Here is a 56,484-nt window from a genome sequence, read left to right as displayed (position 1 = left end):
CCTGGATCGCGGCGAGCGTGGAGACGGCGAGTTCCGGTGCCGACGTGCCGAAGCCGACGATGGTCATGCCCACGATCAGCGGCGAAATGCCAGCCGCACGCGCCAGCCTCGCCGTGCCCAGGACGAAGCGGTCGGCGGACCACATCAGCAGGGCGAGGCCGGCGGCGACAGCGGCAAGAGAAGTCAGCATGGATATCGGATCGGAAAAAGGGGCGGCATCTTATCAAGCCGCGGTTTCCGGCCCTAACCTTCTGCCCGCATGCGGGCGTAGGCGGACAAGGCCCGTTGCCGGCTTGTGGCCAGATCGACGATGGGCGGCGGATAGTCGGCCGCACGGCCTTCGCGCGTCTGCCAGGGCGCGTGGATGGTCTCGCTGGGCAGCCTGCGCAGCTCCGGCACCCAGCGCCGGATGTAGTCGCCGGCAGGATCGAATTTCTGCGACTGCAGCACCGGGTTGAAGATGCGGAAATACGGTGCGGCGTCGGCTCCGCAGCCGGCCACCCATTGCCAGCCGAGCGTGTTGTTGGCCAGATCGGCATCGACCAGCGTGTCCCAGAACCAGCGCGCGCCCTCCTGCCAGGGGATCAGCAGATTCTTGGTCAGGAAAGAGGCGACGATCATGCGCACGCGGTTGTGCATCCAGCCGGTGGTCCACAACTCGCGCATGCCGGCATCGACGATCGGCACGCCGGTGCGCCCCTGCTGCCAGGCGCGCAAATCAGCGGCGTAATCATCCGGCGCGCGCCATGCAAACGCATTGAATGCCGGATCGAGCGGGGTAGAGGGTGTGTGCGGAAAGTGGAACAGCAAATGATGCGCAAATTCGCGCCAGGCCAGCTCGCGCAAAAAGTATTCCACGTCCGCGTGCGGAGCCTCCGGCACACGGCATAGCGCTGCGTGTACCTGATGCGGGCCGATTTCGCCGAAATGCAAATGCGGCGACAGCCTTGAGACGCCCGGATCCGCCGGATAGTCGCGGCGCCTGCGGTAGCCGGTGAGCCCGTGGTCGATGAATGCGCGCAGCCGTGCCAGGGCGCCGGCTTCGCCCGGCTGCCAGAGCGGATAAAAGCCGCGATCCCAAGGCGGATGTGGCTGCAGACGCAAGGCGGCGAGCGGTTCCGAGGCAACCGGGCGGGAGGGCGCCGGAATGCGCGCCGGGGCTGCCGTCACCGGCGTCTGGGGCAGTGATGCGGCCAGGCGCCGCCAAAACGGCGTGAACACGCGGTAGGGACCGCCAGATTCGGTGGCCAGCGTCCACGGCTCGCACAACAGCGCGGCGTTATGACTCTCGACGGTGAGCCCGCGCGCGCGCAGGGCGGATTTCACCGCGCGGTCGCGCGCGATCGCCGCCGGCTCGTACAGGCGGTTCCAGTAGACGGCGGTCGCCCCGGTCTCGGCGACCAGGGCCTCGAGAGTGGCCAGCACCGGACCGCGGCGCAGCACCAGCGCGTTGCCGCGTTCGGCGAGCGCCTGTCCCAGCGCGGCGAGGCTGTGATGCAGCCAGGAGCGGGAGGCCCCGCCGCTGGGCCAATCGCTTTCCGTGTCGTCATGGATGTACACCGGTACGAGGCTGCGTGCCGCATTCAGCGCGGCAGTCAGCGCCGGATTGCCGGTCAGCCGCAGGTCGCGACGCAGCCACAGCAGTGCACAGGGGTGTCGGTCATCGGAGTGGGTCATGGTCGTCGCGTGCTTCCCATCAGGCTCTATAATCGCCGGCCTATGTCCACGGCCATCGCCATTGCCGGCGTGCGCAAAACCTACGGCCGCACCATCGCCTTGCACGGGATCGATCTTGCGATCCACCAGGGCGAGTTTTTCGGCCTGCTCGGTCCCAACGGTGCCGGCAAGTCCACACTGATCAATATCATCGCCGGTCTCGTGCGCATGGACGCAGGCAGCGTCAGCGTCATGGGCTACGACACCGTGCGCCAGTTCCGCGAGGCTCGCCGGCGGCTCGGCGTCGTGCCGCAGGAGCTGGTGTTCGATCCCTTCTTTACGGTCCGCGACATGCTGCGGATTCAGGCCGGTTACTACGGCTGCGGGCGGGAGGTCTGGCCGTGGATCGACGAGATGCTCGAGCGGCTCGATCTGGCCGGCAAGGCGACGAGCTCGATGCGCGCCTTGTCCGGCGGCATGAAACGGCGTGTGTTGATCGCGCAGGCGCTGGTGCACCGGCCGCCGGTCGTGATCCTCGACGAGCCGACCGCCGGCGTCGATGTCGAGCTGCGGCGCACGCTGTGGGCGTTCATGACCGAGCTGCACCGCCAGGGCACCACGGTGGTGCTGACCACGCACTATCTCGAAGAGGCGCAGGAACTGTGCGGCCGCATCGCCATCCTCGACCACGGTGCCCTGCAGGTGGTCGAAACGACGGCGCAGCTGCTCGCACGGCATCCGTTCCGGTTCCTGCGGCTGAAGCTCGCCGATGGCGCACGTTTGCCGGAGGCCTTGCAGGAGCTGGTCGCAGCGGAGGTCAACGGCGCCATCGAGCTCAAGCTGGAGACGCGCCGCCACTCGATCGCCAGTGTCTTTGCCGCGCTGCGGGACGCCGGCATCGCGATCGAAGACGTGCAGACCCGCGAGCCCGATCTCGAAGACATCTTCATCGACTTGACGCGCGATGATCGCGCGTCGCAGCGGAGCGTGGCATGAGTCCGGATCAGATCGGCTTTATGACCCTGCTGAAGAAAGAGGTCATGCGGTTCTGGGCGGTGCTGGGCCAGACCGTGACCGCGCCGGTGATCACCACGCTGCTGTACCTGCTCGTGTTCGCGCAGGCGATGAAAGACCGGGCTTCGGCCTACGAGGGGATCAGCTACACCGAGTTTTTGGTGCCGGGGCTGGTGATGATGGCCGTGATCCAGAACGCCTTTGCCAACACCTCGTCGAGCCTGATCCAGTCCAAGGTGATGGGTAACATCGTGTTCCTGCAGATGGCACCGCTCGGTCCGCTCGAGTGGTTCGGCGCCTACGTGCTGGCAGCGCTGGTGCGCGTCGCGCTGGTCGCCATCGCGATGCTGGTGGTGACGCTGCCGTTCGTGCCGCTGCCGGTGGAAGCGCCGCTGGTGCTGCTGGCCGTGTTTCTGCTCGCTGGCGCCGGGCTCGCAGTGGTCGGAATGATCGCCGGCATCATTGCCGAGAAATTCGACCATCTGGCCGCGTTCACGAATTTCTTCGTCATGCCGCTGTCATTTCTCTCCGGCGTGTTTTACTCCGTGCACGCGCTGCCGCCGCTGTGGTATCACGCCAGCCATCTCAATCCGTTTTTCTACATGATCGACGCTTTCCGCTATGGCTTTTTTGGCCACGCCGACGTTCCGATCTGGCAGAGCCTGATCTGGTGCGCGGGGTTTTTCCTGCTGTCATCCGCGGTTTGTCTGTGGATGCTGATCACCGGCTACAAGCTGCAGAAATGACATGACCAAGGAAGAGATCAAGGCCTTGATCGAGGCGGGGCTGCCGGACGCCAGGGTGACGGTGTATGGCGACGACGGCCAGCATTTCGAGGCCGAAGTCGTCTGCTCCGCTTTCGCCGGCAAACCGCTGCTCGTGCAGCACCGCATGGTCTATGCGACGCTGGGCGAGCGCCTGGGCCGCGAAATCCACGCGCTGCGCCTGCGTACGCGCGCGCAGTGAGGCAACCCCCGGACGCGTGGGTCAAGACTGGCGCGCCTCCGTGCGCAGGACGGGGTATTCATGGACAAGCTCATCATCGAAGGCGGTTTCCGGCTCGACGGCGAGGTGCGCGCCTCCGGCGCGAAGAATGCCGCATTGCCGATCCTGTGTGCGGCGATTCTGTCGGACGAGCCGCTGGTGCTGCACAACGTTCCGCATCTGCAGGATGTCAAGACCACCCTCAAGCTGCTCGGTCAGATGGGCGTGGCGGTGCAGCAGCACGGGTCGCGGGTCGAAGTAAACGCCGCGCCGATCCGCACCCACATCGCGCCCTACGAGCTGGTCAAGACCATGCGCGCGTCGATTCTCGTGCTCGGTCCGCTGCTCGCGCGCCGCGGCGAGGCGCAGGTTTCGCTGCCCGGGGGCTGTGCGATCGGAGCGCGCCCGGTCAACCTGCATCTGATGGGTCTGCAGGCGATGGGGGCCCAGATCGAGGTCGAGAACGGATTCATCAACGCCCGCGCCTCCAAGCTGCGCGGCGCGCAGATCGTCTTCGATACCGTCACCGTCACCGGCACCGAGAACCTGATGATGGCGGCGGCGCTCGCACAAGGCACGACGGTTCTGGAAAACGCTGCGCGTGAGCCGGAAGTGGTCGATCTGGCGCGCTGTCTGAACGCGATGGGGGCGAAGATTCGCGGCGCCGGGACGACGACCATCGTCATCGACGGGGTGGACAGGTTGCACGCCGCCGAATACACGATCCTGCCGGATCGTATCGAATCGGGGACCTTCCTCGTCGCCGGGGCGATGACGCGCGGGCGTGTGCGGGTGACCCATACCGATCCCAACCTGCTCGATGCCGTGTTGGTGAAGCTGCAGCAGGCCGGCGCGCGCATCCGTACCGGCGAGGATTTCATCGAGCTGGACATGCAGGGGCGGCGTCCGCGCGCGGTCAACGTGCATACGATGCCGCACCCGGGGTTCCCGACCGACATGCAGGCGCAGTTCATGGCGCTCAACTGCATCGCCGAGGGGACCGGCATCATCACCGAGACGATCTTCGAGAATCGCTTCCAGCACGCGCTCGAACTGCAGCGGCTCGGTGCCGACATCAAGCTCGAGGGGCACACGGCGATCGTGACCGGCCGCGAGCGGCTGACCGGCGCGCCGGTGATGGCCACCGATCTGCGTGCCTCTGCGGCGCTGGTGGCCGCAGGGCTCGCGGCCGAGGGCCAGACCTGCATCGACCGCATCTACCATCTCGACCGCGGTTACGAGCGTCTGGAGGCCAAATTCGAACAGCTCGGCGCACGCATCCGCCGCATCGCCTGATTCCGTGCCTGGACCGCCACCATGACCGCTGGCACACCCGATCGTCTCGCCACTGGTTCGCCTGCTGCGCGACGCCGTCGAGGCGGCAAGCGATGACGAAGGCTGGGCGGGACTGGGCGCGGTGGGCAGCTTGATCAGCAAGCAGGCGCCGGATTTCGATGCGCGCAACTATGGTTTCCGCAAACTCAGCGATCTGGTCGTCGCCACCGGTCTGTTCGAGATCGACGAGCGCAGGTCGGCCGATGGTCGCCAGAAGACCATGTTTCTGCGTGACAAGCGCAAGAAACGTTGAGGCGCGGGCGGTGGTGCGCGGCTACAATGGCCGCCCGCTGTGTCGGTCTGGATCATGAGCGTGTCGAGTCTACGAGCCTGCCCATCCCGAGCGTTGAGCCGCCCAGGGCGTGGTCGTTCCATGCCTGCGGGCGATCGGATCGGGTATCCGCAACCTGCATCTGGAGTCCGGGCATGGCAGCGTTGACCCTGGCGCTGTCCAAGGGGCGCATTCTCGAAGAAAGTCTGCCGCTGCTCGCGCGCATCGGTCTTGATCCGGCCGGTGACATCGACCGCCTGCTGCGCGTCCCCTCCCGTAACCGCGATGTGTCGCTGCTGATCGTGCGTCCGGCCGACGTGCCGACTTACGTCGAATACGGCGCGGCGGATCTGGGTATCGTCGGCAAGGACGTGCTCATGGAGCATGGCGGCGCGGCGTTGTACGAACCGCTCGATCTGGGTATCGCGCGCTGCCGGTTGTCGGTCGCAGCGAAGAAAGACGGCCCGCGTCCGGATGGTGTGCGCCGCCTGCGTGTCGCGACCAAGTATCCCGAGATCACGCGCCGCCATTTCGCGCAAAAGGGCGAGCAGGTCGAGCTGATCAAGCTCTATGGCTCGATGGAGCTGGCGCCGCTCGTTGGCCTGGCCGATCTGATCGTCGATCTGGTTGCCACTGGCGGCACGCTCAAGGCCAATGGGCTGGTCGAGATCGAGACGATTTGCCAGGTCACCTCGCGACTGGTCGTCAACAAGGCGGCGATGAAGACCAAGCATGCGGCGATCCAGACGCTGCTCGCCCAATTCGCCGGAGCCGTCCGTGCTTGAAATTCGCCGTCTTAAGACCTCGGCGCCCGATTTTTGCGCGCAGCTCGATGCGCTGCTCGACCGCGCGCCGGAAACCGGCGCGGAAGTCGTGCGTGCGGTCGATGCGATCATCGCCGACGTGCGTGCGCGCGGCGATGCCGCGCTGCTCGAGCTGACCAACCGCTACGACCGGCGCAGCGTCGGTCACGCCGCGGAACTCGAGATCCCGCGTCGTGCCTGCCAGGCGGCATGGGACGGTCTCGACGCCAGCCTGCGCGATGCGCTGGAACAGGCGTGCGCACGCATCCGCGCCTATGCCGAGTATCAGAAGCTGCAGGATTTCGAATTCACCGACGCATTCGGCAACCGCCTGGGCCAGCGCGTCACCGCGCTCGAACGTGTCGGCATCTATGTTCCGGGCGGTAAGGCCGCGTATCCCTCGTCGGTGTTGATGAATGCGATTCCGGCACGCGTCGCCGGCGTCGATGAGATCATCATGGCGGTGCCGGCGCCCGGCGGTGAGCTCAATTCCGCCGTGCTCGCGGCCGCGCACCTGGCCGGGGTGGATCGTGTGTTCAGCATCGGCGGCGCCCAGGCCATCGCCGCGCTGGCCTACGGCACGCAGACGGTTCCAGCGGTGGACAAGATCGTCGGCCCCGGCAATGCCTATGTCGCTGCGGCCAAGCGCGCCGTGTTCGGTCGGGTCGGTATCGATGCCATTGCAGGGCCTTCCGAGATCGTCGTGATCAGCGATGGCAACAGCGATCCGGACTGGATGGCGATGGACTTGTTCTCGCAGGCCGAGCATGGCGAGGATTCCGAGGCGATCCTGATTTCCCCGGATGCGGAATTCCTGGACCGGGTCGCGCAGTCGATGCAGGCGCGCGTGCGTGGCCTGGTGCGGGCGGACATCGTCGCCGCTTCGATCCGCGAGCGCGGTGCGCTGATCCACGTGCGCGACCTGGATGAAGCCTGTGCCGTCGCCAATCGCATCGCGCCCGAACATCTGGAACTCGCGGTCGACGATCCGCGCGCACTGCTGCCCAAGATCCGTCATGCCGGCGCGATCTTCCTCGGGCGCCACACGCCGGAGGCCTTCGGCGACTACTGTGCCGGCCCCAATCACGTGTTGCCGACGTCGCGCGCCGCGCGTTTTTCCAACCCGCTCGGCGTCTATGAATTCCAAAAGCGCAGCAGCCTGATCGAGTGCACGCCGGAGGGCGCGCGCCCGCTCGCGGCGATCGCCGGGCGCATCGCCGATGCCGAGGGCTTGCAGGCACATGCGCAGTCCGCGCGCGACCGCAGCTAGTACCTCGCCACGAGCGGCGGTAGGATGAAACGCGTTGACTGCCGGGACCGTCCGGGAATGAAAAAGGGGGGACTCACGTGAAGCGGCTGCTGCGCACGGCGATCGTGATCGTCACTGCATTTTGCCTCGCCGGTTGCACGACGATGCGTGCGGTGGAGGCGCCGGCATCGGCACTGTCGGCATCGGCGAAGACCTCGGATCAGGTCAAAGTCGGCGACCGTGTCGAGTTGTACACGCGCGCCGGACACTTCTACGCGCTGAAGGTGGTTTCGATGGATGAGAGCAGCCTCGTCGGCCGCGACGAAAACGGCAAGCACTGGCGCGTGCCTTTCGATCAGATCGAGAGAATGCAAGTGCAGCGCATCGACGCGCTCAAGACCGCCGGCGCGGTGGGCGCGGGCTTGGTCGTCCTTTGGGCCGCGGCGATCGCCGCATTTGCCTACGCGGTTAAACATGCTTTCGACGATCTGGGCCAGAACTGACGCGGATGCAGTGCCGGCCTGCGGGTTGGACGCCGCTCTAGCGGTGGCGCAGCCTTGGGCCGGGGTCAATTGGTAATTTTTCCGGACCGCGACCTTATCAGCCTGCCCGGCGCCGCGCTGCGTCCTCCGCCAGTACGGTGACGACGATGCGCCGCAGCGCGCGGTAGCCTTCGACCAGCCGTGGGCCGGGACGGCCGAGAAAAGCCTCGCTGACGCCATACACGCGGCCATGACGGACGGCTGGAACGTCTTGCCAGCCAGCGCGGCGCAGCACCACCTCGGCGCGGTATTTCTCCGGTCTGACCCCGCACCAGGACATCACGATCGCATTCGGCGCCACCGCAGCCAGCGCGTCGGTGTCCACGGTCACGCTCTTGGCGTCGAACGCCGCCAGCGCGTTGCGGCCGCCGGCGCGCTCGATCAAGTCGTGGACCCAGGAACGCCGTGCGGCGCCGATCACCGGCTTGGGCCACCACTCGACGAGCAGGGGCGGTGCATCCGCAGGCACGCTCAGGGCGGGCATCGCGGCGTCCATCTCACGCACCAGCCGCTCGCCGCGCTCGGGCACCCCCAGCGCTCCTGCAATCGTGCGGATACTGGCGAACACATCGTCGAGGCTTTGCGGGTCGATGACCAGGCAAGGCAGGCCCAAGGCCTGCAGAGTGGTGACGATACGCTCGTGCCCTGGAACGGTGAGCGAGGTCAGCACGAGGTCCGGGCGCAATGCCGCGACGGCGCCGACGTCGATGTCGAGATCCCGCCCCAGCTTCGGCAGACCGGCGACGATCTCGGGCGGGAAGTCGGAATCGCTGTCGATTGCGACCAGCCGGTCGGCGCAGCCGAGCGCGCAGACGATCTCGGTGTTCGAACAAGTGTGGGAGACGACGCGCACGCTCATGGCATGGCTTCGGACTCTGCCAGAATCCGCGATGCATGGAGCCGCGACTCCAGCGCCATGCCGTGGGCGGTCAGGCCGCCGGCGATGGGAAACCCCAGATCGAAGTATCCGTCCTCGATGCGGCGACAGTGGTTGCCCGACAGCATGATGAAGCGCTCGTGGTCGGCAAAGAAGGCAGACCCACGAGCACACGGCGGTCGGGTTTGGGGCTGCGGGCGGAGTTCTGGAGACGGCACGGCAGATTTTTTAGGGTTTCGGATGGTTGCGCACTTTAGCCGATGCGTCTGCGGCACCTTGGCGTGCGCTTGCGCGATAATTACGGACGGGAGCCGGCCGGACAACCGCTGCTGCTGCGTGCAGGAGAGGAAAGTCCGGGCTCCACAGGGCGAGGTGCCAGGTAACGCCTGGGCGGCGTGAGCCGACGGAAAGTGCAACAGAGAGCAGACCGCCGATGGCCGCAGCATTGCGGATCAGGCAAGGGTGAAACGGTGCGGTAAGAGCGCACCGCGAGTCCGGCAACGGACCGGCACGGCAAACCCCACCTGGAGCAAGACCAAATAGGGAAGGTGTGCGCGCAAGCGCACGACACGTGGCCCGCGTGCCTTCCGGGTAGGTCGCTGGAGCGCGGCGGCGACGCCGCGCCTAGAGGAATGGTTGTCGGGGCGCGCAAGCGCTCGCACAGAACCCGGCTTATAGGCCGGCTCCCCATCTTTCCCGACCGATGCCGCCCCGCGCGCATCCGAGACCTGCCGCGCGGGTCGTAAGCGCCTTGCGGCGAGGCCATTTTGCAGTTTCTACGTGAAGAATCTCCGGTAATTCGTTGTTTTAGAAACGTATAGTCCCGCCGCATCAGGGTCGGGCTAAGCCGCTGTTTTGCCAACGCTTTTGGTCTGGGCCCCGCTTGCGGCGGCCAGTGGTGGGGCGTATAGTGCAGCGCAGTGGGGAAAAGTGGGGGAAAGTGGGGAATCTCAACCGGACGGCGCATGTTCAAGGGCACTCATCATCTGGCGGTGGACGACAAGGGTCGCGTGGCGATCCCGGCCCGTTTTCGCCAGACGCTCGCCGAACAATGCGATTCGCAGTTGGTGATCACGGTCGGCCCCAACCCCTGTCTGGAGATTTATCCCCTGCCGGAATTCGAGCGCATCGTGCGCGACATCGAGGCACTGGAGGACCGCATCCAGGCGGAAACCCTCAAGCAATGGTTCGTCGGTTTTGCCGTGGATGCGGAGATCGACAAGCAAGGCCGCGTGCTGCTGCCGCCCACACTGCGCCAGCGGGCGCGCATCGACGGTGCCGCGGTGCTGATGGGCCAGAACACCCGCTTCGATTTGTGGTCCGAGCCGGCATGGACCGAGCGGTTCGGCGAAGGGACCGGTCAGGCGCCTTCGCCCGAGGTCTTCCGGACGATTCGGCGGTGAGGGGTGGGTATGGCCTACGACTGCACGCCCGCCGATCACCTCGCCGGGACTGAAACTGCCATGCCCAGCCACCAGCCGGTGATGCTCGATGCCGCCATCGCCGGTCTTGCGCCGCATCCCGGCGGGATTTATGTCGATTGCACGTTCGGGCGCGGCGGGCATAGCCGCGCGCTGCTTGCGCAGCTGGCGGGTACCGGCATGCTGCATGCGCTCGACCAGGATCCCGAGGCGGTGCAGGCCGCACGCAATGGCTTCGCTGCGCATCCGAACTTTTGCATCCACCACCGCAACTTTGTCGAGCTGGCCGCATGGGCGGCGGAGCAGGGGATCGCCGGGCGTATCGACGGCATTTTGATGGACCTGGGCGTATCGTCGCCGCAACTCGACGATGCCGCGCGCGGCTTCAGCTTTTCCAAGGATGGCCCGCTCGACATGCGCATGAATCCTCAGGCCGGCGAGCCTGCCGCGCGCTGGCTGGCGCGTGCCAGCGAGGCGGAGATCGCTGCGGTGCTCTGGCGCTATGGCGAGGAACGCAACAGCCGGCGCATTGCGCGGCGCATCGTCGAGACGCGCGGCACAACGCCGATCGAAACGACCGCTCAGCTCGCCGCGCTGATCGCAAGCGTGCCGGGCCCGCGCAGCCGGTCGATCCATCCGGCGACGCGCAGCTTCCAGGCGATCCGCATCCACATCAACCGTGAGCTGGAGGCGCTCGAGGCCGGACTCGATGCGGCGATCGACGTGCTCGCTCCCGGCGGACGCCTCGTCGTCATCAGCTTCCATTCGCTGGAAGATCGCATCGTCAAGCACCGCCTGCGTGCGGCCGCGCGCGCTGCGGTGCTGCGGCTGCATGGCAAGCACTTCCCGTCGGATGCCGAATGCGCGGCCAACCCGCGGGCGCGTAGCGCGGTGCTGCGCATCGCCGAGCGGATCCGGGGGGCGTGATGAGACAAGGATCGCTCCTGATGCTCTTGGTGCTGGCGCTCGCCGTGCTGGTGTCGGCATTCGCCGTCGTGCGCACCAAGCATGAAAACCGCGCCCTCGTCGCCGAGCTGGAGACGCTGCGCGTCGAGCGCGAGCGCCTCGAAATGGAATGGGCGCAGTTGCAGCTCGAAGAAGCGACACTCGCGCACAACAACCGCATCGACAAGATCGCGCGCGAGCAGCTCGGCATGACCGAGCCGCGCGACTACGTGATCGTGAGTGCGCAGCCATGAATGCGCGGCCGAATCCCGTCGCACAGCCGGTTTCCGTCTGGCGGCATCGGTTCGTCATCGCGGTGCTGCTCTGCGGCGCGATCGTCGTGCTCGGCCGCGCATTCCAGCTCCAGGTGTTCGAGCGCGATTTTTTGCTGCGCGAGGGGAACAAGCGCTCGATCCGCACGGTGACTATTCCGGCACACCGCGGCGCGATCCTCGACCGTCGCGGCGAGCCGTTGGCATTGTCCGCGCCGGTGGAGACGATCTGGGTCGTGCCCTCGGCCTTGCTTGAATCGCCGGCGCACGTCACCGCGCTCGCCCAGTTGCTCGGCCGCAAGCCTTCCGAGTTCGAGCGGTTTCTCAAGGCGCGCATCGACCGCAAATTCGTCTATGTCAGCGAGCCGCTGTCGCCGGCCGAGGCCAAGCGCGTGCTCGCGCTCCGCGCACCCGGCGTGTTCTCGGAACCTTCCTATGCGCGCTATTACCCGGCCGGCGAGGTCGCCGCCCAGCTCGTCGGCTATACCGGCCGCGATGGCCATGGTCTCGAAGGTATCGAAAAGGCGCAGGAAACCGTGCTCGCCGGCCGTGCCGGCGAACGCCGGGTGATCCGCGATCGCACCGGCCGCATCGTCGAGGATGGGCTCGAGTTCCGCGAGGCACAGCCGGGTGAAGACGTCACGCTGACCATCGATCTGCGCATCCAGTATCTCGCCTACCGCGAGCTCAAGAACGCGGTGATCCAGCACGAGGCGCGTGGCGGGGTCATCATCGTTGCCGACAGCACGACCGGCGAGGTTCTCGCGATCGCCTCGCAGCCGGGTTTCAATCCGAACAACCCCGGCGAGCGTAATTCCAAGGGTACGCGTAACCGCGCCATCGTCGATTCCTTCGAACCCGGCTCGACGGTCAAACCGCTTTTGGTCGCGCAGGCACTGGAGCTGGGAATCTTTCAGCCGTCGAGTCTGATCGACACCGGCGCCGGCACGTACAAGGTCGGCGCGCTGACGGTGCGCGACGTCCATCCGCAGGGGGTTGTCGATCTCGCCAAGCTGTTGAGCAAGTCGAGCAACGTCGGCGCTGCCAAGATCGGCCTGACGCTGGGTGCCGAGGCGGTGTGGTCCGGCTATCAGCGCTTTGGCCTGGGCGAGCCGATCTATACCGGCTTCCCCGGCGAGGTCGCGCCACGTCTGCGCCACTTCACCGAATGGGGACAGATCGCGACGGCGACGGCGTCCTACGGCTATGGTTTCTCCGTCAATGCGCTGCACCTGCTGCGTGCCTATGCCGCCCTTGCCAACGATGGTTTGATGCCGCAGATCAGGCTCGTGCGCGGCACACGTCCGCTGCCGCCGCAGCGCGCGGTTTCGGCAGCGACGGCGCGCGAAGTGCGGCGCATGCTCGAACAGGTGGTGACACCCGAGGGCACGGCGCGGCGCGCAGCGATCAGCGGTTATCGCGTCGCCGGCAAGACCGGCACGGTGCGCAAGGTCTCGGAAAACGGCGGCTACGACGGCAGCCGGCATCAGTCGCTGTTCATTGGCATGGTGCCGGCCGAACGCCCACGCCTGGTGGGACTGGTGATGATCGACGAGCCGGGCACCGAGGCTTATTACGGTGGGCTGGTCGCCGCGCCCGTGTTTTCGACGGTCATGCAGGGCGCGGCGCGGCTGCTGCAGATTTCCCCGGACGGCACCGATGCGCCCGAGCTGACGCCCGTACTACCGCGGACGGTGGCGTTCCCGGCCGGCACCCACGCGACGATGGAGCCGCGCACATGAGTTCGCCGCGTTCGCTGCAGCAGTTGTTGGCCGGATTCGGCGTCCCGGCGCCCGATCTCGAAGTCACCGGCGTGGAGATGGACTCGCGCCGGATCTCGCCCGGCGATTTGTTCCTGGCCTGCCGCGGCCGCGGCACGCACGGCCTGATGTACCTCGACCAGGCGCGTGAACGCGGTGCCGCCGCCGTGGCCTGGGAGCCGGCACCGGGATGGTCCGCACCCGAGGGCGATCTGCCGGAGATTGCCGTGCCGGAGCTGTCGGCGCGCGTCGGCGAGATCGCCGCACGTTTTTACGGCCGACCGTCGGAGCGCATGTTCTGTGTCGGCATCACGGGCACCGACGGCAAAACCTCGACGGCGTATCTGACCGCGCAGGCCCTCGACCGGCTGAAGCTGCCCTGCGCCTACATCGGCACGATCGGGATCGGCCGTATCGGCAGTCTGCGTGCCACTTCACACACGACACCGGACCCGGTGAGCCTGCAACGCGCGGTGGCCGAGCTGCGCGAGCAGGGCGCGCAGGCGCTGGCGATGGAAGTCTCCTCGCATGCGCTCGACCAGGAGCGCGTCTCCGGCATGCATTTCGACGTCGCCGTGCTCACCAACATCACGCGCGACCATCTCGATTACCACGGCACCGTCGAGCGATACGCAGCCGCCAAGCGCCGGCTGTTCGAGCGGCCCGAGCTGTCGGCGCGGGTGCTCAACCGTGACGATGCCTGGGGCGCGCGCTGGCTCGCCGAGTTGCCGGCCGGTGTCGAAACCATCCTCTATGGACTCGACGGCAACGTGCCGCCATCGACGCGTCACGTGATCGGCCGTGACCTCGTGCTGACGCCCGGCGGCATCGATTTGACACTGGACACGTCCTGGGGGCGCGCCCGGCTCCAGAGCCGTCTGCTCGGCCGTTTCAACGCCTACAACCTGCTCGCCGTGGTGGCGGTGCTGATGGCGCGCGGTGTGGCGCTGGATGCAGCGGTCGATGCGTTGGCGCAGGCGCAGACGGTACCAGGACGGATCGAGGGCTTCCGCGGGCCATTGGCGCAGCCCCTGGTCGTCGTCGATTACGCGCATACCCCCGATGCGCTGCGCCAGATTCTGAGCGCGGTACGCGCGCATACGCCCGGGCGCTTGATCTGCGTTTTCGGATGCGGGGGCGACCGCGACCGCGGCAAGCGGCCCTTGATGGGCGCCGTCGCCGCCGAGCTTGCCGATGCCGTGATCGTCACCGACGACAATCCGCGCAGCGAGGATCCCGCGGCGATCGTGCGCGACATCCTCGCCGGTGTGCCGGGCGATGCCCGCGCACCGGTCACGGTCATCCATGACCGCGCCGCGGCGATCCGCGCGGCGGTTGGCACAGCCGGTCGTGACGATGTCGTCGTCGTCGCCGGCAAAGGGCACGAGCAGACCCAAACCTACGGCAGTGACGTGCGGCCGTTCAGTGACCGCGCCTTCGTCGCCGCACTCGTCGGTGCCGCTGGAGCACAGTCATGATGCACCTGTCCGAGTTGACGACCCTGCCCGGCGCCGAGCTGCGTGGCGGCGATCCGCGTTTCCTGCGCGTGGTCATCGACAGCCGCACGGTCGAACCGGGTGATTTGTTCGTCGCCCTGCGTGGCGAGCGCCACGATGGCCATGCCTATGTCGCCCAGGCCCGTAGCGCCGGTGCCGTCGCGGCGCTGGTGTCGGAGTGGGTCGATGTCGAGCTGCCGCAACTGCGCGTGCCCGATACGCTCGCGGCCCTGCAGGCCGCATCCGCGCTCTGGCGCACGCGTTTCACCGCGCCGGTTGTCGCCGTCACGGGCAGCAATGGCAAGACCACGACCAAGCAGATGCTCGCGGCGATCTTCACCGCGCGCGGGCCGGTGCTGGCCACACGGGGCAATCTCAACAACCACATCGGCGTGCCACTGACGCTGCTCGGTCTGCGCCCCGAGCACCGCACCGCGGTCATCGAGATGGGGGCGAATCATCTCGGCGAGATTGCGCTGCTGACCTCGCTCGCACGGCCCGATGTGGGCGTCGTCACCCAGGCTGGCGACGCCCATCTGGAAGGTTTTGGTTCGCGCGACGGTGTGGCCCGCGGCAAAGGCGAGCTGTTCGCCGGGCTCGATGGCGGTGTCGCCGTGATCAATGCCGACGATGTCTATGCGCCGCTGTGGCGGCAGCTCGCATCGCGCGCCTCGGTGCTCAGTTTCGGACTCGGTTCTGGCGTCGACGTCACCGCGCGGCAGATCCAATCAGAGCCGTTCGAGAACAACGTCGGCAGCCGTTTCGTGCTGCACACGCCCACGGGCAGTGCATCGGTGCGTTTGCCGATGCCCGGACGACACAACGTCATGAACGCGCTCGCGGCAGCGGCCTGCGGGATCGCGCTGGGCATGGACGCGGACACCATCGCCGAGGGTCTTGCGCGTGTCGAGGGCGCGCAGGGACGGCTGAGCTGGCGGATCACGCCGCAGGGTGCACGCCTGCTCGACGACAGCTACAACGCCAATCCGACCTCGCTGCGTGCCGGGATGGAATTGCTCGCCAGTCTGCCGGGACGGCGCTGGCTTGTGCTCGGCGGCATGGCCGAGCTTGGAGAGGATGCGCCGAATCTGCACTACCAGGCAGGGCAGACGGCCAAGTCGCTGGGGATCGACGGGGTGTTCGCATTGGGTCCGCTGGCGGCCGAGGCGGCACGCGGCTTCGGACCCGGTGCACAGGCGTTCGACGATGTCGAGACGCTGGTGGCGGCATTGCGGCCGCAACTGGGCAGCGATGCCGTCGTGCTGGTGAAGGGATCGCGCTCCGCACGCATGGAGCGTGTCGTCGAGCAATTGATGGGCACGACCGGGGGAGCCCACTGATGCTGTACCACTTGGCCGAATACTTAAAGCAGTACGTCAGTGGCTTCAACGTCTTTTCGTATCTGACGTTCCGCGGCGTGCTCGGCATCCTGACGGCGCTGGCGTTTTCGTTCGCGTTCGGGCCGTGGATGATCGAGCGGCTGTACCGGTTCAAGTTCGGTCAGCCGGTGCGAGAGGATGGTCCGCAGGCACATCTGAAAAAAACGGGTACGCCGACGATGGGCGGCGTGCTGATCCTGTGCGCGATCGTTTTCGCCACGCTGTTGTGGGCCGATCTGCGCAGCCGCTTCATCTGGTTCGCACTGCTCGTCACCGTGGCCTTTGGCCTGGTTGGCTTTGCCGACGACTACATCAAGATCAAGCACAAGAACCCCAAGGGCCTGCCGGCGCGCCAGAAATACTTCTGGCTGTCGCTGGCGGGTTTTGGCGTCGCCACGCTGATCTACGCCACCGCGCAGAATCCGCTGGAGACGACGCTGATCCTGCCATTCATCAAGGACGTCTCGATCCAGCTCGGTTTGTTCTTCATCCCGTGGGCTTATCTGGTCATCGTCGGCAGCAGCAACGCCGTCAATCTGACCGATGGTCTCGATGGGCTGGCGATCATGCCGACGGTGCTCGTCGCTTCCGCACTCGCGGTCTTTGCCTACGCCAGCGGCAACGCCGTGATCGCGCGTTATCTCGGCATCCCTTACATCGCCGGAGTCGGTGAACTGGCGATTTTCTGCACCGCGATCGCCGGTGCCGGACTGGGCTTTTTGTGGTTCAACGCCTATCCCGCACAGGTGTTCATGGGCGATGTCGGCGCGCTGGCGCTGGGCGCGGCGCTCGGCGTCGTCGCCGTGCTGGTCCGGCAGGAGATCGTGCTGGCGATCATGGGCGGCATCTTTGTCGCCGAGACGTTCTCGGTGGCGCTGCAAGTGCTTTATTTCAAGTACAGCGGCGGCAAGCGCATCTTCCGCATGGCGCCGCTGCATCACCACTACGAACTCAAAGGCTGGCCGGAGCCGAAGATCATCGTGCGTTTCTGGATCATCACGCTGATTCTCGTGCTGATCGGACTGTCCTCGCTCAAGGTGCGCTGATGCAGGCCGGGCAACGGACATCGAATATCGGGCATCGCAAACGCGGGCAGCGGGTGCTCGTCGTCGGCCTTGGTGTGTCCGGTGCATCGGCGCTGCGCTACCTGGTGCGCGAGGGAGCGCAGGTCGTGGTCACCGACTCGCGTGTGGCCCCGGATGGCGTCGATGCATTGCGCGCGGCGTTTCCGCAGGTCGAGTTCAGGCTCGGCGCATTTTCTGCACCGCAGCCGCTGTCGCAGTTTGCGTTCGCAGTGGTTTCTCCGGGCATCGCGCTGGAAACGCCCTTCGTGCGCGACCTCGATGCCGCCGGCGTCGAGATCCTCGGCGACATCGAGTTGTTCGCGCGCGCGGTTGCGCCGGATGCGCCGGTGATCGGCATCACCGGCTCCAACGGTAAGTCCACGGTGACGACGCTGGTCGGCGAAATGGCCAGGACCGCGGGTTTGCGCGTGGCCGTGGGCGGCAATCTGGGCACGCCGGCACTGGATCTGCTCGGCGACGATGTCGAGTGCTACGTGCTCGAGTTGTCGAGCTTCCAGCTCGAATCGACGCGCAGTCTGCGTTGTCGCGCAGCGGTGATTCTGAATCTGTCGCAGGATCATCTCGACCGCCACGGCACGATGGAACGCTACGGCGCGATCAAGGCGCGGATTTTCAACGGCTGCCATACCGCCATCGCCAACCGCGACGATGCGCAGGTCATGGCACTTGCGCCCGGGCAGGCGGTCACCTTCGGACTCGACGCGCCGGAGCCAGGGCACTACGGCATCCGCCGTATCGGTGGCGAGATCTGGCTGTGCCACGGGTCATCCACGCTCATTGCGCAGAGCGCGTTGCGCATTTTTGGTCTGCACAACGTCGCCAATGCGCTGGCGGCACTGGCGCTGGCCGACGCCGCCGGGATTCCGCGCGATGCCGCGCTCGTGGCGCTGCGCACGTTCACCGGGCTCGCGCATCGGTGCGAGTTCGTCGGCGAGCTCGACGGTGTGCGCTATTTCAACGATTCCAAGGGCACGAATGTCGGCGCCACGCTCGCCGCACTCAAAGGTCTGCCGGCGCCGATCGTCTGGCTCGGCGGCGGTCAGGGCAAGGGTCAGTCATTCGTCGAATTGCGCGCACCGCTCGCCGAGAAAGGACGTGCCGCGGTGCTGTTCGGCGAGGATGCGCAGCGGATCGAGCAGGACATCCGCGGCGCGCTGCCGGTATATCGCGAGCCCGACATGCTCGCCGCGCTGGCGCGTGCGCGGGCGCTGGCGCGGCCCGGCGATCAAGTCCTGCTGTCCCCGGCCTGTGCGAGCTTCGATCAATTCCGCAATTACGCCGATCGCGGCGATCGCTTCCGCGCCGCGGTGCGCGCGCTGCTCGGAGAGACGGCATGAACGCGCTCGCCGAACGGCTCACCATTGCCCTGCCGCTGCCCAAGGCCCGTTACGGGCTCGATGCCTGGCTGTGCGGAGCCGTCGCCGTGTTGCTGGCCTGGGGGTTGGTGATGGTGGCTTCGGCCTCGGTCGCGCAGGCGGAAAAACTCACCGGTGAGCCGTTTTATTTTCTCTACCGGCAGTTACTGTTCGCCGCTCTGGGCGGCGTTCTTGGGGCGACGCTCTATTGCGTGCCGATGCGGGTGTGGGCACGTTCGGGTTTTGCGCTTTACGCACTGGCGTTCGCGCTGCTGGTGCTCGTGCTCGTGCCGGGTGTCGGTGTGACGGTCAACGCGGCGCGGCGCTGGCTCGATCTGGGGCTGTTCCGGCTGCAGGCCTCCGAACCCGCTCGTCTTGCGCTGATCGTCTTTGTTGCGAGTTACATCGGCCGGCGTCAGGCGCAGTTGCAGCAGGGTTTCCGTGGCCTTGCGCTGCCCATCGCCGCGCTGGTGCCGCCGTGCGTGCTTCTGCTGGCCGAGCCGGATTTCGGAGCCGTTGCGATCCTCATGGGGGTCGTGTTCCTGATGCTGTTCCTCGGCGGCGCACGTATTGGTTACTACCTGGGCATGGTCGCTGCTGCGGGTGCGGGTCTGGCACTCATCGCGGTCGCGGCGCCGTATCGACTCCAGCGCCTGCTCAATTTCACGAACCCGTGGGCCGACGTCGAGAACGGCGGCTGGCAGCTTGCGCAGTCGCTGATCGCCGTCGGTCGCGGCGAATGGTTCGGTGTCGGTCTCGGCAACAGCGTGCAAAAGCTGTTGTACCTGCCGGAGATGCATACCGACTTCATCTTCGCAATCCTCGCCGAGGAACTCGGGTTGCTCGGCATCGCCGTGCTGCTCGTGCTGTTCGGCATCGTCGTCTGGCGCGGTTTTGCGATCGGGCGCGTTGCCGAGGCCGGCGGGCGTGCATTCGAGGCGGCCCTCGCCTACGGGCTCACGGGCTGGATCGGCTTGCAGGCGCTGATCAACATGGCCGTGAATCTCGGCCTTTTGCCGACCAAGGGTCTGACGCTGCCATTGCTGAGCTATGGCGGTTCTTCGCTGCTGACGGTCTGCGCGATGTTCGGTCTGCTGCTGCGCGTGGATTACGAAAACCGCGCGGCTGCCTTCCAGTCGACACCGGCGGAGGGTCGCCGATGATGCAGCGTATCCGGCAATGGCATCGGCCCGCACACATCGGTCGGATGTGCGCAGTGGCGCGCAACAGCCGCTGTGGCCGCCATGCAGACCCACTGGAGGTGCGGCCATGAAGCTGTTGATCATGGCGGGTGGCACCGGCGGCCATGTGTATCCTGCGCTTGCCGTCGCCGAGCATTTGCGTGCGCACGGCCACGCCATCGTCTGGATGGGCACGCCGGACAGTTTCGAGGCGCGCGTCGTGCCGGCCCACGGCATTGCGCTGCGCTATGTGCAGGTTTTTGGATTGCGCGGCAAGGGTCTACGCAAGTGGTTGCAGGCGCCTTGGCTGATTCTGCGTGCGGTCATGCAGGCGCTATCGATCCTGCGTGACGAGCGTCCCGACGCCGTGCTCGGCATGGGCGGTTTTGCCGCCGGTCCTGGTGGCATCGCGGCATGGCTGTTGCGCCGTCCGCTGATCATCCACGAGCAGAATGCTGCGGCCGGGTTGACCAATCGCTGGCTGGCGCGCGTGGCGCGCTGTGTCCTGCAGGCGTTTCCCGGCACGTTTGCGCACGCGCGCACGGTCGGCAATCCGGTGCGCGCCGGTTTCGCGCAGCTGCCGCCGCCGGCGCAGCGCATGGCGCATGGCGGTGCGGCGCGGCTGCTCGTCGTCGGTGGCAGCCAGGGGGCACGCGTGCTCAACGAGCGACTGCCGCAGGCACTCGCATTGCTCGCGCCGCAGGAGCGCCCGCAGGTGCGCCATCAGGCCGGGCGCACGCTCGCTCTCGCGCAGCAGGTGTACGCACGCGTCGGTGTGGCTGCGCAGCAGATCGATGCGTTCATCGACGACATGCCCGCCGCACTGGGGTGGGCCGATCTGGTCGTCTGCCGTGCCGGCGCCTCGACGATCGCGGAACTGTGCGCCGCTGGATGCGCAGCGGTGCTCGTGCCATTTCCACACGCCGTGGACGATCATCAGACGCGCAATGCCGAATATCTCGTGCGCGCCGGCGCCGCTGTGCTCGTCCCGGAACGCGAGCTGACACCGCAACGGCTGGCAGCGCTATTGCGCGAACTGCTCGGTGACCGGCAACGCCTGCAGCGTATGGCCGAAGCTGCGCGCAGCGCTGCGTGGACCGATGCCACCGCGGCGATCGCCGACGCCTGCCTGGCCTGCGCATCGGGAGGGCGGACATGAGCGAGCGCGTGCAGACCCTGATGCTGCGGCCGATGCGCCGCGTGCGCCGCATTCACATGCTCGGCATCGGCGGCGCCGGGATGGCCGGCATTGCCGAGGTTCTGCTCAACCTCGGCTATGAGATCAGCGGCACCGATTTGAAGAACACCGCGGCGACGCAGCGCCTCGCCGCGCTCGGTGCGCGCATTCATTTCGAACATCGGGCCGAGCATGCACACGGTGCCGATGCCATCGTCGTCTCGACCGCGGTCAGATCCGACAATCCGGAGCTGCTCTATGCGCACGAGCACCGCATTCCGGTGGTGCGCCGCGCGGAAATGCTCGCCGAGCTGATGCGCTTTCGCTATGGCATCGCGATCGCCGGCACGCATGGCAAGACGACGACGACGAGTCTCGTCGCCAGTGTGCTCGCCGAGGGCGGGCTCGATCCGACCTATGTCATCGGCGGTAAGCTCAAGTCCGCGGGCACCAACGCACGGCTCGGGGCTGGTGACTATCTCGTCGCCGAGGCCGACGAGAGCGATGCGTCGTTCCTGCACTTGATGCCCATGATCGCCGCCGTCACCAACATCGACGCCGATCATCTGGAGACATACGGGCACGATTTCCGCCGCCTGCGTGCCACGTTCGTCGAGTTTTTGCATCGCCTGCCGTTCTATGGTCTGGCCGTACTGTGTCTCGACGATGCCGTCATTCGCGAGACGCTGGCCGAAGTCGGCCGTCCGGTGCTCACCTATGGCTTTGCCGAGGATGCCGATCTGCGCGCGATCGACGTGCGTCCGGAGGGAACGGGCGCGCACTTCACGGCCGTTGCCCGCGACGGTTTTTGCGAGGCGTTTCATCTCAATCTGCCGGGCCGGCACAACGTGCAGAACGCGCTCGTTGCGGTGGCGATCGGCCGCGAGCTTGGCGTCGATGCGCAGGCGATGCGACGCGCCTTCACCGGATTCCAGGGCATCGGCCGACGCTGCGAGCAGCACGGCGAGCTGACGATCGGCACCCGCCGCGTGCTGCTGGTCGATGACTATGGTCACCATCCGCGCGAGATCGCGGCGACGTTCCAGGCAATGCGTGCCGCATATCCCGAGCGGCGACTCGTCGTCGTTTTCCAGCCGCACCGCTACACGCGTACGCGCGATCTGTTCGACGATTTCTGCGCCGTATTGTCCGAGGCGGATGCCTTGCTCCTCGCCGAGGTGTATCCAGCCGGGGAGGCGCCGATCGAGAACGCCGATGCGCGCGCGCTGGCGCGCTGTATCCGCGCCCGCGGCAAAGTCGAGCCGGTGCTGCTCTCCGGCGGCCTCGGCGAGGCTGCCGATGTGCTCGAACGCATTGCCGCCGACGGCGATCTCGTGCTCACGCTGGGTGCTGGCGACATCGGCACCTTGCCGGGTGTGCTGAGCCAGCGTTTCGGAGGTGCGCGATGAGCACGGGCCGTCGCGATCCCTTGCCGGCAATCCGCGGCCGCGTGCTGCGCAGCGAGCCGATGACGCGGCACACCACGTGGCGCGTCGGCGGTCCGGCCGACCGTTATTTCGAACCGGCCGACCGCGAAGACTTGATCGCTTTCGTGCGTGCGCTGCCCGCGGACGAGCCTGTCCTCTGGCTGGGGCTGGGCAGCAATCTGCTCGTGCGCGATGGCGGCTGGCGCGGCACCATCATCGCGCTGCACGGTGCACTCGATGCCCTGCGTCTGGAAGAAGCCGGCGGCACCCGCCTGATCTATGCCGAAGCCGGGGTGCATTGCGCGCGTCTGGCAAAGTTCGCCGAGCGGCATCATCTCGCCGGGCTGGGTTTCATGGCCGGTATTCCCGGGACCGTCGGCGGTGCACTGGCGATGAACGCCGGTGCCTGGGGCGGCGAGACCTGGCCAAACGTCGCGATGGTCGAGATGGTGTTCCGCGACGGTTCGGTGCGCTGGCTCGAGCCGACGCATTTTCGTTACGGCTATCGCGAGGTCGAACTGCCGGCCGGTGCGCTCGGCTTTCTTGCCGCGCGCTTCAAGGTCAGCGTCGATACCGATGGCGCACATGCACGCTATACCCGCGAGGCGCTGGCCCGGCGCAAGGCCTCGCAGCCGGTCGGCAAGCCCAGCGCCGGCAGCACGTTCCGCAATCCTCCGGGCGATCACGCCGCACGCCTGATCGAGAGCTGCGGGCTCAAGGGTTATCGCATCGGTGGAGCAGAAGTCTCCACACAGCACGCCAATTTCCTGATCACCGACGACACCGCGAGCGCCGCCGACGTCGAAGCCTTGATCACGCACATCCGCCGCACGGTGAAGGCGAAGACCGGCATCGATCTGGAGCCGGAAGTGAGAATCGTAGGAGAGCCGCTGTGAAGACACCGGCGCCACATCCCGACACCCACAGGACGCAACCCGCCGACGTCTGCGTGCCGGTGACCGGTCGCAGCCAGCGCGTGCGCGTGACCGATCCGAAAGTATTTGGCCGTGTTGCCGTGCTGATGGGCGGCTGGTCGTCGGAACGGCAGGTATCGCTGTGGTCGGGGCAGGGTGTTGCCGATGCGTTGCGCTCGCGCGGCGTCGACGTCGTCGCCATCGATGCGACGCCCGACAACGTGCTGCAACTCAAGGCGCAGGGCATCGACCGTGTCTTCAATGTGCTGCACGGTACCGGTGGCGAGGATGGCACGCTGCAGGCGGTACTCGAGCTGCAGGGTATTCCCTATACCGGAAGCGGTGTGCTCGCGTCCGCGCTGGCGATGGACAAGCTGCGCACCAAGCGCCTGTGGAGCGCCGAGGGACTACCGACGCCGGATTATCTGTGGGCACGCAGCCGTGCCGATCTCGACGAGGCGGTCCGCCGGTTCGGCTATCCGCTGATCGTCAAGCCATCGGCAGAGGGTTCGAGCGTCGGCGTCAGCAAGGTGAAATCCGCCGATCAGCTCGATGCCGCCTGGCAGCTCGCGCGAGGCTCGCGCGGTGATGGCGTCGTCATCGCCGAGCGCTTCGTCGCCGGCGGCGCTTATGGCCACGAGTTCACCTGCGCGATCGTCGATGGCGAGGCCTTGCCATTGATCCGCATCGAACCCGACGGGGAGTTTTACGACTATCACGCGAAGTATCTCTCCGATGCGACGTGCTATCACTGCCCATCGGGACTGGACGCAACCCTCGAGCAAAAGATCCAGGCGATTTGCTTGCGCGCCTTCGAATGCGTCGGCGCACGTGGCTGGGGCCGTGTCGATTTCATGCTCGATGCGCACGGCCAGGCCTGGCTGATCGAACTCAATCTCGTCCCGGGCATGACCTCGCACAGCCTGGTGCCGATGGCCGCGGCCGCGCGCGGTATGGACTACGCGTCGCTGTGCTGGGCGATTCTGGAGACCACCCTCGCACCGATCGCGGAGCACGGGCGATGACGGCAATGGCAATGAGTCCCGACATGCCTCTCGACAATCCGGTGCCGCCGCTGCGTACCGGGCTGCGGGTGGCGATCGGGCTGGCGGCGCTGCTCGCGACCGCCGGGGGTGTGTGGGGATTTTTCCGCGCGACTGGAGATCAGCCGGTTGCGCGTTTGCAGATCGAGGGGCACCTGCAGCGCGTCGATCCGGCCGAGATCAAGGCCGCGGTGCGGCCGCTGCTGCAAGAGCGCTTTGCACAGGTGGATCTCAAAGCCGTGCATGCGGCCGTCGTCGCCCTGCCGTGGGTCGGCCGTGCGCGTGTCGAGCGCCGGTGGCCGGCGACGGTGCACCTGCGTATCTGGGAGCGCGAGCCGGCGGCGCACTGGGGTCAAAAGGAGCTGCTCGATACCCAGGGCGTGGTTTTTTCTCCTGCGGGCCGCGACGTTCCGCCGCTGCTGCCGCGCTTGGACGGCCCGCCAGGCAGCGCAGGCCGTGTGCTGGCGATGTATCGCGAACTTGCCGCGCGCCTGCAGGGGACGCCGTTCGCATTGGCGGGTTTGACTCAGGATGCGCGCGGCGACTGGACCGGACATACCACGGGCGGGATCGCGCTGCGCTTCGGACGTGGCGATCCCACCCAGGCGCTCGACACCCTGCTCGGACCGGCGGCACGCGCGCTCGCCGGTCGCATCGAGGAGATCGCATATGTGGACCTTCGATACACCAATGGGTTTTCGGTGGGCTGGCGCAAGCCCGTCGCTGATCCGCAAAGGAGTTGAGCGCATGACGCGACGCGAGGAACGCAAGCTGCTCGTCGGCCTGGACATCGGCACGTCGAAGTGTGCCGCCGTCGTCGGCCAGGTCCTGCCTGACGGACAGATCGAGATCGTCGGGCGCGGCGAGCACGTCTCCAAGGGCATGAACCGGGGCGATGTGGTGAACATCGAGCAGACCGCGCTGGCGATCAAGCGTGCGGTCGAGAACGCCGAGCACATGGCCAACTGCCGCATCCAGTCGGTCTACGTCGGCGTCTCGGGGACGCATATCCAAGGGCTCAATTCGACCGGTGTCGCACCGGTGCGCAGTGGCTCGGTCAGCGAGCGGGATGTCGATAACGTCATGGATGCCGCCCGTGCGATCGCGATTCCGGCAGATCGCAAGATCCTGCACGTCATTCCGCAGGAATTCGTCATCGACGGACGCGAAGGGATCTACCACCCGGTCGGCATGCACGGCGTGCGCCTGGAAGGCAAGGCGCACGTCGTTACCGGCTCGATCTCGGCGGCGCAGAACATTTACCGATGCGTCGAGTCCTGCGGACTGAAAGTCGACACGCTGATCCTGCAGCACCTCGCGTCCAGCTATGCGACCCTGCTGCCGGATGAGCGCGAACACGGTGTCTGCATGATCGACATCGGCGGCGGCACCTCGGACATCGCGGTGTTCCGGGGCGGGGCGATCCGCCACACGGCGGTATTGCCGATCGCCGGCAACCAGGTGACCAACGACATCAGCATCGTCTTCCGCACCCCGGCGCCCTATGCCGAGGAACTCAAGATCAAGCACGGCGTCGCCTTGCCGCAGCTCGCCGACGGTCACGAGGAAATCGAGGTGCGCGGCGTCGGCGACCAGCCGCCGCGGCGGCTGTCGCGCTCGACGCTGGCCGAGGTGATCAAGCCGCGTTACGAGGAATTGTTTTATTTCGCCCGCAAGGAGCTGCACCGTTCCGATTGGTACAGCCTCATTCCCGGCGGTGTCGTCCTCACCGGCGGCGCCGCGCAGATGCCGGGCGTCGTCGAGCTGGCCAGCCAGGTGCTCGACATGCCGGTGCGCCTGGGTCTGCCGCACAACGTCGAGGGTCTGAAGGACGTGACGCGCAATCCGGCGTACGCGACGGCTGTCGGCCTGCTGTTGTACGGACGCCAGAGCCGGGCGGCGACGTCGGCGGATGCGCCGACCCAAGGCATCGGATACTGGGTCCAGCGCGTCGCCGACTGGATCCGAGGCAGTTTCTGAGGCAGAGATGAATTCGTGATCAACACGATTTTTTCATTGATATTGAAACAGTTTTTTTATATGCTGAAATGAAGGCGTATCAGATTGAAAAAAACGACTTGCAGGGGCACCGTTGTCGCTGGGCAGCGGTGCGTTTGACGGACGATGGGCAATACGGACGCGCAGTCGCGCAGGAGCAGTGACATGGGTGGACAAGTACGTGAAGTCTTTGAGCTGGATGACGGCCAGCACAAGCGCGCCGTGATCCGCGTCATCGGCGTTGGCGGCGGCGGTTGCAATACCGTCAATCAGATGGCACAGGCCGGGATCGAGGGCGTGGATTTCATCTGCGCCAATACCGACCGTGATCATCTGGAGCGCTGTGTGCCGACCAACCAGCTTCAGCTCGGTGCCGAGATCACACGCGGACTGGGTGCCGGGTCCAATCCGGAGATCGGACGCCAGGCCGCGGAGGAAGACCGCGACCGCATTCGCGAGATGATCGAGGGTAGCGATCTGCTGTTCATCACCGCCGGCATGGGTGGAGGCACCGGCACCGGTGCGGCGCCAGTGATCGCCCAGATCGCCAAGGAGCTCGGCATTCTCACCGTTTCCGTCGTGACCAAGCCGTTCGCGCACGAGGGCAAGAAGCGCATGGCGGTGGCGCTCAAGGGCATCGACGAGCTGCGCCAGTACAGTGATTCCCTGATCCTGATCCCGAACGAAAAGCTCGGTCTGGTGCTCGGAACCAAGATCACCGTGCTCAACTGCTTCAAGGCCGCCAACGACGTGTTGCAGAACGCGGTGCAGGGCATCTCCGATCTGATCACGCGTCCGGGCCTGGTCAATGTCGACTTCGCCGACGTGCGCACGGTCATGAGCAACCGCGGCATGGCGATGATGGGCATGGGGCATGCCAGTGGCGAGGGACGCGCCGAGAAGGCGGTGGAAATGGCGCTGTCCAGCCCGCTGCTCGACGACATCGAGCTGCAGGGCGCGCGCGGTCTGCTGGTCAACGTCACCTGTGACGAGTCGCTGACGATGGAGGAACTCGAATACATCAACTCGCGCGTCGCCGAGATCGCCTCCGAGGAGGCCGATACCAAGTGCGGCATGGCGATGGATCCGAATCTCAACGGCACGCTGCGTGTGACCGTTGTCGCCACCGGTCTGCCGGGACACAAGCACGCGGCTCCGGCGACAACGGCCGTACAGAATCCGAAAGTCGCGCCATTCGTACGCCCGGAGATGGCGGCACCGGTGCCGCCGGCCATGCCTTATTCTTCGTCGGCGGCTTATCTCGATGTCCCGACGGTGCACCGCCAGATGCACGGTGCACAGCGTCAACCGCAGAAGGTCGCTGCGGCGGGGGGCGGCAGCCCGTTCCCGCTCGGGCTCGACGACGACATCATCAACATCCCGTCGTTCTTGCGGAACCAGGCGGACTGAACCGCGGGCTGGCTGGTTCTGCCGGCGGCTGTTGGCAGCGGCCTTCTGTTTTTCAGCGGGGCGTCAGCTGGCAGCGTGCTAGACTTGCCGGCCCAATAGGCGCAGCGGAGTCCGGCGCTGCGCCTTTTTCGACGCCGGCAATGCATCCATGGTCAGACAGCGCACCCTCAAGCAGACAGTACGTACCAGCGGCATCGGGCTCCATTCGGGCCGCAAGGTCTACATGTCGCTGCTGCCGGCCAGCCCCGACACCGGGATCGTTTTCCGCCGCACTGACCTGTCCCCGGCCGTCGAGGTCCCGGCCAGCGCCCATCTGCTGCGCGAGGCGGTGATGTGTAGCACGCTGGTTGCCGACGACGGCACCAAGATCATGACGGTCGAGCATCTGATGTCGGCGTTCGCCGGCTTGGGTATCGACAATTGCATCGTCGAGCTGTCGTCGCCGGAAGTGCCGATCATGGATGGCAGCGCCGGGCCTTTCGTCTATCTGATCCAGTCGGCGGGCATTCACGAGCAGGATGCACCGAAGAGGTTCCTGCGCATTCGCCAGCCGGTGCAGGTCCAGGACGGGGACAAGTGGGCGCGGCTTGAGCCCTACGAGGGTTTTCGCCTGACGTTCTCGATCGACTTCCGACATCCGGCGTTGCGCGCGTCCGGGCAGAGCGCCGTCGTCGATTTCTCGACGACCAGCTATGTGCGCGAGATCAGCCGCGCGCGCACCTTCGGGTTCATGCGCGAGCTCGATGCGCTGCGCGCCGCCAATCTGGGGCTGGGCGCGAGCCTCGACAACGTCGTCGCCCTCGACGAATACCGGGTCGTCAACCGCGACGGTCTGCGTTACGAAGACGAGTTCGTTCGCCACAAGATCCTCGATGCGATCGGCGATCTGTACCTGCTCGGCCATCCGGTGATCGGCGCCTTCACCGCGTACAAATCCGGCCATGCGCTGAACAACAAACTGGCGCGCGCCGTGCTCGCCGACGCTGCCGCCTACGAAATCGTCACGTTCGAGACCGCCGATCGTCCCGCGCCGATCGCCTTCGTGCGCGGCAGCCTCGCGGCTGCTTGAAGGGCTCCGCCCGTGCCCGATCGCGGCTTGCCGTTCGTCGGGGAAACACCGCGGGGATCAGTCACTTGGCTTGCGCGGCCCGGGTTCGGGCCGATACACTGCCAACTTGGTCTGTGCAGACGGGGGGGCGTACCTTTGCGTCGATGCGGCTGCACGTTAAGCGGTAGCGAGTCCTGAGCCAGGTCAGCAGCGAGCGGCGGTGCTGCCGTAGCGGTATCAAGGCGGCGGCGGAGGCGGCGTACAAGACCACGGTATCGCCGCGCACGTTGGCGATCCGCAGCTGACGGACCCAAGGTTCGTCGCACCAGTCGCACAGGGTCTGGTTGATCTCGGCCAGTCGTTGCGCGCGTTCCAGCACCGCGCCCAGGGTCTGGGGGTGCTGGCTGAGAATTTGCTGGAGATTGCGGGCGTCGGTTCGATCGGAGCACATCGGCGGGAATGGATATCATCGTCGTCAGCCATAAGCGTGGCCGCACCTGGCGGTTTCCGCTAGACCTGCGTCACGTGCTGAGCTGGCTTCCGCTCGCCGCGGCGGCTGCAATCGTGCTGTCCGCGGCTTTCGCGGCCGGTTTTGTCTTGCGCGGGTTCGCCGACCGCGCATCGGTAATGCCGTCGGACTTGCTTGCGTCCTGGTCCGAGGAAGTGCGCCTGCAGCGCGCTGCGCTGGATCAGGCGCGTGCACAGGCCGAACAGGATTCCGCCGCCCTGGCGCGCCGGATCGCCCAGTTGCAAGCCCACGTGCTGCGTCTGGATGCCGCCGGGCAGCGACTCACCGAGATCGCGGGACTGGAGCGCGGCGAGTTCAATTTTGACCAGCCGCCGGCCGTCGGCGGCCCCGAATCGGTCGTCGTGGCGGACAACGGCTTCGACACCATGCTGGCGTCGCTCGATGCCTTCGAGCGCCAGCTCGCCGATCGCGAGCGCCAATTCCGTGTGCTCGAGGATCTGCTCCTGACCAGCCGCCTGCAGAAAGAAGTCCGGCCGTCCGGCTGGCCGATCGAGGGCGGGTGGATCAGCTCGCTGTTCGGCGTGCGCACCGATCCGTTCACCGGCCGACTGACACGGCACCTGGGCATCGATTTCGCGGGCCGCCCTGGTGCCGACGTGCTCGCGGTGGCCGCGGGGATCGTCACCGAAGCCGGCGAGCGCGACGGCTACGGCAACCTGGTCGAAATCAATCATGGCAATGGCTATACGACGCGTTACGGGCACAATAGCCAGATCCTGGTGAAGCCGGGCGACAAGGTGGCCAAGGGCCAGCGGATTGCGCGCATGGGTTCGTCCGGACGTTCGACCGGCCCGCACGTGCATTTCGAGGTGTTGTTCAATGGCATTCCGGTCAATCCCGAGCAGTACATCAACGCAGCGCGTTGATCCTGCCGGTTCCGGAGCTTGAGCGGCCGTCCGCCGATTCAACCCAGGCATAATAGGCGGCCTTCGCAGAACTCCCGCGCCATGCGCGGGTCCACTACGGATACCTATGTTGAACCAACTGCTGGCTCGCGTCTTTGGGAGCCGCAATCAGCGCATTCTCAAGCGCCTCGAACGTCTCGTCGCCCAGGTCAATGCCCTGGAGCCGCGCTATGCCGCGATGAGTGATGCCGAACTCGCCGCGCAGACGCCGCTGCTGCGCGAACGCCTGAGCAAGGGAGAGACGCTCGACCAAATCCAGGCCGATGCCTTTGCCGTCGTGCGCGAAGCCGCCAAACGCGTACTCAACATGCGCCACTTCGATGTGCAGCTGATCGGCGGCGCCGTCCTGCATGCGGGCAAGATCGCGGAAATGCGCACCGGCGAGGGCAAGACCCTGGTCGCGACCCTGCCGGCCTATCTCAACGCATTGCCCGGGCAGGGCGTGCATATCGTCACCGTCAACGACTATCTCGCCCGCCGCGATGCCGAGTGGATGGGGCGCATCTTCCGCTTCCTCGGGCTCAGCGTCGGCGTCATCGTCTCCGGGCAGAGCCAGCAGGAAAAGCGCGCGGCCTATGCCTGCGATATCACCTACGCCACGAACAACGAGCTCGGGTTCGACTACCTGCGCGACAACATGGCGTTTTCTCTCGCCGACAAGGTTCAGCGCGGACAGAACTACGCGATCGTCGACGAGGTCGACTCGATCCTGATCGATGAGGCGCGCACGCCGCTGATCATCAGCGGCCCCGCCGACGATGATCCCGAGCTCTATCGCAAGATCAATGCGCTCATTCCCCGGCTGACACGGCAGGAAGAGGAGGATGGGCCGGGCGATTTCTCGATCGACGAGAAAACCAAGCAGGTACATCTGACCGAGGCCGGACACGAGAAGGTCGAGGAGTTGATGCGCGCGGCCAAGCTGCTCGGCGAAGAGGACAGCCTCTACGACGCCGCCAACATCATCCTGCTGCATCATCTCAACGCCCTGCTGCGTGCGCACCACCTGTACAAACGCGATGTCGAGTACATCGTGCGTGGCGGACAGGTGATCATCATCGACGAATTCACCGGCCGCATGATGCCGGGCCGGCGCTGGAGCGACGGCCTGCACCAGGCGATCGAGGCCAAGGAAGGCGTGCAGATCCAGCAGGAAAACCAGACGCTGGCGTCGATCACGTTCCAGAACTACTTCCGCCTGTACAAAAAGCTCGCCGGCATGACCGGCACCGCCGATACCGAGGCCTTCGAGTTCCAGAACATCTACAACCTCGAAGTCGTCGTCATCCCGACCAACCGGCCGATGATCCGCAAGGACTACGGCGATCTCGTCTATATGACGGCCAAGGAAAAGTTCGACGCCGTCATCGCCGAGATCAAGCAGGCGCACAAGCGCGAGCAGCCGGTTCTGGTCGGCACCGCCAGCATCGAGACCTCCGAATTGCTCTCGGGTCTGCTGAAGAAAGAGGGAATCCCTCACGAGGTTCTCAACGCCAAGCATCACGAACGCGAGGCCGAAATCGTCGCCCAGGCCGGCCGCCCGGGTGCGGTGACGATCGCAACCAACATGGCCGGCCGCGGCACCGACATCGTGCTCGGCGGCAATCTGGAGGCCGAGCTCGCAAAGATTCCGCCCGAAGATGTGGCAGCGCGCGAGGCCGCGCGCAGGGCCTGGCAGGAGCGGCACGATCGCGTCGTCGCCGCCGGTGGGCTTTATGTGATCGGCTCGGAACGGCACGAGTCGCGGCGGATCGACAACCAGCTGCGTGGACGCTCGGGGCGGCAGGGTGACCCCGGTGCATCGCGTTTCTTCCTGTCGCTCGACGACACGCTGATGCGGATTTTCACGCCGCCGCGCATGCGCGCCATGCTCCAGCGCCTGGGGATGCAGCCGGGCGAGGCGATCGAGCATCGCTGGGTCACGCGCGCGATCGAAACCGCGCAGCGCAAGGTCGAGGCGCACAACTTCGACATCCGCAAGCATTTGCTCGAGTACGACAACGTCGCCAACGACCAGCGCAAGGTGGTTTACGAGCTGCGCAACACGATCATGGCCGCGGAGACGGTCACGTCGATGGTCAACGATATCCGGCCCGATGTGGTTGACGCGGTGATCGATGCCTACATTCCTCCGCAGACGATCGAGGAACAGTGGGACGTCGAGGGGTTGCAGGAGGCACTCAAGCGCGACTTTGGGCTCGATCTACCCATCCGGCAGTGGCTCGATGAGGAGAAAGACCTCAACGAGAAGGGACTGCGCGAGCACATCCTCGCCAAACTCATCGAGGCTTACGAACACAAACGCGAACAAGTCGGTGCCCCGGTTCTCGCGCATTTCGAAAAAGCCGTCATGCTGCAAGTGCTCGACAACCTCTGGCGCGAGCACCTGGCGGCGATGGATTACCTGCGCCAGGGCATTCACCTGCGTGGCTATGCGCAGAAAGATCCCAAGCAGGAATACAAGCGCGAAGCCTTTACGATGTTCAACGACATGCTGGCGCGCTACAAGCACGAGGTGATCTCGCTGCTGGCGCGCGTGCGCATCCAGACGGAAGCGGAGGTGCAGGCGGTCGAGGAGCAACGTCGGCGTCAGGCCGAGGCACGCGCGCGGCAGATGCAGTTGCAGCACGAATCGGCACCGGGTGTCGAGGCCGCGACGATGTCGGCGGCCGGCGGCGAGACGCTGCCTGCCGCAGCGGGCGCAGGTACGCCGCGGCGCCTCGAAGCCGCGCCGCCGCCGGTAAAGCCGGCGACCGTCGTGCGCGAAATGCCCAAGGTCGGCCGCAACGAGCCTTGCCCCTGCGGCAGCGGCAAGAAATACAAGCATTGCCATGGTGCGCTCACCTGAGCGCAAACGGCCGCCGATGGTCTTTGCAGGTCTGGCAACTCTGCGTTTTGCCCCTGCAGACTGAGTCCGCACGGGAAATCTGGAATCTGAATCATGGCCGTCAACCTCTCCGCCCCCGAGATCCTGCATCCCGTCCGCGGCGTGCGTCTGGGCACCGCCGAGGCGGCGATCAAGCGTCCCGGACGCAAAGACCTGCTGATCATCGAGCTCGCGCCGGGTACGCGGGTGGCTGGCGTGTTCACCCGTAACGCGTTCTGCGCGGCCCCCGTGCAGATTTGCCGTGAGCGGCTCGGTCAGGGTGGGGAGGTGCGGGCGCTGCTGGTCAACGCCGGCAATGCCAACGCCGCGACGGGCCGCGCCGGCATCGAGGATGCACGTGCGACGATGGCGGCCGTCGCCCGCCTGCTCGGCTGTGCGCCGGAGCAGGTGTTGCCGTTCTCAACCGGCGTGATCGGCCAGCGCCTGCCGGTGCATCGCATGATCGATGCCGTGCCCGTGGCAGGTGCCTCACTCGTTGCCGACGGCTGGCAGGACGCCGCGCGTGCGATCATGACCACCGATACCGTGCCCAAGGGTGCTTCACGCCGGGTGCAGACCACACAAGGGCTGGTCACCGTCACCGGCATCGCCAAGGGCGTCGGCATGATCTGCCCGGACATGGCGACCCTGCTTGCCTTCATCGCCACCGATGCGCGCCTGACCCAGGCGGCGACGCAGGCGCTGTTGCGGCAAGCCGTGGACCGGTCGTTCAACTGTGTCACCGTCGATGGCGATACCTCGACCAACGATTCCTGCGTACTGATGGCCACGGGCCAGGTCGGTACCCGCGACCTCGATGTCGGTGATCCCGACTATGCGACGGTCGCCGCCGCCGTGACCGAAGTCTGCGAGACACTGGCGCAGGCCGTCGTCCGCGATGGCGAGGGTGCGACCAAGTTCATCACGATCGAAGTCAAGGGTGCGCGCAGCGAGGGCGAGGCGCGCCAGGTGGCCTATTCGGTGGCGCATTCGCCACTGGTCAAGACGGCGATGTTCGCATCCGATGCGAACTGGGGCCGCATCATCATGGCGATCGGCAAGGCGGGCGCCGAAGGACTGGATCCGCACAGCGTCAGCGTCGCGCTCGACGACGTGACCCTGATCGAGCGTGGCGAACCGCATCCGGACTATCGCGAGGAGCTCGGCGCCGCGGTCGTCGCCCGGCCCGAGTTCACGATCCGCATCGGGCTCGGTCGCGGTCCGGCTTCGGTGCGGATATGGACCTGCGACTTCAGCTACGACTACGTGAGAATCAATGCCGAGTACCGGACTTGAACCCGCAGTCGTCTCCGATCGCTTCGTCTGACGATCCGCGTCCCGTCATTCACGTTGCCTGCGCGGTCGTGCAGCGCGCCTCCGGCGAGGTGCTGCTCACGCAACGGCCGGCCGGCAAGATCGCAGCCGGCTGGTGGGAGTTTCCGGGCGGCAAAATCGAACCCGGCGAACCGGCACGCGCAGCGCTGGATCGCGAGCTCGACGAAGAACTGGGCATCGTGAGCACGCAGGCGCGGCCGCTGATCCGGTTCCGCCATGCTTACCGCGACCGCATCGTCCTGCTCGACACCTGGCTGGTGACGGCGTACCGCGGCGAGTTGCGCGCGCGCGAGGCGCAGGCGTTTGTCTGGACCCGGCCGGAGGCGTTGCGCGACTGGCCACGGGCATTGCCCACGGTCGCTCCCAGCGTCCAGGCGCTGCTGCTGCCAGAGCACTACGTGTTCACGCCGCCGGATGCGACGCTGGATCGGCTGCTGGACGGGCTTGGCGCCTTGCCGCCGCGCGCGCTGCTGCGCCTGCGTCTGCCGGCACTGGATGCGGACGCATACGAGCGGCTGGCGCGCCGCGTGTTGCCGCTTGCCCAGGCCGCGGGTCTGCGCGTCGTGCTGGATCGCGATCCCGAGCTGGCACTCGCGCTCGGAGCCGATGGCTGGCATGCGAGCGCGGCGGTGATGCGGCGTCTGGGCGGGCGTGCGCCACTGGCGCCGATGCGGCAGTTCGTATCCTGCCACAGCGTTGAAGAAGTCCGGCGCGCCGGTGCGGCGGGCTTCGATGCCGCCGTCCTGGGCACGGTGCTACCGAGCGCAAGCCACCCGGGTGCCGCCGTGCTCGGCTGGGAGGGTTTTGCCGCTGCCGCGGCATATGCTGGATTACCGGTGTATGCGATCGGCGGCGTGGGTCCTGCCGATCTGCCCCGCGTGTTCGCCGCCTACGGACAGGGCGTCGCTGGCATTTCCGCGTACTGGCCGGTGTGAAGTCCGGGTCATGGTCGTTCGTCGCCGGGCGGTATGTCCTCTCCCGGAATGCGGCGCTCGCCACTGAACCAGGCGCCCAGATCGATCAGCTTGCAGCGCTCGCTGCAGAATGGCCGCCACGGATTACCACGGTCGAGCCGGGTGGATTTGCCGCACTGGGGGCAGGCGGCGATTCGTTGCGGGCGTTCCGGCGGTGTCGCGGCGGTGCTCACAGCGCGCAGAACTGGAGCTGGAAGGCGATGTCGTCGAGGGTCTGCTGCGCGCGGCCGCCGGTGCGTGCGCTCATGAAACGCACGGTGCAGCGGTGCTTGCCGGCGCTGATCTCGGGATAGACGCCGGCATCCAGCGGCACGAGTACGCGGATCAGTTGGCAGGGGCCTGGCGGCGCGATCACATACATGCCGGTATGCGCGGTCGCCGCCTGCGGTTCGACGCTGGCCCGCAGCAGGCGCAGATAGAGATTGATCGCGTCCTCGAAGGGCTTGATGTCGGCGTGCCATGCGTCGAGATCACGGCGGGCCCGTTCGTAAGGCTGCGACAGCCAGTAATGAAAGTGTGGCAAATCGAAGCCACAGGTGCCGCCGGGAATGCCCGAACGATTGAGGATGCCGCTCAGAAAATCGCTCTCCCGCAGGAGCGAGCCAGCGAACTGGGTGGAGAGCTGCTGCAAACCCGTCAGGGTGTGGCTGATTTCCTGGAGTACGCTGTCGAGGCGCTGCCGGTCGACGCCCGGACGCGTTGCCAGCCGCATCAGCTGCGCATGCTGATCGGACAGTTCCTTGAGAATCTCGTTCTTGGGGTCGGAACGCGACAGCACGACCAGCGTATCGAGCAATGCATTGAGTGTGGCGCGAATGCCGAATTCGCTGCTGTCCTTGCGGTGATGCCGGTGCTGCGCGAGCAGGAATTCCAGGCGCAGGAAGGTGCGGATCCGCTCGGTCAGCGGCTGCTCGAAGGCAATGACGGCACCTGCCGGAGACACGCAAAGGCTCGTTGCTGAATAAAGAATGATTGTGACTTAGATCACGGGGGCGGGCAACGCAGACCCGCCGCCTGCACCGTGCCGGTGGCAGCCAGATGCAGGTAGAAACGGTGCAGGCGGTCGACGCAAGTCCGCAAATCCTCGCGGGTGCCGACATTGCCGAGGATATCGTGTGCGTGGGCCAGCCGCTGCTCGCGTCCGAGCTGCGCGGCGAGCATCTGCGCGGCCAGCCCGGCATCGATCGCATCGCGGTCGCACAGGCGTTGCCGTTGAACGGCCTCGGGCACGTCGATCACCAGTATGCGATCGACCAGGGGCTGCATGCCGGCCTCGATCAGGATGGCGACGCTGAGGATGCAATAAGGTGCCGTCTGCGCGTTCCTCCAGCGCTGCATGCGCGCGCGGATGTGCGGATGGGTGATGGCCTCGAGGTGCTGCCGCGCTGCGGGGTCGGCAAAAACCCGCTCCCGCATGCGCCGGCGGTCGAGCGTGCCATCCTCCAGCAGCATCTGAGGACCGAAAACCGCGACGATTTCGGCGAGTGCCGGCTCACCCGGGGCGACGATCTCGCGGGCGACCTGATCGGCGTCGAGCACCGGCACGCCCAGCTCGGCGAACATCGCCTGCACGGTCGATTTGCCGCTGGCGATGCCGCCGGTGAGCCCCACGGTGAGCCGGCTCATGACAGCCCCGCGGTCCTGGCATAGAGCCCCAGCAAGCTGTCGCCGTACATCAGCGCGAGCCAGCCGGCGGCGGCGAGATAAGGCCCGAACGGAATCGGCACACGGCGGTCATGGCCGAGCAGCAGAATCATGCCGATGCCGACCATCGCCCCGACCAGCGACGACAGCAGGATCACCATCGGCAGTGCCTGCCAGCCCAGCCAGGCGCCGATCGCAGCGAGCAGTTTGAAGTCGCCATAGCCCATACCCTCCTTGCCGGTGACCAGCCTGAACAAGTGGAACACGGCCCACAGGCTCAGATAGCCGGCCATGGCGCCGACAATGGCGCTGGTCGGGGATGCGAACACCGGTACGAGACTCAAGCCCAGGCCCAGCCACAGCAGCGGCAACGTCAGATCGTCCGGCAACAACTGTGTCCGCAGGTCGATGATCGCGAGCGCGAGCAGCATCCACGTGAACAGCAGGGCCGAGACAAGCTGCAGGCTCCAGCCGAATTCGATGGCGCACAAGACGGCCAGCGCCCCCGAGGCGGCTTCCACCAGCGGATACTGCAGCGAGATCGGCGCGCGACAGCGCGCGCAGCGGCCGCGTAGCCACAGCCAGCCCAGCACCGGCACGTTGTGCCAGGGTTTGATGCCGGTGCCGCAGGCCGGGCAGCGCGATGCCGGATGGAGCAGCGACAGCCGCTCTTCGGGTTCTGCCGGCTGGCCGAGGATCTCCCGCGCCTCGCGTCGCCAGGCGATCTCCATCATCCGCGGCAGACGCAGGATGACGACGTTCAAAAAGCTGCCGACGATCAGGCCGAGCACCCCGCAGGCACCCGCAAGCAAGCCCGGACTGGATTGCAGTCCGTCGATGAGATCCATGGAGTTTTTCCGTCAGACGACCTGGCCGAGCTTGAAAATCGGCAGGTACATGGCGACGACCAGACCACCGACGAGTACGCCGAGGATGGCCATGATCATCGGTTCCAGCAGGCTGGACAGGGCATCGACCAAGTTGTCGACCTCGGCCTCGTAGAAATCCGCGACCTTGGCGCACATCGAATCCAGCGCGCCGGATTCTTCGCCGATCGCCACCATCTGTGTCGCCATGTTCGGGAACAGCCCCGACTGCTGCATGGTGAGCTGGAGCTGCTGGCCGGTCGCAACCTGGTCGCGCATCACCAGGATCGCTTCCTGGAAGACGATGTTGCCGGCCGCCTTGGCGACGGGTTCCATTGCCTCCACCAGCGGCACGCCGGCGGCGAACATCGTCGACAGCGTGCGCGCGAAGCGGGCGACCGCGGATTTGTAGAGGATATCGCCGACCACCGGGATCTTGAGCATCAGGCGGTCGAGCAGGCGCCGGAACGCTGCCGAGCGGCGCTTGGCCTCGAACAGGCCATAGCCGATGCCGCCCGCGCCGAGCAGGATGAGCCACCATTTCTCCTGCACGAAATGGGACAGGCCGATGACCATCATCGTGAACGCCGGCAGGTCGGCACCGAAGCCCTGGAACAGCTCCTGGAACTGCGGCACGACGAAATACAGCAGGATGCCGGTGACGATGAAGGCGACCACGATCACCGCCGTCGGATAGGTCAGCGCTTTCTTGACCTTCTTTTTGATGGCTTCGGTCTTTTCCTTGTAGGTCGCGATCTTGTCGAGCAGCGCCTCCAGGGTGCCGGATTTTTCGCCGGCATCCACCAGGTTGACGACCAGATCGTCGAAGTACAACGGGTATTTGGCCAGGCTCGCGGCAAAGGAATTGCCGGCTTCGATGTTGGCCTTGATGCCCATGATCATCTCGCCCATGCTTGGGTTCTCGTGGCCGCGGCCGACGATCTCGAGCGATTGGACGAGGGGCACACCGGCGCTCATCATCGTCGCCATCTGGCGCATGAAGATCGCGATGTCACCGCTTTCGATGCGTTTCTTGCGCTTGCCGAAAAGCGCGGACTGCTTGCGCACGACGATGGGGTTGATGCCCTGCCGGCGCAGCTGCAGCTTGATGTAGTGTTCGGAGGGGCCCTGCGTCTCACCCTTGACGCGGTTGCCCTTGCGGTCCGTGCCTTCCCACTTGTAGACCGCTTCCTTGACGGCCTTGACGGCGGTTGCTTCTGCCATCGTCGTTCCTCTGCAGCCTGTGTTCAATCACCCATGGTACAGGCGTTGGCCTGTACCAGGTCGATGATGCCCGCCTTGACCTTGCGCAGCGCCGACTGCCGCAGGTCGGAAATACCCTCTCTGCGTGCCTGGTCGGCGATGTCGATCGCATTGCCGCCCTCCATGATGATGCGCCCCATGGCCTCCGAGAACGGCATGACCTGATAAATGCCCGTACGGCCCTTGTAGCCGCTGTGGTCGCACTGATCGCAACCCACGGCCTGATAGATGGTAAAGCCGGGGGTGTTGACCTCTTCCTCGGTGAACCCCTGGCGGATCAGTTCCGCCTTGGGAATCTCCGCCGGCCGGCAGCAGTTCTTGCAGAGCTTGCGCGCCAGCCGCTGGGCGATGATCAGCGTCAGCGTCGAGGCGAGGTTGTAGGCCGGCACGCCCATGTTCATCAGACGCACGATGGTCTGCGGGGCGTCATTGGTATGCAGCGTGGAGAGCACCAGGTGGCCGGTCTGCGCCGCCTTGATCGCGATCTCGGCCGTTTCCAGATCGCGGATCTCGCCGACCATGATCACGTCGGGATCCTGGCGCAGGAAGGATTTGAGCGCCGCGGCAAAGGTCAGTCCCACCTTGGGGTTGACGTTGACCTGGTTGATGCCGGGCAGATTGATTTCCGCGGGATCTTCCGCCGTCGAGATGTTGATGTCCTCGGTGTTGAGGATGTTCAGACCGGTGTACAGCGACACCGTCTTGCCCGAGCCGGTCGGTCCCGTCACCAGGATCATGCCCTGTGGCTTCTGCAGGGCCCGCAGATAGGCTTCTTTTTGTTCGGGCTCGTAGCCCAGTGCGTCGATGCCCAGCTGGGCACTGGAAGGATCGAGGATGCGGCAGACGATTTTTTCACCGAACAGCGTCGGGCAGGTGCTGACGCGGAAGTCGATGGCCTTGGTTTTCGATAGATACAGCTTGATGCGCCCGTCCTGGGGGATGCGCCGCTCGGCGAGATCCAGGCGCGACATGACCTTGATGCGCGCGGCGAGCCGCCCGGCCTGGGTCACCGGCGGGGTGGCGACGGTCTTGAGCTCGCCATCCTTGCGATACCGGATCCGGTAGCTTTTTTCGTAAGGCTCGAAATGGATATCCGAAGCGCCCTGCTGGATGGCATCGACGAGGATCTTGTTGACGTAGCGGATGATCGGCGCATCCTCGGCATCCGCTTTGGTGATATCGACACCGCCGCCCTCGGTATCCCCACCCTCGACCACCTCGAGATTCTCGAGATCGGCATCGCCCAGGTTCATCTGCTGGGATTCGGCCTGCTGGATCGCCGATTCGAGCGCCTTGGCCAGCTTGTCCTCGGTGACGAGAATGGGCTCGGTCTGGTGGCCGGTGGCGAACTTGATTTCGTCGAGCGCCTGCAGATTCGTGGGATCGGAAACCGCCACGTACATCTTCTTGGCGCGCTTGAACAGCGGTAGCGCGTGCGCCTTGCGCAGCACTTTTTCGCTGACTTCCCTGACCAATGCGGGGTCGATCTCGACTGCGCTCAGATCGAGCAGGGGCACCCCGAATTCCACGCTCGCGGTTTCGGCGATGATCTGCGGGCTGACCGCCTTGGATTCGACCAGCACCGAGACGAAAGGAACGCCGGTCTTGAGCGCTTTTTGCTGATGCGCGCGCGCCACCTCCTCGGTCAACAAACCGTCGGCGACCAGCCGTCGCGCCAGACCGCCCAGGAAAACGCTGCCAGGTGTAGCGGGTGTAGCCATCGCTCACATGAGGGTTGGATACCCCTCACTATAGGGGCTTGCGGACCGTCGTCAATCGTGCTGCCGGCGCGTGGTGTGGTCACGCAAGCGCATCCGGATCGGCCACAATACGGCCTGCCGCATGGACCACCCGGACGGACTCACCGCTTGAGCACCATCAGCATCATTCTGCCCGCCAAGAACGAGGCGCAGGCGCTCGTCGAGCTGCTCCCGCGGCTGCGCGCGGCCCAGCCGGATGCCGAGATCATCGTCGTCGACGACGGTTCCACCGACGCAACCCGCAGTCTTTGTGCGCAGCAGGGCGTCATCTGCCTGTCTTCGCCCTACTCGATGGGCAACGGCGCCGCGATCAAGCGCGGTGCCCGCGCCGCACGCGGGGAGATCCTCGTCTTCATGGACGCCGACGGCCAGCACGACCCCGCGCTGATCGCGCGACTGCTCGCGCGTCTGGACGAGGGCTATGACATGGTCGTTGGCGCACGCGGCCGCGATGGCCAGGCCAATCTCCATCGCGGCGTTGCCAACGGGCTGTACAACCGCATCGCCTCGTGGGTGACCGGCCACCGGATCGCCGACCTGACCTCCGGCTTTCGCGCGGTCCGGGCCGACAAGTTCCGGGAATTCCTGCACCTGCTGCCCAACGGATTTTCCTATCCGACCACGATCACGATGGCGTTCTTCCGCAGCGCCTACACAGTGGCGTATGAACCGATTCCCGTGTACCGGCGTGTCGGCACGTCCAGCCACATCCGTCCATTCAAGGACGGTGTGCGGTTCTTGCTGATCATCTTCAAGATCGCGACGCTGTATTCGCCCTTGAAACTGTTCGTGCCCGCGTCGTTTCTCTTCTTTGTTCTCGGTGCCGGATATTACGCGTACACCTACATGACCATGGGGCGATTCACCAACATGAGCACGCTGCTGCTCAGCGCCGCGGTGATTGTGTTTCTCATCGGTCTGGTATCGGAGCAGATCACCGCGCTGGTCTATAGCCGGAGATCCGACTGAGTGCACCCACCCAAGCGCGTTGAACGCACAAGGCACTCGATGACATCGGCATCCGTGGTTTTCGTGATCGGCACGCGGGCCCAGCTGATCAAGGTCGCGCCCGTGATCCGCGCCTGCGAGCAAGCCGGGCTCCCCACGCATCTGTTGATGACCGGGCAGCATCGCGACACCATGGATGATCTGTTGCACGAGTTCGCCATTGCCGCACCGCGGCGCGCGGCCGTACCGGCCGGAGAGAATGCGACCGTCGGCGCCCTGCTCGGCTTCGCACCGCGGGCGCTGGCCGGGCTGATTCGCGAGCTGCGCGCATTGCAACGGATCGAGGGCGCGCTCGATGTCCTCGTCCACGGCGATACCCTGTCGACCCTGCTGGGCGCGCTGGCCGCGCGCAGGGTCGGGGCGCGCGTGCTGCACGTGGAGAGCGGCCTGACATCCGCCCAGCTGCTCGATCCGTTCCCCGAGGAGCTCACGCGCCGGCTCGTTTTCCGCCTCACGGACGTGGCGTTCTGCCCCGGGCCGCGCGAAGCCATGCAGATGCGCCGGTATCGCTGCGAGGTCGTCGAAACCCAGGGCAACACCATTCTCGATGCCGTGCGCATGACCGGCGCACTGCAACGCGCCATGTGTCCGTCGGGGCAGGGCGTGCTGGTGTCCCTGCACCGGTTCCAGAATCTTTACAGCGCGCGCCGCTTCGACCGGCTGATGGGGACAGTGGCCGCATTGGCCGAGCACCGCGACGTCCACTTCGTGTTGCATCCGGCCACGCACAAGCGGCTGGAGCGTTCGCGCTGGCCGGCCGTGTTCGATCGCCTGCCGCGTCTGCGGCGCTATCCGCGGATGGGGTATCGCGCCTTTCTGTGTATGGCGGCGGAGGCCGAATGCGTGCTCACCGATGGCGGTTCCAATCAGGAGGAGCTGGCATGCCTGGGTGTTCCGACCGTCATCATGCGGCAGACGACCGAGCGCCAGGACGGGCTGGGAGCCAACGCGCTCATGGAACGTGATCTGCCCGCCGATCTCGTAGACTGGGTGTGCAATGACGGCCCTGCGGCCCTGCGCCGCCCGCCGCGGTGGCCGGCGGATCCCGGGCCCTCGGCGCGTATCGTCCGCTATCTGTCCGGTCTGGGATGAGCAAAACACGGCCGCTGGGCGTCTGGCTGCCTGCGGTACGCACCGCGACCGGGACCGATCGGTTCACGGAGCAGCTCGCAGATGGTCTTCTGCAACGCGGCATCCGCGCCGAGATAAGCTGGCTGCCGCATCGGGCGGAGTATGCGCCGCAGTCGGTGCCGCGCCCGCGGGTGCCTGACTGGGTGTCGGTCGTGCACGTCGCATCCTGGCTATCCCCGCGCTTCGTGCCACAGGATCTGCCACTCGTCGCGACCGTGCATTTGTGCGTGCATACGGCATTCGGCGATCTGCGCAAACCGTGGCTGCAGCGCCTCTATCATCGCTGGAAGATCTACCCGCAGGAGCGCGCGCTGCTCGCGCAGGCCGATGTGGTGGCAGCGGTGAGCCGGGCGACGGCGGAGGAAGTGCGCCGCGCTTTTCCGGGCATCGTGCCGGTCGTCGTCCACAATGGTGTGGCGAATATGCCGTTCACCGCCGCGCCGATGCGACCGCCGGGACGCACGTTCAGGGTGCTGTATTGCGGGAACTGGAGTCGCCGCAAGGGCGTGGACCTGTTGCCGCCGATGTTGGCGGCGCTCGGCGAGGGCTTCGAGTTGATCTATACCGTGGACCGGCATGGCGGTACGGCTGGCGTGAACTTGCCGGCCAATGCGCGGGCGCTGCCGCGCATCGACGGCGCAGCGGCAATGGCCGAGGTGTACCGCGCAGCGGACGTGCTGGTCTTCCCTTCGCGGCACGAAGGCTTGCCCTTGGTGCCCCTGGAAGCCATGAGCCATGGTCTGCCGGTGGTTGCCACCACTGCATCCTCGGTGGTCGAGATCATCGAAGACGGCGTCAGCGGTTTACTGGTCCCGCCCGACGATGCGCAGGCACTCGCCGCGGCCATACGGCGGCTGCGAGATGAGCCGGCGTTGTGGGCGGCGCTGTCCGCCGGGGCTCGTGCGCGGCAGCGTGACGGTTTCAGCCTCGATGCGATGGTCGATCGTTACATCGGCCTGTACGAGCGGGCCCTGGCGCGGCGCGGCACAGCCGCTCGAACAGCAGCAGATGGGCATCGGCGCAGGCCGTGATCGAGAAGTGCGTCCGTGCCAGCGCCCGGCAGTGGTGACGCCGCTGCTGGTGACGCGCCGGTGATTCCGCCGCGCTGGCGGCCAGCGCGGCGGCCAGCGCATCGGGCGTGGCCGCGCAGACCCAGCCGGTGTTTTCGTCGAGATAACGGTCGATGCCGCCGCAAGGCGTGGCGATCACCGGTGTTCCGGCGGCCAGGGCTTCGAGCGCGGCGTTGGAGAGACCCTCATAGCGCGAAGGCAGAACCAGCGCTCTGGCCTGCGGCAGCAAGCCGAGGATATCGGCATGCGGCAGACGCCCGAGGAAATGGACCTGATCGGTCAGGCGAAGGCGTGCGCACTGGTCCCGCAATGCCGTTTCTGCCGGGCCTTCTCCGACGATGCGCAGGGTCAGACGCTGACCCTGCCCGCGCAGTAGCGCCAGTGCGGCGAGCAAGACATCCACCCCCTTTTGCGGCGTGAGCCGTCCCACGAACAGCCAGTAGGACGCGGCCGGTTCCGGGACGGGGTCGTCGTCGATTCGCACCCCGTTGGGGATACGCGCCGAAACCGGTAGGCCCGCCTCGGCGAGAGCCTGGGCGATGCCTTCGGAGATGGCATTGAAGGCATCGACCTCGCGCCGCGCCCAGCGCAGCAGGAGACGGTGACCCCATAGACGGCGCAGCCGCGCGAAATCGGCGTGCCGACCTTCTCCCGCGGCGGCCGGCGTTACCACCAGTGGCAACCGCAGCAACCCCAACCGCTTGAGCACGACGCAGACCCAGGTCGCTTCTGCGAAGAACCGGCAGTAGAGGAGATCCGCCCGGCGCTGCGCGCGCAGCAGCAGCAGGGCGAGGCCCAGCGCAAACGTCACCGCACGCAGGATCCGGCCGGCGTGCCGCAAGTGGGGGATATGGCGTGCGGGAATCCCCGCGTGCACCCCGCTGGGCGTGCGGTGGGCGAGCACTTGCACACGATGGCCGGCGCTCTGCCAGGCCTGCGCCAGCAGGAGGACTTGCCGTTCGGCGCCGCCGAGGACGAAGGGCGGCAGGTCGGAGAGGATCAGGATGCGCATGGGATCGGGCGTGTCGCCGGGTTGGCACGCAGCCAGGCCAGGAGCGTCAATGCCGTCCACAAAGGATCGCTCGCATCGATTCGCCCGCGCAGGTGATGCGTCCACAATCCCCTGAGGGCGCGGCGGTCGAGTCCCAGTTCCGGCATGTCCGGTGCCTCGTGGATCAGCCGTGTGCCCCAGTCGCGCAGCTCGGTGCGCAGCCAGCGTGCCAGCGGAATGGCGAAACCCTGCTTGCGGCGCTGGGCGATCGCTGTCGGGACATGGCGCGCGAGCAATTGCCGCAGAATCCATTTGCCCTGGCCTTGCCGGAACAGCAGGGTGTCGGGTATCCGCCAGGCCATTTCCAGCACGCTGGTTTCTAGGAACGGCATGCGCAATTCCAGACCGACGGCCATCGATGCGCGGTCGCTTTTCGGCATCAACGCGCCTGGCAGGTAGAAGGTCTGGTCGAAGAGCCGCATGTTGGCCATGTCGTCGAGGCGCGGGTCGGCCACCGTCGCCAGTGCGGTGGGGTCTTCGTGCGGCATGGCCCAGTGCTCGGACATCGCCCTGTGCAGGGCCGCGGCGCTGTCGCTGCGCAGAAAAGCCGCGCGGCGCCAGTGCCGCCGCGTATGCCCGGTGTCGATCCGCCCGAGCATCGTGCACAGTTGCGCGGCGGCGTGGCGTATCCCCCGGGGAGTGCGACGCAGAACGCGCCACAGCGCCAGGGCATTGAACTGCCGTTGATAGCCGAAGAACAGCTCGTCGCCGCCGTCGCCAGACAGGGCGACCTTCACATGCCGGCGTGCGACACGGCACAGCAGGATCGTCGGCAGCTGCGAAGGGTCGGCGAGCGGTTCGTCATAGACACCATCGAGTTGGGGCAGCAAGGCCAGGGCATCCTCGATGCGCAGACGTTCGGCGTGGTGTTCGCTGCCCAGGGCCGAGGCCACCTCCGCGGCAGGCAGGGTCTCGTCCAGGGCGGGATCGTCGAAGCCGATGGTGAAGGTGCGCACCGGTCGCCGGCTGAGTTTGCTCATCAGGGCAACGACCAGAGAGGAGTCGATCCCGCCCGACAGGAAAGCCCCGAGCGGGACATCGGCGATCATGCGTCTGGCAATCGCTTCTTCGAGACGCCGCTCGATGAGATGCAGGGCTTGCGCAGGGTCCTGCAATGGCGGTTGTGTCCGACAGACCCGGGCGAAGGCCGTTGCATCCCAGTAGCGCTGGCAGCGCGCGGCGAGCTCGGCGGCGGCCCGTGGCGGCGGATCGCCCGCCGTGACCCGCAAAAAGGTGCCGGGCGGCAGCTTGAACGCACCGGCAAGCGGCGTCCATGGCGCCGGGATGTACCCCAGCCGCAGCAGCCAGCGCAGCCCGGCAGGATCGGGCGCCCGGGGTTCGGTATCGGCGAGGCTGAGCGCCCGCAACTGGCTGGCGAACGTCAGCCGTCGGCCGTCCCAGGCCAGGTACAAGGGCTTTTCTCCGAAGCGGTCGCGGGCCAGATACAGCGTCTGCTGTGCACGATCCCACACGGCCAGCGCGAACATTCCATCGACGCGCTCCAGGGTCGGTTCCAGGCCCCAGGCAGCGATGGCTTCGAGCAGGACCTCGGTGTCGGAATGCCCACGCCACGGATGCGGGCCGGCGGTGTCCAGCCTCTGGCGCAGATCCCGGAAGTTGTAAATCTCGCCGTTGAACGCCAATACCCAGCGCCCATCGGCGGACACCATCGGCTGCGCACCCTGTTCGGACAAGTCGATGATCGCGAGCCGTCGATGTCCCAGGCCGATTCCGGCCTCGGCATCGAACCAGTGCCCCGCGCCATCCGGTCCACGGTGCGCGAGCGCCGCCGTCATGCGCCGCACGGCCGCCGCATCGGCCTGCGCATCGCCGGCTGGCGTCCGCGGGCGTAGCACTCCCGCTATTCCGCACATGGTCGGGAGTCTCCGTTGCGGTATGGCAGATCCATGAAGTCCAGATAACGGTCGGTGGCGTGGACGATGTCGTAGCGTTGTCGCCACGCATCGTCCGGTTGACCGGGGCGTTCGTACCTGAGCGCCTGCATTGCGGCGGAGAGTGCATGCACGTCTTCCACGGGCACCAGCCTGCCCCAGCGGCCTTGCTCGAGGATTTCGGCCGCGCCACCGGGTGCGTCGGTCGCCACCACCGGGAGCCCGCTCGCCAAGGCCTGGATCAAAACCCCGGGCAGGCCTTCCCAGCGCGAGGCCAGAACGAAGGCCGAAGCCTCCAGCATGAGGTCGATCAGATCGACCCGATAGCCGAGGAATTCGACTTGCGACGCCACGCCCAGAGTGTTCGCCAGCGCTTCCAGCGCGGGGCGTTCGGCCCCTTCGCCGGCGATCAGCAGCCGGTCGCCGGGGCGCGGCTTGAGGGCGGCAAAAGCGCGGATCAACACATCCATGCCTTTTTGACGGTCGAGCCGGCCGGCACTCAAGTAGCGCATCGGACGGTTTGGATCCAGCGCTGCCGGGGTTTGCGCGACCCGGTGCGCTCCGCGCTGCCACAGCGTCGCCGAAATCACCGGGTTGGGTAGCACGCAGATGCGGTCCGGCGGCAGTCTCAGGCAGTGGGCGAGATCGGCGGCGGCGCGGTGCGACAGTGCGCCGCGCCGGACATTCCGGCACAGATATTTTTCCGCCGCCAGGCGGATCCAGCGCTGGGTCCAGGGCAGGGCCGCGAGTTCGGCGGACAGCGTACTGGCTTCGCGGATGAAGACCCGCGTAGTGGTTGCGCGCGCGGCCCATGCCGCGGCCCAGCCCAGGTGGGAGGGCGATACCAAGAGCACCTGCGGCTGCCACGCCTGCAGCCAGCGCCGGAGGCCACTGACGGCGGCGCGGGTAGTGCGGGCATCGAGCACGTGTTGATGCACGGCCGCGGATCCGTCGACGGCGAGTGGGCCGTGCGCGCGCAGCACCACGAGGCAGACGTCGAAGCCGCGCCGTGCAATCTCCTGGGCCAGCGTCACCATGACCTGTTCGGCACCGCCGCCGCGGAAGTCGGGCATCAGCAGTCCCAGTCGCGGCCGTGGAGGACGGCGTGCCGGGCCGGTGACGGGGTGCATCTCGGATTCACGGTTAGACACGGGAACAAGGATGGCGACAGGTGAAGCTCCCCAGAACGGTGTCACGGTGATGAATCGCTGCGGCGGAATACGAATTCGTCGCAGCGCGTGCCGAACAGCCCGAGCGTGCGCCCGCCCAGGCGGCTGGGGCTGACATTGCAATGCACGAGCGTGAAGCCCTCGCGGCCCACCCAGGCTTCGATCTGGCTGCGCGTCGCCGATTCATACGGCCACCCGCCCAGCCAGTCGGCGACGTCGGTTTCAAACCGCATGCCACGGGCGCGGGGATATTCACGCACATAGGTGTTGTAGTCGATGCCTTTGAGCGTGAGGTTGAGGCGCCAGGCGGCTTGGTAGAGGCGCTGTGCCCAGCGCCGGGCACGGGGCGAGGCTCGTTCGGTGTACCAGCGTTTTTCGAGCGCCCAGGCCCAGCACAGCCAGCTTTTCTTGTAGATCGCGATGGCGAGCAAGCCCTGCGGCGCGACCAAGGCACAGGCACGACGCAGGGCACCGCGCAAGTCGCCGGTGTGATGGAGCACGCCCCACGAATAGACGTAGTCGAAGCGACCGAAGGTCTCGGGCGTGAGCGTGAGGATGTCCGCTCGTTCGACGATGGCGGTGTGTTCTGGGCAGAACCGCTGCAAGACCGCCCGCGTGGTAGCGACGCAGGTTGCATCCCGGTCCAGCGCAGTGACCGTCGCGCCGAGCCGGACGGCAGCGGCGGCGTGGATTCCCGAGCCGCATCCGAGGTCGAGGAAGCGCTTGCCCGTGAGCGGGGCATCGCCAAAGAGGCGTCGTAACCCGGCGATGGCTTGTTCGATGTGCCGTTCGTCGATGCCGTCGGCGTAGTGTCGCCAGTTTTCGCCGAAGGCGAAGACGGTCGGATTTATGTCTTGCACATGTTTTTCCTGCATTGCAGTACCAGATCTCCCTGCCAGCCGGGGATAAGCCAGAGCAAGCCATCGAGCCAAAAAGTCCCCCAGGCGGTTTTGCGTCCGGTGAAGCTTGCGATGTAGATGTTCTCCCGGGTGTCCGCGCGCCGCACCGCCTGGCAGGCACGCCAGTGCGACTGCGCGTGTGCGCCACGCTGACGCCGACGCACCGCAAAGCCGAGGTTTTCGAGACAGGCTCGTAGTGCCGGGCCGGAAGGCAGGGACAGGTGCTGGGGTGCGCACAAGTCGAACCAGTCGGCACCGAAACAGCGATGGAAGATGCCATCGCGGTTGGTGAGCACCCAGCGCCAGCGGCTGCCCTTCGGTTTGGCAAAACCGAATTTCCGGGCGAGATAGCTCTGCCGTACCGACAGGGCCCAGCGGTCCAACACTCCTTGCCGGGGCCGTTCATCGCACTGGTCGTGGGTGTAGTACTGCGCATAGGCGCGACCGATGGTCGTCGGTGTCGGGCGCGGACTGACGTAAAGGCTGCGGCAGTCACGGCACTCCCAATAGGTCCAGGTTCCCTGGGTGGTGCCGATGCGATCGGGAATCGCGGCATAGGCGATACGTCGCTGTCCGCTCTGGCAGTACGGACACCGTGTAACGGATTCCAGCTCATGCGCTTCCCAATGCCTCGACGTCATGTCAATGCGGATGCCGGTGGTTGAGTAAAGAGATGCGGTTGGCACGCAGTGTAATGGCCATGAGGACGATGACCGCGGCCTCGGTGCACAGCAGGGCCAGTACGGCGCCATACACTCCGATCCGGGGTAACAGCACGGCATTAAACCCGAGGTTGAGACAGGCGCCGATCGCCAGTCCAGAGGCTGCTGCGGTTTGCCGACCGCCCGTGTTCAGGCGTAGCTGCAGATAAATGCGCAGGGCGATGATGGCCGGCATGCCGGCAAGCAGCGCAGTCAGGTGTGCGGCCTGTTGATAGGCCGGTCCGAACAGCCACGGGATCGACGCGCCCAACAGGGCCACGCCCATGGCCGCGACCAGCGCCGGGCCAATCACCAAGGCCGGCGCCTGCCAACGTGGCGGCGGAGCCAGGCCGAACAATCGCGGTGCGAGTGCGGCCGAAGCCGACCATGCCGGAATCGTGGCCAATTCCATCAGACGGGTGGCAATCGCATAGGCACCGGCCTGGGTGCTTTCGCACAGGCGCAGGACCATGACTTTGTCAACCGTGGCGTAGGTCGCCTGTGCCGTGCCACCGGCGGCGAATCCCCAGCCGCTGCGCAGCTCGTCCCAAAGGGCGCTTACCGAGATGGGTCCGAGAGGGCCGTGCCGGTGGCGCGCGAAGGCATGACACAACATTGCGGCGAGTGCGCAAGCCAGGACGTGGAGCAATGCCCACGTCTGCAAGGCGTGTTCCGCGGCAGGGGCGAGTGCGAGCAGCAGGAACCCGGCCATCAACCGTACCGCGGCCGGCAGTGCCAGCAGGGCTGCATAGGACCGCATCGCCGCGGCCGCCTGAAAGCTCGCCGCCGAGATCGTGCACCATGGGGTGAGGACGACCTCGGCAACGCAGATGGCGGCGATCGCCCACCGGTCCGTGTCCGGCGGTGTCAGGCCGATGGCAAGGCCGATGGCTAACAGACTCAGCGGCGGTGCGCTGACGAGCAGACAGCCCAGGGCCTGGGTCCAGGCCTGGGTGAGGCTGCGCCGCTGGGCGGCCACTTCGCGGACCATCACGACCGCGGCGCCGCCAGCCGACAGCGTGGCCACGGCCATGGCGATGCCGAACAGGGCGGTCAAGGCGGCGTAGTGGTGAGGGCCGAGCGCGCGTGCGATGACGACCAGCAGCGCCGCCTGCAGCCCGGTTCTGATCAGAGTGCTGACCGTCACTGCCAAGGTGTCGGTGGTCAGCGTCGAGAGCCGGGGTTGTGGGAGCACGGTATTCGACGGTGCGCTGCGCGGGGTGGGCAGTGTATCCACGCGGTCGATGGTGGACACCGACTCATGAGGCCGGCATGGCCGCGCGCAGTGCGGTGATCTCTTCATCGAGCGTGCCCCATCGGTTGAGGCGCTCCAGTTCGCGGAGCTGCTCGGTGGCCGCGGTGATGTCGCCGGTTGCGAGCTGGATTTGGATCAGCGTCACGCGGTAGGCAGGCTCGTGCGGCGCCTGTGCCACCGCGTCGCGGACCAGGCGTTCGGCCAGTGCGGGGTCGTGTAGCACATTCCAGGCATAGTCGCCGTAGGCGATGAGCAGGCCCGCGCGCGGGTTGGGGTGACTCAGGGCCGTGGCGTAGAGCTCGATCATCTTGTCCACCGGCAGTGCGCAGTCACCATCGCGCGCGCAGCGGGTCAGGGCCATGATCGCGCCGTCTTCCTCGGCGCTCGGCGGATGGGCGCGGATTTTCTCGAACATGTGCTGCCACCAGTTCTCCGCGATCGGTCTGTTCATCCGTGCGTTCATGTAGATCAGGGCCTGCTCCGGCAGGATCGAGGCGCCGGGCAGGCGCGCGGCGGTTTCAAAGGCCTGTTGCGCGGTCTCGATCAGCGGCGAGTGGGGGTCATAGGCGGACAGGACCAGCGCGGTGCGGCCGAGTTCGTACTGCGCCCGCGGCGAATGCGGCGCCCGACCGGCGAGTTCCACGGCGAGGCGCAGCGGGTGGCTCCAGGCCAGAGCCGACAGGGCGGTGAACAGCGACCAGAAGACGAGCAGCGCGCCGACCAGAAGCTGTGTGGGTCTGCGCTCCGGCACGGACTGCGCATCCGCGGATGTGTCCGGCAGCGGCCACAGCAGCGGCAACGCGGCGAGCAGCAGCGCATAGCTGGCGAAATAGTTGCGGTGTTCGAAGACCAGTTCCAGCGGCAGGATCGTACCGGTCAGGCTGTGGGCGGCCAGATACCAGGCCAGGCCGAGCGCGAGCAGCGGGCGGCGTCGGCGCACGACGAAGATGAGCGCTGCCCATGCGGCGATCACGACCAGGGCCGGCAGGGTGGTCCACGGCTGGGTCAGCCCGGTCGAGACGGGGAAGTGGTCGTGATAGAACGACAGCCAGCCGGGCAGGGGGATGAAGGTCCAGGCGATGTAGGCGACGAGCACGCGCGCCTCGGTGAGCAGGCGTTGCCCGAGCGTGAAATCGCGGTGTACCCAGATCTGCGGGTCCAGCACCATCGGGATGACCCACAGGCTGCCGACGACGAGCGGCACACCGAGCACGCCGACGAAGATCAGCAGCAATGGGGTACGCGTGGCACTGCCGCGGCTCAGTCCGCCGAGCACCAGCCATTCGAGGATGAACGCGAGCAGCGGCAGCAGCACGGCGGTTTCCTTGGCCAGCAGGCCGAGGCCGGTCATCACGACGAGGCTTGCCGCGGCCATGACGGCGCCACGCCACGGCTCGGTCTGCATTTCGCGGCGGCCGCGCAGGTAGCCGAGCAGGCCGAGGACGATGAAGATCTGCGCCAGGCTTTCCATGCGCTGCACGACGTAAAGCACGGCGGTGAGGTTGATCGGCAGCAGCAGCCAGGCGGCCGCGAGCAGGGCGGCCATGCGGCGGCCCGCGGCGTCGTCGGCGAGTGGCCGGGCGGCGCGCAGCAGGGCGCACCCGAGCAGGAACAGCAGTCCGCCGTTGAGCAGATGCAGGGCGAGGTTGGTGAGCTTCATCCAGAACGGATCGAGCCCGGTGAAGGCGTGGTTCAAGGCAAAGCTCACCGAAGCCAGCGGGCGCTTGAACGCGCTCGACGGCGAGGAGAGCGCGGCGCGGACGAGCGCGGGTACGCTCACCGATTCGATCTGCAGCGCGGTGTTGTCGACGATGTTCGGATAGTCGTCGAACACATACCCGCCACGCAGGCCCGGCCAGTACAGCGCTGCGGTGATCAGCATCGCGATGGCCATCCACAGGCTGCCGCGCTGGAGCAGGGGAGAGGGCGGGGTCATGAGGGCGTGTCTCCGGTGGCGGCGAGATCGGCGAGCAGGGTTTCGCGCAGGATGGCGAATTCGCGTTCCCAGTACCGTTGCGTGGCCAGCACCCAGGCATGGATGCGGCGCATGCCCCACGAGGTATCGGCAACGTGGACGCTATCCTGCCATGCGTCCAGATGTTGCAACCCGAGCTGCGGAAATCCGTGCTGGCCGAGCAGGGCGGCCTGCCGGGCGGCGAGCGTGGGCCGTGGCATCACCGCCATCGCCGACGAGAACGCGCTCAGCGCGGCCTTGGCATCGCCGGCGGCGAGCGCGAGCCGGCCAGTCAGGTGGTGTAGATCCTGAATCCGGGCCGGGGAGGCCTGAAGCCGCGGGTTTTCCAGACCGAGCCGGATCAGCTCGGCGATGACGGAGGCGTCGATCGCGGCACACGGCCGGGTTTCGATCTTGTCCAGAGCCCAGGTCACGAACAGCCGGCCGGTGTCGCGTGTCTGCCGCATCGCGGCGCGCGCCATCTCCAGTGCAGCAGGCGGCACCGAACCGAGCTGGCAGTGGGCATCGATCAGAGTCAGCGCGATCTGCAGGTCGGGCGGGGTTCTTGCGGCAAAACCGGTCAGCCGGCTGATGGCCAGATCCGGCCGTTGCATGGCCATTTCCGCCTGTGCCGCATAGGCCTGCGCGCGTGGCGAATGCGGGCTCAGCGCACCCCAGACCAGGGCCTGTTCCAGCGGCTTGCCCCACAGCTCGGCGCGCAGCCCGGTCATTACGGCGAGCGCCACTGGCAGCAGCAGCATGGCCGCAACGGCTGCGCGGCGCACCGCCGCGGGCTGGGTATCCGTGCGCCGGATCCGCTGCAGCCCCAGGGCCAGCGGCCAGAACAGCAGCATCGCCGGCAGATAATTGCGGTGTTCGAAATAAAGCTCCAGCGGAATCACCGTCGATTCGATCGACTGTCCGCCGAAGTAAAACAGCAGGGCCGCGGACAGCACCGGCCAGTGCCGTCGCCGCCACAGCGCCAGCGCGATCAGACCCGCAACGCCGAGCAGTGCCGGCAGGGTTGTGACCGGCGCAGTGAGGCTATGTGAGACCGGAAAGTCATCGTTGAACAGGCCGCTGGTATAAGGCCGTGGCAGCAGCAACTGGCTCAAATAGTCCAGCAACACCCGCGGCTGGGTCAGAGTGCGCTCGGTGAGCGTCCACGGCCGCCACGCCGACAGATCCGACATCGCGGCGTGCACGCCCATCGCGAGCAGGGTCGCTGTGAGTGCGAGCGACGGCAGCGCCAGCAGCAACAGGCGTGTGCGGCGCAGAATGGCTTGTGCGCGCGGATCGGTCGGGGTTGCGCGCAGCACCGTGAGTTCCAGCGCGCCGATCAGCACGGGCAGGAGCACGCCATTGGCCTTGCACAGCGTCGCCGCCGCGGTGCAGCCGATCAAGAATGCCGCCATGCGCATGGCGGCACGCTCCGGGGCTTGCTCCAGATCGCGCCGCGCCCGGCTCCAACCCCAGATACCGAGCAGCGTGAACGTGGCCGGCAGCATGGCCTCGCGCTGCACGACATAGAGCGTGGTGGACACCAGGAACGGGTGCAGGCCCCAGAGCGCGGCGCCCAGCACGGCGACGGTGTCCTCCTCGCCCGGTCTTACCGCGGCCGGCCGCATCCCGCGCATCAGCTCGCGCAGCACCACGGCCAGCAGACCTACGTTCAGCAGGTGCAGCAGCAGATTGGTGCGCTTGAATGGATAGGGATCGGCCGGCCAGTCGCGGGCATCGAGCAGAAAACTGAGCAGGGCCAGCGGACGCCCGGTCGGATCGGCGGTGCCCGAGGTCAGATACCGGGCCAGCGCCGCGGCATCGTCGATCGCCCCCATGTCCCCCAGCGCCGAGAGATTCGCCGCATCGTCGAACAGAAAATCGCCGTGCAGGCCCGGCGCATAGACGCCGGCGGTGACGAGCAGCAGCAGCGCAAGCCCAACCCAAAAGCGTGCGCGCGGGTTCACGGATGGCAGGGCCGGCATCGCCAGGACGGAAGTATCGGAGGTCAGGTATGCAAAACCGGGAATGAAAAACGATCAGGGCCGCCGATGCGGCCCCTGCGGGTGGATATCCAGCGCCGGGTCTTATCTTCAGCGACAGCTACTGGGCCGATACCGCGCCGCCAGCGTACCACCGCGGCAGCTCCAGACGATACTGCCTTCCTCGCTGCGCGGCGAGAGTTGCAGCGTCTGGCCATTGATCTTGGCATTGACCTTGCGGCCGAACGCCACCTCGATGACACCGTTGGTAACGGTGACCGACGCCACATAATTGCCGGTGATCGACGCCGCATTCGGCAGGCCAGCCGAGGCGTTCGTCGCCGGGGTGCGGCCCGTGTTGGACATGAAATCCCAAACGGCAGCCTTGGCGCCGGACGCGAGCGACAGGCCCTCGGCCACCTGCGAGCGAATGGTGTAGTCCTGATAGGCCGGGATGGCGATGGCCGCCAGGATGCCGATGATCGCGACGACGATCATCAGTTCGATCAGCGTAAAACCGCGGGCGGGCTGTCGAGTCGGCTTCATCGCTCCTCTCCCCAACGCAGGCTCACTGTGTCGAGCAACAACCGCGCCAGGTGAAAAACCAATAAAAACAGCATCCTGCTCTGATCGCGCGGGCGGCGCCGGGCACTGGAGGGCGGCTTGCGACAAAATTTGTCAGCGACCTGCAAGGCTCGTTTCGGCCGCTGCCGCCGGACCTGGCCCGAACGGATCCACAAACGGGGCCACACGAAAAAGGGCCGCTCGCGCGGCCCTTTTGCGGGTATTGTCCAAAACCGATGGTCTTAGCGGCAGGACGAGGGCACGTACTTGGCCGCCAGGCTGCCGGTCTTGCAGGTCCAGGCCACGCCGCCCGCGGCGTCACGCGGCGACAGCAGCAGCGTGTTGTCGATGATCTTGCTGTTGGCCTTGTTGCCGTAGGTGATGGTGATCAGGCCGTTGGTGATCTCCACCTGCTTCACGTAGTTGCCGGTGATGGATTTAGCTCCGACCACGCCTGCCGAGGCGTTGTTGGCCGGGAAGGTGCCGCGGTTGTTGAAGAACTCGGCCACTGCGGTTTTTGGCGCAGCCGCCAGCGACAGGCCTTCCGAGACCTGCGAGCGGATGGTGTAGTCCTGATAGGCCGGGATGGCGATGGCCGCCAGGATGCCGATGATCGCGACGACGATCATCAGTTCGATCAGCGTGAAACCCTGTTGCTTGCTCATTTGCATACTCTGTCGTGTCCCGGATGATTGGTTAATTGGTTCACGCCGTGGTTTACTCTTGGCGCGAGAGGTCATGCTGGAGCTGAAACGATGCATCTGAGGCTGCACAAGAACGCCACCACGACACCCAGGATCCGCGCCGAGATCCAGGTCAGCAAGGAGCCCATGAGGGTTCTGGCCCAGCGCTTTGGCGTGAGTGTCTCCACCATCGCTCGCTGGAAGAAGCGTGCATCGGTTCATGACGCCTCCCATACCCCTCATCGACTGCAAACCACGCTGACGCCGGCCCAGGAGTCCATCGTGCTCGTCTTGCGTAAAAGCCTGGGCCTTTCGCTGGATGACCTGCTGGCAGTCGTACG

The 56,484-nt window shown here is 66.5% G+C and carries 53 protein-coding genes, 1 other RNA gene and 1 pseudogene (1 of these 55 only partly in view); 34 read left to right on the top strand and 21 right to left on the bottom strand.

Annotated features, from left to right (window positions below):
- On the bottom strand, positions 1-190 hold the 5' portion of the coding sequence (locus BMZ48_RS10980; RefSeq protein WP_091535076.1) for a sodium:calcium antiporter. It extends 281 nt beyond the left edge of the window; only the first 190 of its 471 coding nucleotides appear in the window; it begins with the start codon at positions 188-190; its stop codon lies beyond the left edge, outside the window.
- Between the two features lie 53 nt (positions 191-243).
- Positions 244-1,677 carry a cryptochrome/photolyase family protein gene (locus BMZ48_RS10975; RefSeq protein WP_091535074.1) on the bottom strand — a complete coding sequence of 478 codons (1,434 nt, stop codon included), beginning with the start codon at positions 1,675-1,677 and terminating at the stop codon, positions 244-246.
- Positions 1,678-1,719: 42 nt separating this feature from the next.
- On the opposite strand from BMZ48_RS10975, the gene BMZ48_RS10970 reads away from it, so the two are divergent.
- From BMZ48_RS10970 to BMZ48_RS10935, 8 genes are all read left to right on the top strand, one after another.
- Positions 1,720-2,652: an ABC transporter ATP-binding protein gene (locus tag BMZ48_RS10970; RefSeq protein ID WP_091535071.1), complete on the top strand. Its 933-nt coding sequence runs from the start codon at positions 1,720-1,722 to the stop codon at positions 2,650-2,652.
- Complete coding sequence (locus tag BMZ48_RS10965) at positions 2,649-3,416, top strand: ABC transporter permease (RefSeq protein WP_091535069.1); 768 nt, start codon at positions 2,649-2,651, stop codon at positions 3,414-3,416. The genes BMZ48_RS10970 and BMZ48_RS10965 overlap by 4 nt, the downstream gene beginning before the upstream one ends.
- A 1-nt stretch (position 3,417) precedes the next feature.
- A complete protein-coding gene (locus BMZ48_RS10960) occupies positions 3,418-3,636 on the top strand; it encodes a BolA family protein (RefSeq protein WP_091535067.1) in 219 nt (72 codons plus the stop codon).
- A gap of 60 nt (positions 3,637-3,696) precedes the next feature.
- Complete coding sequence (murA, locus tag BMZ48_RS10955; RefSeq protein WP_091535064.1) at positions 3,697-4,950, top strand: UDP-N-acetylglucosamine 1-carboxyvinyltransferase; 1,254 nt, start codon at positions 3,697-3,699, stop codon at positions 4,948-4,950.
- A gap of 28 nt (positions 4,951-4,978) precedes the next feature.
- Positions 4,979-5,242 (top strand): OST-HTH/LOTUS domain-containing protein, encoded by a 264-nt coding sequence (locus tag BMZ48_RS10950; RefSeq protein ID WP_091535061.1) that lies wholly within the window; start codon positions 4,979-4,981, stop codon positions 5,240-5,242.
- A 173-nt stretch (positions 5,243-5,415) separates the two neighbouring features.
- On the top strand, positions 5,416-6,045 hold the full coding sequence (gene hisG, locus BMZ48_RS10945) for an ATP phosphoribosyltransferase (protein WP_091535059.1): 630 nt from the start codon (positions 5,416-5,418) through the stop codon (positions 6,043-6,045).
- Positions 6,038-7,333: a histidinol dehydrogenase gene (gene hisD / locus BMZ48_RS10940; protein WP_234981616.1), complete on the top strand. Its 1,296-nt coding sequence runs from the start codon at positions 6,038-6,040 to the stop codon at positions 7,331-7,333. Before hisG ends, hisD begins: the two co-directional genes overlap by 8 nt.
- A gap of 77 nt (positions 7,334-7,410) precedes the next feature.
- Complete coding sequence (locus BMZ48_RS10935) at positions 7,411-7,815, top strand: hypothetical protein (RefSeq protein ID WP_091535054.1); 405 nt, start codon at positions 7,411-7,413, stop codon at positions 7,813-7,815.
- Between the two features lie 97 nt (positions 7,816-7,912).
- Here the strand turns inward: BMZ48_RS10935 and BMZ48_RS10930 are convergent, their stop codons facing one another.
- Together BMZ48_RS10930 and BMZ48_RS13040 are read right to left on the bottom strand one after the other, a co-directional pair.
- Positions 7,913-8,713: an ABC transporter substrate-binding protein gene (locus tag BMZ48_RS10930; RefSeq protein ID WP_234981615.1), complete on the bottom strand. Its 801-nt coding sequence runs from the start codon at positions 8,711-8,713 to the stop codon at positions 7,913-7,915.
- Entirely contained in the window at positions 8,710-8,859 is a 150-nt protein-coding gene (locus BMZ48_RS13040; protein WP_159431160.1) for a hypothetical protein, read from the bottom strand. Before BMZ48_RS13040 ends, BMZ48_RS10930 begins: the two co-directional genes overlap by 4 nt.
- A 179-nt stretch (positions 8,860-9,038) precedes the next feature.
- Between BMZ48_RS13040 and rnpB the strand changes: the two genes are divergently transcribed.
- The 18 genes from rnpB to lpxC all read left to right on the top strand — a co-directional run bounded on the left by rnpB (position 9,039) and on the right by lpxC (position 28,663).
- Positions 9,039-9,422: RNase P RNA component class A (rnpB, locus tag BMZ48_RS10925), an RNA gene on the top strand.
- A 274-nt stretch (positions 9,423-9,696) separates the two neighbouring features.
- Positions 9,697-10,134, top strand: a complete 438-nt coding sequence (gene mraZ / locus BMZ48_RS10920; RefSeq protein WP_091535051.1) for a division/cell wall cluster transcriptional repressor MraZ — start codon at positions 9,697-9,699, stop codon at positions 10,132-10,134.
- A 60-nt stretch (positions 10,135-10,194) separates the two neighbouring features.
- Positions 10,195-11,079, top strand: coding sequence for a 16S rRNA (cytosine(1402)-N(4))-methyltransferase RsmH (rsmH, locus tag BMZ48_RS10915; protein ID WP_091535103.1), 885 nt, complete (start codon positions 10,195-10,197; stop codon positions 11,077-11,079).
- Between the two features lie 20 nt (positions 11,080-11,099).
- Positions 11,100-11,351, top strand: a complete 252-nt coding sequence (ftsL, locus tag BMZ48_RS10910) for a cell division protein FtsL (RefSeq protein ID WP_234981614.1) — start codon at positions 11,100-11,102, stop codon at positions 11,349-11,351.
- Positions 11,348-13,111, top strand: coding sequence for a peptidoglycan D,D-transpeptidase FtsI family protein (locus tag BMZ48_RS10905; RefSeq protein ID WP_091535047.1), 1,764 nt, complete (start codon positions 11,348-11,350; stop codon positions 13,109-13,111). The genes ftsL and BMZ48_RS10905 overlap by 4 nt, the downstream gene beginning before the upstream one ends.
- A complete protein-coding gene (locus BMZ48_RS10900; RefSeq protein ID WP_091535045.1) occupies positions 13,108-14,607 on the top strand; it encodes a UDP-N-acetylmuramoyl-L-alanyl-D-glutamate--2,6-diaminopimelate ligase in 1,500 nt (499 codons plus the stop codon). The genes BMZ48_RS10905 and BMZ48_RS10900 overlap by 4 nt, the downstream gene beginning before the upstream one ends.
- Positions 14,604-15,965, top strand: a complete 1,362-nt coding sequence (locus tag BMZ48_RS10895) for a UDP-N-acetylmuramoyl-tripeptide--D-alanyl-D-alanine ligase (RefSeq protein ID WP_091535043.1) — start codon at positions 14,604-14,606, stop codon at positions 15,963-15,965. The genes BMZ48_RS10900 and BMZ48_RS10895 overlap by 4 nt, the downstream gene beginning before the upstream one ends.
- A complete protein-coding gene (mraY, locus tag BMZ48_RS10890; protein WP_091535041.1) occupies positions 15,965-17,050 on the top strand; it encodes a phospho-N-acetylmuramoyl-pentapeptide-transferase in 1,086 nt (361 codons plus the stop codon). The genes BMZ48_RS10895 and mraY overlap by 1 nt, the downstream gene beginning before the upstream one ends.
- Positions 17,050-18,426: a UDP-N-acetylmuramoyl-L-alanine--D-glutamate ligase gene (murD, locus tag BMZ48_RS10885; protein ID WP_091535039.1), complete on the top strand. Its 1,377-nt coding sequence runs from the start codon at positions 17,050-17,052 to the stop codon at positions 18,424-18,426. The genes mraY and murD overlap by 1 nt, the downstream gene beginning before the upstream one ends.
- Positions 18,423-19,607 carry a putative lipid II flippase FtsW gene (ftsW, locus tag BMZ48_RS10880; protein WP_091535037.1) on the top strand — a complete coding sequence of 395 codons (1,185 nt, stop codon included), beginning with the start codon at positions 18,423-18,425 and terminating at the stop codon, positions 19,605-19,607. The genes murD and ftsW overlap by 4 nt, the downstream gene beginning before the upstream one ends.
- Before the next feature lie 106 nt (positions 19,608-19,713).
- Complete coding sequence (murG, locus tag BMZ48_RS10875) at positions 19,714-20,784, top strand: undecaprenyldiphospho-muramoylpentapeptide beta-N-acetylglucosaminyltransferase (RefSeq protein WP_091535035.1); 1,071 nt, start codon at positions 19,714-19,716, stop codon at positions 20,782-20,784.
- Positions 20,781-22,211, top strand: a complete 1,431-nt coding sequence (gene murC, locus BMZ48_RS10870) for a UDP-N-acetylmuramate--L-alanine ligase (protein WP_091535033.1) — start codon at positions 20,781-20,783, stop codon at positions 22,209-22,211. The genes murG and murC overlap by 4 nt, the downstream gene beginning before the upstream one ends.
- Positions 22,208-23,125, top strand: a complete 918-nt coding sequence (murB, locus tag BMZ48_RS10865) for a UDP-N-acetylmuramate dehydrogenase (RefSeq protein WP_091535031.1) — start codon at positions 22,208-22,210, stop codon at positions 23,123-23,125. Before murC ends, murB begins: the two co-directional genes overlap by 4 nt.
- Before the next feature lie 80 nt (positions 23,126-23,205).
- Positions 23,206-24,168 (top strand): D-alanine--D-alanine ligase, encoded by a 963-nt coding sequence (locus BMZ48_RS10860; RefSeq protein WP_366450610.1) that lies wholly within the window; start codon positions 23,206-23,208, stop codon positions 24,166-24,168.
- Entirely contained in the window at positions 24,165-24,929 is a 765-nt protein-coding gene (locus BMZ48_RS10855) for a cell division protein FtsQ/DivIB (protein WP_091535028.1), read from the top strand. The genes BMZ48_RS10860 and BMZ48_RS10855 overlap by 4 nt, the downstream gene beginning before the upstream one ends.
- 4 nt (positions 24,930-24,933) lie before the next feature.
- The gene (gene ftsA / locus BMZ48_RS10850) at positions 24,934-26,166 is read left to right on the top strand and encodes a cell division protein FtsA (RefSeq protein WP_091535025.1); all 1,233 of its coding nucleotides are present in this window, start codon (positions 24,934-24,936) and stop codon (positions 26,164-26,166) included.
- 183 nt (positions 26,167-26,349) lie between these two features.
- Positions 26,350-27,594: a cell division protein FtsZ gene (gene ftsZ, locus BMZ48_RS10845; RefSeq protein ID WP_091535023.1), complete on the top strand. Its 1,245-nt coding sequence runs from the start codon at positions 26,350-26,352 to the stop codon at positions 27,592-27,594.
- A gap of 148 nt (positions 27,595-27,742) precedes the next feature.
- Positions 27,743-28,663: a UDP-3-O-acyl-N-acetylglucosamine deacetylase gene (gene lpxC, locus BMZ48_RS10840; protein WP_091535020.1), complete on the top strand. Its 921-nt coding sequence runs from the start codon at positions 27,743-27,745 to the stop codon at positions 28,661-28,663.
- Positions 28,664-28,724: 61 nt separating this feature from the next.
- On the opposite strand, the gene BMZ48_RS10835 is transcribed toward lpxC, so the two are convergent.
- Positions 28,725-29,093 (bottom strand): hypothetical protein, encoded by a 369-nt coding sequence (locus BMZ48_RS10835; RefSeq protein ID WP_091535018.1) that lies wholly within the window; start codon positions 29,091-29,093, stop codon positions 28,725-28,727.
- A gap of 8 nt (positions 29,094-29,101) precedes the next feature.
- On the opposite strand from BMZ48_RS10835, the gene BMZ48_RS10830 reads away from it, so the two are divergent.
- The 4 genes from BMZ48_RS10830 to BMZ48_RS10815 all read left to right on the top strand — a co-directional run bounded on the left by BMZ48_RS10830 (position 29,102) and on the right by BMZ48_RS10815 (position 35,212).
- Complete coding sequence (locus tag BMZ48_RS10830; RefSeq protein ID WP_091535017.1) at positions 29,102-30,037, top strand: M23 family metallopeptidase; 936 nt, start codon at positions 29,102-29,104, stop codon at positions 30,035-30,037.
- 106 nt (positions 30,038-30,143) lie between these two features.
- Positions 30,144-32,924: a preprotein translocase subunit SecA gene (gene secA, locus BMZ48_RS10825; RefSeq protein ID WP_091535014.1), complete on the top strand. Its 2,781-nt coding sequence runs from the start codon at positions 30,144-30,146 to the stop codon at positions 32,922-32,924.
- A gap of 93 nt (positions 32,925-33,017) precedes the next feature.
- A complete protein-coding gene (argJ, locus tag BMZ48_RS10820) occupies positions 33,018-34,238 on the top strand; it encodes a bifunctional glutamate N-acetyltransferase/amino-acid acetyltransferase ArgJ (RefSeq protein ID WP_091535012.1) in 1,221 nt (406 codons plus the stop codon).
- A complete protein-coding gene (locus BMZ48_RS10815; protein WP_091535010.1) occupies positions 34,181-35,212 on the top strand; it encodes a Nudix family hydrolase in 1,032 nt (343 codons plus the stop codon). Before argJ ends, BMZ48_RS10815 begins: the two co-directional genes overlap by 58 nt.
- Before the next feature lie 8 nt (positions 35,213-35,220).
- Here the strand turns inward: BMZ48_RS10815 and BMZ48_RS10810 are convergent, their stop codons facing one another.
- Genes BMZ48_RS10810 through pilB form a run of 6 tightly spaced genes read right to left on the bottom strand, consistent with a single transcriptional unit; the run spans position 35,221 to position 40,745 of the window.
- Positions 35,221-35,424: a DNA gyrase inhibitor YacG gene (locus tag BMZ48_RS10810; protein WP_436198146.1), complete on the bottom strand. Its 204-nt coding sequence runs from the start codon at positions 35,422-35,424 to the stop codon at positions 35,221-35,223.
- Positions 35,421-36,194: a cell division protein ZapD gene (gene zapD, locus BMZ48_RS10805; protein WP_091535007.1), complete on the bottom strand. Its 774-nt coding sequence runs from the start codon at positions 36,192-36,194 to the stop codon at positions 35,421-35,423. The genes BMZ48_RS10810 and zapD overlap by 4 nt, the downstream gene beginning before the upstream one ends.
- A gap of 41 nt (positions 36,195-36,235) precedes the next feature.
- Entirely contained in the window at positions 36,236-36,877 is a 642-nt protein-coding gene (gene coaE, locus BMZ48_RS10800) for a dephospho-CoA kinase (protein ID WP_091535005.1), read from the bottom strand.
- Positions 36,874-37,743: a prepilin peptidase gene (locus BMZ48_RS10795; protein WP_091535002.1), complete on the bottom strand. Its 870-nt coding sequence runs from the start codon at positions 37,741-37,743 to the stop codon at positions 36,874-36,876. Before BMZ48_RS10795 ends, coaE begins: the two co-directional genes overlap by 4 nt.
- 12 nt (positions 37,744-37,755) lie before the next feature.
- Positions 37,756-38,985: a type II secretion system F family protein gene (locus BMZ48_RS10790; RefSeq protein WP_091534999.1), complete on the bottom strand. Its 1,230-nt coding sequence runs from the start codon at positions 38,983-38,985 to the stop codon at positions 37,756-37,758.
- A gap of 23 nt (positions 38,986-39,008) precedes the next feature.
- On the bottom strand, positions 39,009-40,745 hold the full coding sequence (gene pilB, locus BMZ48_RS10785) for a type IV-A pilus assembly ATPase PilB (protein ID WP_200769601.1): 1,737 nt from the start codon (positions 40,743-40,745) through the stop codon (positions 39,009-39,011).
- Between the two features lie 147 nt (positions 40,746-40,892).
- Here pilB and BMZ48_RS10780 point away from each other — a divergent pair, with 147 nt between their 5' ends.
- The 3 genes from BMZ48_RS10780 to BMZ48_RS10770 are packed head-to-tail and all read left to right on the top strand — an operon-like array spanning position 40,893 to position 43,954.
- Complete coding sequence (locus BMZ48_RS10780; RefSeq protein ID WP_091534997.1) at positions 40,893-41,753, top strand: glycosyltransferase family 2 protein; 861 nt, start codon at positions 40,893-40,895, stop codon at positions 41,751-41,753.
- A 39-nt stretch (positions 41,754-41,792) separates the two neighbouring features.
- A complete protein-coding gene (locus BMZ48_RS10775; protein ID WP_091534995.1) occupies positions 41,793-42,884 on the top strand; it encodes a UDP-N-acetylglucosamine 2-epimerase in 1,092 nt (363 codons plus the stop codon).
- Positions 42,881-43,954, top strand: coding sequence for a glycosyltransferase family 4 protein (locus BMZ48_RS10770; RefSeq protein ID WP_091534992.1), 1,074 nt, complete (start codon positions 42,881-42,883; stop codon positions 43,952-43,954). The genes BMZ48_RS10775 and BMZ48_RS10770 overlap by 4 nt, the downstream gene beginning before the upstream one ends.
- Here BMZ48_RS10770 and BMZ48_RS10765 read toward each other — a convergent pair.
- From BMZ48_RS10765 to BMZ48_RS10720, 10 genes are all read right to left on the bottom strand, one after another.
- Positions 43,845-45,005, bottom strand: a complete 1,161-nt coding sequence (locus BMZ48_RS10765; protein ID WP_091534990.1) for a glycosyltransferase family 4 protein — start codon at positions 45,003-45,005, stop codon at positions 43,845-43,847. The two genes, BMZ48_RS10770 and BMZ48_RS10765, sit on opposite strands and share 110 nt — an antisense overlap.
- Entirely contained in the window at positions 44,993-46,918 is a 1,926-nt protein-coding gene (gene asnB, locus BMZ48_RS10760; protein WP_091534987.1) for an asparagine synthase (glutamine-hydrolyzing), read from the bottom strand. The genes BMZ48_RS10765 and asnB overlap by 13 nt, the downstream gene beginning before the upstream one ends.
- The gene (locus tag BMZ48_RS10755; RefSeq protein ID WP_159431158.1) at positions 46,906-48,009 is read right to left on the bottom strand and encodes a glycosyltransferase; all 1,104 of its coding nucleotides are present in this window, start codon (positions 48,007-48,009) and stop codon (positions 46,906-46,908) included. The genes asnB and BMZ48_RS10755 overlap by 13 nt, the downstream gene beginning before the upstream one ends.
- 119 nt (positions 48,010-48,128) lie before the next feature.
- The gene (locus BMZ48_RS10750) at positions 48,129-48,965 is read right to left on the bottom strand and encodes a class I SAM-dependent methyltransferase (protein WP_234981612.1); all 837 of its coding nucleotides are present in this window, start codon (positions 48,963-48,965) and stop codon (positions 48,129-48,131) included.
- Entirely contained in the window at positions 48,953-49,645 is a 693-nt protein-coding gene (locus BMZ48_RS10745; RefSeq protein WP_091534977.1) for a hypothetical protein, read from the bottom strand. Before BMZ48_RS10745 ends, BMZ48_RS10750 begins: the two co-directional genes overlap by 13 nt.
- Position 49,646: 1 nt before the next feature.
- Entirely contained in the window at positions 49,647-50,960 is a 1,314-nt protein-coding gene (locus BMZ48_RS10740) for a lipopolysaccharide biosynthesis protein (RefSeq protein WP_159431157.1), read from the bottom strand.
- Between the two features lie 4 nt (positions 50,961-50,964).
- Entirely contained in the window at positions 50,965-52,896 is a 1,932-nt protein-coding gene (locus BMZ48_RS10735) for a tetratricopeptide repeat protein (RefSeq protein ID WP_200769600.1), read from the bottom strand.
- Entirely contained in the window at positions 52,893-54,899 is a 2,007-nt protein-coding gene (locus BMZ48_RS10730) for a hypothetical protein (protein WP_091534972.1), read from the bottom strand. Before BMZ48_RS10730 ends, BMZ48_RS10735 begins: the two co-directional genes overlap by 4 nt.
- Before the next feature lie 108 nt (positions 54,900-55,007).
- A complete protein-coding gene (locus BMZ48_RS10725) occupies positions 55,008-55,442 on the bottom strand; it encodes a pilin (RefSeq protein ID WP_091534969.1) in 435 nt (144 codons plus the stop codon).
- Between the two features lie 260 nt (positions 55,443-55,702).
- Entirely contained in the window at positions 55,703-56,131 is a 429-nt protein-coding gene (locus tag BMZ48_RS10720; RefSeq protein ID WP_091534967.1) for a pilin, read from the bottom strand.
- Positions 56,132-56,215: 84 nt separating this feature from the next.
- Between BMZ48_RS10720 and BMZ48_RS10715 the strand changes: the two are divergent.
- A pseudogene (locus BMZ48_RS10715) lies at positions 56,216-56,484 on the top strand (IS481 family transposase); the annotation flags it as partial.

Source organism: Fontimonas thermophila, assembly GCF_900113085.1.
In the GTDB taxonomy this organism is placed as follows: domain Bacteria; phylum Pseudomonadota; class Gammaproteobacteria; order Nevskiales; family Nevskiaceae; genus Solimonas; species Solimonas thermophila.
Note: the sequence above shows the minus strand (reverse complement) of the source record. Positions and strands in the feature narration are given on the sequence as shown.

Excerpts from the sequence above, each read along its gene's own strand:
- BMZ48_RS10755 (WP_159431158.1), bottom strand. The coding sequence starts at position 48,009 with ATGCCCGACTTCCGCGGCGGCGGTGCCGAACAGGTCATGGTGACGCTG.
- secA (WP_091535014.1), top strand. The coding sequence starts at position 30,144 with ATGTTGAACCAACTGCTGGCTCGCGTCTTTGGGAGCCGCAATCAGCGC.
- BMZ48_RS10975 (WP_091535074.1), bottom strand. The coding sequence starts at position 1,677 with ATGACCCACTCCGATGACCGACACCCCTGTGCACTGCTGTGGCTGCGT.
- BMZ48_RS10790 (WP_091534999.1), bottom strand. The coding sequence starts at position 38,985 with ATGGCAGAAGCAACCGCCGTCAAGGCCGTCAAGGAAGCGGTCTACAAG.
- lpxC (WP_091535020.1), top strand. The coding sequence starts at position 27,743 with ATGGTCAGACAGCGCACCCTCAAGCAGACAGTACGTACCAGCGGCATC.
- BMZ48_RS10775 (WP_091534995.1), top strand. The coding sequence starts at position 41,793 with ATGACATCGGCATCCGTGGTTTTCGTGATCGGCACGCGGGCCCAGCTG.
- murD (WP_091535039.1), top strand. The coding sequence starts at position 17,050 with ATGCAGGCCGGGCAACGGACATCGAATATCGGGCATCGCAAACGCGGG.
- BMZ48_RS10725 (WP_091534969.1), bottom strand. The coding sequence starts at position 55,442 with ATGAAGCCGACTCGACAGCCCGCCCGCGGTTTTACGCTGATCGAACTG.
- murA (WP_091535064.1), top strand. The coding sequence starts at position 3,697 with ATGGACAAGCTCATCATCGAAGGCGGTTTCCGGCTCGACGGCGAGGTG.
- BMZ48_RS13040 (WP_159431160.1), bottom strand. The coding sequence starts at position 8,859 with ATGCTGTCGGGCAACCACTGTCGCCGCATCGAGGACGGATACTTCGAT.
- BMZ48_RS10965 (WP_091535069.1), top strand. The coding sequence starts at position 2,649 with ATGAGTCCGGATCAGATCGGCTTTATGACCCTGCTGAAGAAAGAGGTC.
- BMZ48_RS10835 (WP_091535018.1), bottom strand. The coding sequence starts at position 29,093 with ATGTGCTCCGATCGAACCGACGCCCGCAATCTCCAGCAAATTCTCAGC.
- BMZ48_RS10930 (WP_234981615.1), bottom strand. The coding sequence starts at position 8,713 with ATGAGCGTGCGCGTCGTCTCCCACACTTGTTCGAACACCGAGATCGTC.
- BMZ48_RS10830 (WP_091535017.1), top strand. The coding sequence starts at position 29,102 with ATGGATATCATCGTCGTCAGCCATAAGCGTGGCCGCACCTGGCGGTTT.
- BMZ48_RS10770 (WP_091534992.1), top strand. The coding sequence starts at position 42,881 with ATGAGCAAAACACGGCCGCTGGGCGTCTGGCTGCCTGCGGTACGCACC.
- BMZ48_RS10765 (WP_091534990.1), bottom strand. The coding sequence starts at position 45,005 with ATGCGCATCCTGATCCTCTCCGACCTGCCGCCCTTCGTCCTCGGCGGC.
- BMZ48_RS10905 (WP_091535047.1), top strand. The coding sequence starts at position 11,348 with ATGAATGCGCGGCCGAATCCCGTCGCACAGCCGGTTTCCGTCTGGCGG.
- BMZ48_RS10960 (WP_091535067.1), top strand. The coding sequence starts at position 3,418 with ATGACCAAGGAAGAGATCAAGGCCTTGATCGAGGCGGGGCTGCCGGAC.
- hisG (WP_091535059.1), top strand. The coding sequence starts at position 5,416 with ATGGCAGCGTTGACCCTGGCGCTGTCCAAGGGGCGCATTCTCGAAGAA.
- BMZ48_RS10970 (WP_091535071.1), top strand. The coding sequence starts at position 1,720 with ATGTCCACGGCCATCGCCATTGCCGGCGTGCGCAAAACCTACGGCCGC.
- murC (WP_091535033.1), top strand. The coding sequence starts at position 20,781 with ATGAGCGAGCGCGTGCAGACCCTGATGCTGCGGCCGATGCGCCGCGTG.
- pilB (WP_200769601.1), bottom strand. The coding sequence starts at position 40,745 with ATGGCTACACCCGCTACACCTGGCAGCGTTTTCCTGGGCGGTCTGGCG.
- BMZ48_RS10795 (WP_091535002.1), bottom strand. The coding sequence starts at position 37,743 with ATGGATCTCATCGACGGACTGCAATCCAGTCCGGGCTTGCTTGCGGGT.
- murB (WP_091535031.1), top strand. The coding sequence starts at position 22,208 with ATGAGCACGGGCCGTCGCGATCCCTTGCCGGCAATCCGCGGCCGCGTG.
- ftsL (WP_234981614.1), top strand. The coding sequence starts at position 11,100 with ATGCTCTTGGTGCTGGCGCTCGCCGTGCTGGTGTCGGCATTCGCCGTC.
- BMZ48_RS10745 (WP_091534977.1), bottom strand. The coding sequence starts at position 49,645 with ATGACGTCGAGGCATTGGGAAGCGCATGAGCTGGAATCCGTTACACGG.
- mraY (WP_091535041.1), top strand. The coding sequence starts at position 15,965 with ATGCTGTACCACTTGGCCGAATACTTAAAGCAGTACGTCAGTGGCTTC.
- BMZ48_RS10735 (WP_200769600.1), bottom strand. The coding sequence starts at position 52,896 with ATGACCCCGCCCTCTCCCCTGCTCCAGCGCGGCAGCCTGTGGATGGCC.
- murG (WP_091535035.1), top strand. The coding sequence starts at position 19,714 with ATGAAGCTGTTGATCATGGCGGGTGGCACCGGCGGCCATGTGTATCCT.
- BMZ48_RS10720 (WP_091534967.1), bottom strand. The coding sequence starts at position 56,131 with ATGCAAATGAGCAAGCAACAGGGTTTCACGCTGATCGAACTGATGATC.
- asnB (WP_091534987.1), bottom strand. The coding sequence starts at position 46,918 with ATGTGCGGAATAGCGGGAGTGCTACGCCCGCGGACGCCAGCCGGCGAT.
- BMZ48_RS10900 (WP_091535045.1), top strand. The coding sequence starts at position 13,108 with ATGAGTTCGCCGCGTTCGCTGCAGCAGTTGTTGGCCGGATTCGGCGTC.
- BMZ48_RS10815 (WP_091535010.1), top strand. The coding sequence starts at position 34,181 with ATGGACCTGCGACTTCAGCTACGACTACGTGAGAATCAATGCCGAGTA.
- BMZ48_RS10855 (WP_091535028.1), top strand. The coding sequence starts at position 24,165 with ATGACGGCAATGGCAATGAGTCCCGACATGCCTCTCGACAATCCGGTG.
- BMZ48_RS10895 (WP_091535043.1), top strand. The coding sequence starts at position 14,604 with ATGATGCACCTGTCCGAGTTGACGACCCTGCCCGGCGCCGAGCTGCGT.
- BMZ48_RS10730 (WP_091534972.1), bottom strand. The coding sequence starts at position 54,899 with ATGCCGGCCCTGCCATCCGTGAACCCGCGCGCACGCTTTTGGGTTGGG.
- mraZ (WP_091535051.1), top strand. The coding sequence starts at position 9,697 with ATGTTCAAGGGCACTCATCATCTGGCGGTGGACGACAAGGGTCGCGTG.
- ftsZ (WP_091535023.1), top strand. The coding sequence starts at position 26,350 with ATGGGTGGACAAGTACGTGAAGTCTTTGAGCTGGATGACGGCCAGCAC.
- coaE (WP_091535005.1), bottom strand. The coding sequence starts at position 36,877 with ATGAGCCGGCTCACCGTGGGGCTCACCGGCGGCATCGCCAGCGGCAAA.
- ftsA (WP_091535025.1), top strand. The coding sequence starts at position 24,934 with ATGACGCGACGCGAGGAACGCAAGCTGCTCGTCGGCCTGGACATCGGC.
- ftsW (WP_091535037.1), top strand. The coding sequence starts at position 18,423 with ATGAACGCGCTCGCCGAACGGCTCACCATTGCCCTGCCGCTGCCCAAG.
- argJ (WP_091535012.1), top strand. The coding sequence starts at position 33,018 with ATGGCCGTCAACCTCTCCGCCCCCGAGATCCTGCATCCCGTCCGCGGC.
- rsmH (WP_091535103.1), top strand. The coding sequence starts at position 10,195 with ATGCCCAGCCACCAGCCGGTGATGCTCGATGCCGCCATCGCCGGTCTT.